The sequence below is a fragment of the Enterovibrio litoreus genome (assembly GCF_045679545.1).
Taxonomy (GTDB): domain Bacteria; phylum Pseudomonadota; class Gammaproteobacteria; order Enterobacterales; family Vibrionaceae; genus Enterovibrio.
Window position 1 is genome coordinate 115,343 of record NZ_CP166194.1, and the last position, 57,671, is coordinate 173,013.

Genomic DNA, 57,671 nt, shown 5'->3' on the forward strand with positions numbered 1-57,671 from the left:
TACTTAGCCCTAGCCGCAAATTAGCGCCGCTTCTGGTTTCTCGTATCAAGGTTATGGCACGTCTCGATATCGCGGAAAAGCGCGTGCCACAAGATGGCCGTATCTCATTGCGCATCGGTGGACGTGCTGTTGATGTACGTGTATCAACCATGCCGTCATCTCATGGCGAGCGTGTAGTACTTCGTCTTCTTGATAAAAACGCCACCCAACTCGATCTTGAAAGCTTGGGCATGACTCGCTCAGTCCAAGATAGCTTCCAAGCATTGATTAAACGTCCTCACGGTATTTTGTTGGTCACTGGTCCTACGGGTTCGGGTAAGTCCACCACCTTGTATGCAGGTTTGACTGAGCTCAATAGCGCCGAACGCAACATTCTGACGGTGGAAGATCCGATTGAATTTGATATCAACGGGATTGGACAAACACAGGTAAATACCAAGGTCGACATGACTTTTGCTCGCGGACTGCGCGCCATTTTGCGTCAGGATCCCGATGTGGTGATGGTCGGTGAAATTCGTGACCTAGAAACGGCACAAATTGCTGTTCAGGCATCCTTAACGGGTCACTTGGTGATGTCCACACTTCACACCAATACCGCAGTAGGTGCTGTGACACGTTTGCGTGATATGGGCATTGAACCTTTCCTTGTGTCTTCTTCGCTATTGGGCGTACTGGCCCAGCGTCTGGTGCGAACCTTGTGCCCGGATTGTAAAGAAGCCTACGAGGCTGACGCACAAAGCAAAGCCTGGTTTGAACTGGCAGAAAGCGAGCCGTTAACTCTTTATCGGGCAAAGGGCTGTAAAGCGTGCAACAACAAGGGTTACCGCGGACGAACAGGTATCCATGAACTGCTCGTGGTGGATACCCAAGTACAGGAATTCATTCATAACGAAGCGGGTGAACAGGCTATTGAGCGCTATGTTCGCCAATCAACACCAAGTATCCGTGCTGATGGTCTGATGAAAGTACGTAAGGGCCAAACCACGTTGGAAGAAGTTCTGCGTGTGACGCGGGAGGGGTAATGGCAGCGTTTGAGTACAAGGCATTAAATGCTAAAGGCCGAACGGTTAAAGGGGTTATCGAAGCCGACACGGCGAGGTTAGCTCGCCAATTGCTTCGTGAAAAATCCTTAGTGCCAATGGAAGTGGCGCAAACTCACGAAAAAGAGCAGCAGAATCAAACCAAATCCTCGAGTGGGTTTCAGCGTGGTATTAGCACTAACGAACTGGCTCTGATCACTCGACAACTTGCCACCTTGGTGCAGGCATCCATGCCGTTAGAAGAATGTATCAAGGCAGTCGCCGAACAAACCGAAAAGCAGCGCCTTAGAAATATGCTCACGGGCGTTCGTGCGCGTGTCGTTGAAGGTTATACCTTGTCGGACAGCTTTGGTGATTACCCGCATGTGTTTGACCAACTCTTTCGTGCCATGGTGGCGGCAGGAGAAAAGTCAGGACATTTGGGCCCTGTGCTAGAGCGTCTGGCCGATTATGTCGAGAACCGACAGCAGGTTAAAAACAAGCTTATTCAAGCCATGGTGTATCCCATTGTACTGACGGTAGCGGCGATTGCGATTGTGGCGTTTTTGTTGGCAACCGTGGTGCCAGACATTGTGGGTCAATTCTTGCGAACCGGTGCAGAGTTGCCAGGGATCACTCAGGTTCTTTTAGCCGCCAGTGATTTTGTCACGCAATGGGGTTGGCTGGTGTTGGTGCTATTTATTGGCGGAATTGCGCTGACTAAAACGTTGCTGCGTAACAAGAACCGCAAGTTGGCGTGGGATAGGAATATTCTTGGCATGCCAGTGATTGGTCGTGTTGCACGCGGGTTGAATACCTCCCGTTTCGCGCGCACCTTGTCAATTTGTACTTCCAGCGCCATCCCGCTGCTTGATGGCATGAAAGTGGCGGCGGACGTGATGACCAATACCTGGGTAAAAGCCAAAGTGCTGGAAGCGTCCGATCGCGTTCGTGAGGGCTCAAGTCTTCGCGTCTCACTAGAGAAAGCTAAATTGTTCCCGCCTATGATGCTGCACATGATTGCCAGTGGTGAACGAAGCGGTGAATTGGAACAAATGCTGACGCGTGCAGCAGACAATCAGGACAGGGACTTTGAGTCCCAAGTGAACATTGCGCTGGGCATCTTTGGTCCAATGTTGATTATTGCCATGGCAGGCATCGTACTTTTCATTGTCGTGGCAACATTAATGCCTATTATTCAGCTCAACAATATTGTGGGCGTTTGATTTCAACGTATGCTGCCAAGCAGCAATTTTTCAGGAGAGAGAACATGCAACGACGTCAACAGGGCTTCACCCTGCTGGAAATTATGGTTGTCATCGTTATTTTGGGTGTATTGGCAAGTTTGGTTGTACCCAATCTGCTGGGTAACAAAGACAAAGCGGATCAGCAAAAAGCCGTGACAGATATCAGCTCGCTAGAAGGCGCGTTGGATATGTATCGATTGGATAACAGTGTTTACCCAACCACGGATCAAGGTCTTGATGCATTGGTGTCAAAGCCTAGCTCATCGCCAGAGCCACGTAACTACCGTCAAGACGGCTACATTAAGCGTTTGCCACAAGACCCTTGGGGCAACGATTACCAATACTTGAATCCAGGTGAGCACGGTACCACTGATATCTTCACCTTAGGCGCAGATAACCAAGAAGGTGGCGAAGGCGTGAATCAGGATATTGGTAACTGGAATATGCTTGAGATTAATTAAGCGATGAAGAGAGGGCGCCCATCCGGGTTTACATTGCTGGAAGTCCTGCTTGTGGTGGTGCTATTAGCCATCAGCGCAGTGATAGTGGTGCCCAATCTGCCTCAAAACCAAAGTGATGAAGCCAAAGAAGAAGCGCAGCGGTTTTATCAATTGGTGCAGCTATGGTCTGAGCAGACGTTGTTAACAGGGCAAACCTTTGGCCTTCGCGTCAATGACGATCGATATGAACTACTTCGCTTAACGCGTCAAGATTGGGTCGCGGCTGAAGAAGGGCGCACAGCGACGGAAGTGACTATGCCAGAGGGCATTGAGCTTGATTTGCAAGTGACCGGTTTTGTCGCTGAAGAAGACAGGCTGTTTGATCGAGACAAACTGTTTGATGAAGATATGTTTGCTGAAGAAGAAAATAAGCCCAAGCCCCCTCAAGTGGTGCTGATGGGTAATGGCGAAATTATCCCATTTACACTGACGTTTCTGGCCAACGAAAAGCGACTTTGGCAAGTGACAGGCAATGATGTGGCAACCTTCGAGATCAAAGCGCTGAATGAGGGTAAAGAGTGATAACGCATCGCGGCTTTACCCTGATTGAAGTGATGGTAGCTATGGCTGTGTTCGCCGTGGCTGCGCTCGCGGTACTGAACGCGACCGGACAGCATGTGAATACTTTGGGTGTGTTGGAAGAAAAAACTTTCGCGTCCATGGTGGCTGATAACCAATTGGCCTTGTTTGTGTTGGAAGGCAAAGTACCGTCGTCAGAAAAAAATGGCAGCTCAGAGATGGTAGGACGCACATGGTATTGGACCATCAAACCTACTTCAACGGCGGACAATACGCTGCGAGCGGTCGACGTGATTGTATGGCAGGACGAAAGTAAGCGTGGTTCGCTTGTCTCGGTGAGAACCTATGTGCCCGCCAATTAAACGCGATGCGCGTGGCTTTACGCTGATTGAAGTCCTTTTGGCGCTAATGATATTCGCGACCTTGAGCATGTCTGCAAACCAGATTTTCAGCAATGTCATTACCAGTGATAAGCAAACCGAAGAGGTCGGTAACGCGCTAAAAACGTTGCAACGTACACTGCTTATCATGGACAGTGATTTTCGTCAGATGATGGCGAGGCAGTATCGAAACGGCGGTGATGAAGCGGAAGAAACCTTGCTTGAATTTAGCGATGACCTACTCGATTCTGAATCACAGGGTATCCGATTTGTTCGAGGTGGCTGGATAAACCCGCAAGCACTGTTTCCTCGTGGTGAGGTAGTGAAGGTGGGTTATCGCATTCAGGACAATACATTGGAGCGTATTCGCTGGATGTATCCCGATGACAGTTCGTCGGTGGAGCCTGCGATTATGCCCGTTATGGAAGGTGTGAAAGACATCAGCTTTGCCGTACTCGGTAGCGAGAGTTGGCAAGAAAGTTGGGATAGCCCACTTGAGATGCCTAAAGCCATTCGCGTGACACTCGATACCGATCGCTATGGTGAGCTGGTGCGAATTTATGTGTTGTCAGGGCAAACGTTGCCAGCACCTGTCGCAGGTGGAACGCAATGATGAGAAACAACGCAGGGCGCAGATCACAGCGTGGAGTGGCATTGCTGGTGGTGCTACTGATCATGGCCTTGATGACTACGGTTGCTGCGAACATGGCGAATCGCATGTTTGTGAATTTTGATCGTGCAGAAAGTCAGATTCGTTACCAGCAAGCATATTGGTATGCACAGTCTGTCGAATCGCTAGCTCGATATGGCCTTGAAGAAAGTTTTGGTGACGATGATACCGTTACCTTGAGTCAGCCTTGGGCGGTACGTGATCAGGTGTATCCCCTTGATGGTGGGCAGGCAACAGGTAACGTGTATGACCGCCAAGCGTGTTTTAACGTTAACGGCTTGCGTGATATTAAGCCGACAGAAAATGGCACCAATCCTGCGATGGTTATTGCGCTTCAACAACTGATTGAATCGCAGGATGTTGATAGTTTTGAAGCAGAAACCGCCGCTGCGGCCACGTGGGAATATATCGATACCAACACCAATGTGCAGTCACCATTAGGGGTGGAAGACAGTGAGTATGAAGCACGCTCGATAGCGCACGTTACCCCCAATGGCTTCATGGCTGATATCTCCGAATGGCGAGCCGTTAATGGTGTAAGCCGAGAGATATATGAAAAAGTGAGTCCGCTTTTGTGTGCCTTACCCAACAGTAAGTTGGTGATTAACGTCAACACATTAACGGAAGAGGATGCGCCTATTCTCACCGCACTGTTTCATCCAAACTTGACGGATGATCAGGCAAAAAATTTGATCAACGAGCGAAATGCTGTTGATGGTTGGAAAGACGTCGCCAGTTTCATTGCAGAGCCTGTTTTTTCTGGGATCAGTGAAGAAGACAAAGAAAAGCTCAAAGAGTATTTCGATGTGCGCAGCCGCTTTTTTGAGTTAGACACAGAAATTACCCTCAACAGCACATCACTAAGATTACGTGCGCTGTTGCAAAGGGACGATAATGGTACGGTGACAGTTGTTCGTCGCCGCTTTGGAGGAATGAGTGAGCGAGATCCTGACAATCCGGCTTAACTGCGACCCGCAGGAACCCATACCTTGGTTGGTATGGTCAGCAAGCCAACAAGAAGTGATTGCCTCGGGCGAAGCAGACAGTTTGTCACAACTGACAGACTACGCTGTTGATCGCGACGTGGTGGCATTGGCAGACAGTTCGGCTGTCTTGCTAACCACAGTGACTATCCCGTCAGGGAGTGCGCGTCAGCTTGAAAGTGTATTGCCGTTCCTGCTAGAAGATGATGTGGCTCAAGATGTTGATCAGGTACATGTCACCTTGTTGAGTAAAACCGCTGAACAAGCGCAGGTCGCAGTGGTTGAAAAAGTCATCATGCAGAGATGGCTTGATGAATTGTCAGAGGCGGGTTTGGTTATTCGTCGCTTGATCCCTGATTGCTTATGCTTGCCGTTAAATGAAGATGCTTACAGCGCTGCCCAGCTTAACAATCGTTGGCTGGTGCGTTCAGGTGAGACAAGTGGTGGTTCTGCGGAAACGCTGTGGCTGCCAGTATGGTTGCGTAGCCTGCATGACCAAGGCGATAACGACGAGCCGATGAAGCCAGTGTTGAGCTATTCAGAACTGCCGGAAGATGCGGCAGATAACTGGCGTTGTGAGCCTACTGAGCTTGTCATGTTGCTGCTTTCTCAAGGCGCGATGCAAAGCCGCTACAACCTGTTGGTAGGGCGCTATAAGCCTCAAAACCAACTCTATAAGCACCTTAAACCTTGGCGCAGCGTGGCGATAGCCGCGGGGTTGTTGCTGTCGGTGCTAGGGGCTGAAAAAGTAGCCGCTATCTATCAAATGGAAGCGCAAGCTGAGCAATATCGCGTTCAAAGCGAAACCAGAGTGCGAGCGTTACTACCGCAGAATCAGCGAATTCCAACCACCAGTTATATGCGTAGACTGCTTGAGGCAGAAGTGGCTAGGTTGTCTGGATCTGGTGCCGAATCTGGCGTGATGATTTGGCTGGCTGAATTAGGTCCATTGCTTGAAGGTGCCAAGGAGATACAGCTTGATGCAATGCGTTTTGATTTCGATCGTGGCGAGCTACGTCTGAATGCACGAGGCAAAGACTTCGGTGATTTTGAAAAATTGCGTGAAACCTTATCGACGAAATACACCACCGAATTGGGGCAGTTGAGTCGTGATCAGCAAAGTGTCACTGGCGCGTTTGTTTTGCGAAAGGAGCCATAAATGAAAGCGATAGTGGCTTATTGGCAAGGACTGTCTAAGCGCGAGCAACGGCTAATGGGTTTTGCCATTGCTGTTTTGCTCATCGGTGGTTTGTATTGGGGGCTAGTAAGCCCACTGCAAGCCCGCGCCGAACAGGCACAACAGCGCCTGAACAGTGAAAGAAATCTCCTCATTTGGGTTAACAGTAAGGCAGCAGAGATTGAATCTTTACGCGCTACGACTGGCAACCGTGGGCAAGTTAGTGCCTTGCCATTGAATCAGTCTGTCACCAGTAGCGTTAAACGTTATAACCTCGAAATTGTACGTATTCAGCCGCAACAAGAGGAAATTCAAGTGTGGTTGAAGCCCATGCCATTTAACACCTTGCTAAGCTGGCTCGACTTTCTTTCAGTGAGTCACGGTGTGCAAGTGAAGTTTATCGATGTTGGCAAAACTGACACGCAAGGCGTCGTAGAAGTCAAACGTCTGCAATTGGGTCGGGGGTAAGATGAAACGCACGATCTTGATGAGTGTTTTGTTTTTGCTAGTGTTATTGACCAGTGTTGTGGTGCATGTGCCAGCCAGCTTTATCTTTCGCTATGTTCCACCGGTTAATGGCCTTGAGATTGACGGTGTAACAGGAACGGTATGGAACGGAAAGGCGGCCAACTTTGTCTGGCAAGGACAGCCTCTTGGTGCAATTAATTGGCAATTTAAACCGCTGAAACTGTTGACTGGCAATGCGGATGTTGCCGTGCGTCTTTCCGGTGTGCCAGGTTTTTCTGCCCGCGGCAATGTGGGATATGGATTGGGTGGTGCTTACGCGAGTGACTTGCTGTTTTCTATGCCTGCACGCTTTGTTCAATCTTTTGTTCCCTATCCATTGCCAGTGAGTCTTGCTGGTCAGTTTGATCTCACCTTGCGCGACTATCAATTGCAGCAACCCTTTTGCGATGTCCTCGACGGCACGCTAGCATGGTCACAAGGTAATGTGATGTCTCCGATGGGAACTGTTGACCCAGGATTGGTCATGGCGAATTTGTCATGTGATGCGGGCAGTGTGCTGGTCAATGGTGACAGTGATTCAGAGGCTATCCAGACCGAATTCAGTTTGTCTTTGTCGCCGGATCAGCAATACAGCGTCAGCGGATGGTTTATTCCAGGTGATGCATTGCCTGAGGGCTTGAAAAGCCAGTTAGGCTGGCTAGGCGCACCAGACAGTGAAGGGCGCTACCGATTGAGTTTCAACGGCTAGGCCTTTCGCAGGAGAGAATGATGAAGCAAAAGACAAAAGCGCCGGAAATACTCGACGCCAAAGTAGTCGCTAAATCACGGTTGTTTCAGATCGAAGCGCTCGATTTACGGTTTAGCAATGGTGTTGAGCGCACTTACGAACGCATGAAGCCGAGCGGTCGCAATGCAGTGATGATTGTTCCCGTCACGGAGAGCGGCGATCTGTTGCTGGTAAGAGAATATGCGGCCGGAACAGAGTGTTATGAACTAGGATTTCCTAAGGGATTAATTGATCCCGGGGAAACCGCCTTAGAAGCGGCAAACCGAGAACTAAAAGAAGAAATTGGCTTTGGTGCCAATCATTTGATCCCGTTGAAAGAGGTGGTGCTTGCACCGTCGTATTTTTCAAGCAAAATGACCCTGTTGCTGGCGCAGAATCTTTATCCAGAGAAGCTTGAAGGCGATGAACCTGAGCCGTTGGAATTGGTTCGTTGGCCCGTCGCACAGGCAGAAGAATTATTAGATCACATTGATTTTGGGGAAGCCCGCAGTATCACTGCCTTGTTATTGGCAATCAGGTACCTGAACGACCATTAAGCGTCGTGATGGTAGTTAAGTGATAGTGACCATTGCCTGTTCAACAAAGTCGTAATGTGAGAGCCCAAGAGGAGTGATACATGGAGCTGTCACCGCTATTGCAACCTGTGATAGACATTGCTCGCGAGTCAGGACAAGTGATCCTGGATATTTACCAGCGAGGCGATTTCGAAAAGAACATCAAAAGTGACGATACGCCAGTCACGAGCGCAGATCTTGCTGCGCATAAATTGGTGACAGAGCGTTTGAAAGCACTAACGCCAGATATCCCAGTATTGTCTGAAGAAGATGCGTCAGTTCCGCTGAGAGAGCGTGAGAACTGGACGCGCTATTGGCTGGTTGATCCATTGGATGGCACGCAGGAATTTATCGCAGGTAGCGGGGATTTCGCAACCATCATTGCGCTGGTGGAGGATAATCAGCCTGTGATGGGTGTGGTATATGGTCCTGTTTCTGGCGTTTCTTACTACGCGGCGAAAGGCCATGGGGCATGGAAAGTGATGCCTGATGGCGAGAAAGTGCGCTTATCAATCATGAAGCATGATGGCGATGTGACATCTTTGTCTATCGCAATCAGCCGACGTCAAGATATCAAAGCGATTACAGAACGTTTGGCGCCAAGTCTCAATTACAATTTGGTTCCGCTTGGCTCTGCGGCATTGAAGTCGTGTTTGGTGGCAGAGGGTTCGGTCGATTGCTATTTGCGTCTTGGGCCGACGGGTGAGTGGGACACGGCTGCCACTCAGTGCATTGTTGAAGAATCGGGCGGCCGTATCTTGGATACAACCTTATCTCCGCTTTCTTACAATGAGCGAGAGTCTTTAGAAAACCCTAACTTTATTGTTCTGGGTGATACCGACCTGCCATGGCGAGACATCATCCGTCTCGGCGATTAGCAGGGCTGTTCAGTAACAAACAAAAAAAACGGAGCGAACGCTCCGTTTTTAGTTTTGGTGTTTTGAGTTTGTCTAACAAACCGCACTCGTTTGATACTTGAATCTAAAACAATCGATTCAGCCCGTTTAGTGCCGCAACACGATAGGCTTCTGCCATCGTCGGGTAGTTAAACGTAGTATTGATAAAGTAATCGAGTGTGTTGCCTTCGCCTTTTTGCTCAAAAATCGCCTGACCGATATGAATGATCTCAGCAGCACGTTCACCAAAGCAGTGAATGCCTAAGATTTCTTTTGTTTCTCGGTGGAACAGAATTTTCAAGCTGCCAACATCCATACCTGCAATTTGGGCTCGCGCTAGGTGCTTAAACTGCGCGCGGCCTACTTCATACGGCACTTTTGCCGCCGTGAGTTCTTGCTCGGTTTTGCCTACAGAGCTTATTTCTGGAATGGTGTAAATACCGGTCGGGATGTGGTCAATTAATCGACCTTTTGCTTCGCCTTCAACAATAGCATGGGCAACAATTCGGCCTTGATCATATGCGGCACTAGCAAGGCTCGGGTAGCCAATCACATCACCCACGGCATAAACGTGCTCAACTTCAGTGCCGTAGTTGTCGTTCACACTCAACTGACCACGTGAGTCTGCTTTGAGTCCAACGGCTTTGAGGTTAAGTGAGTCGGTGTTACCGGTTCTGCCATTCGCAAACAACAAACAATCGGCTTTCATTTTCTTACCAGATTGAAGATGCAGGATGACGCCTTCCTTCGTGCCTTCGATTCTTTCATAGGTCTCATCATTTCGGATAAGCACGCCGCTATTCCAAAAGTGGTAAGACAGAGAGTCTGACATTTCGTTGTCGAGGAAAGACAGCAGGCGATCGCGGGTGTTGATGAGATCAACTTTGATGCCTAGGCCACGGAAAATCGACGCGTACTCGCTACCGATAACGCCCGCTCCATAAATAATGACATGGCGTGGATCATGTTGCAGCGAGAGAATGGAATCACTGTCATACACTCGCGGGTGTTTAAAATCGACATCTTTAGGACGATAAGGACGAGAACCTGTGGCAATCACGAACTTGTCGGCGGTGTATTTGTCGATGGTGCCATCGGCTGTCGTCAGCTCCAGTTCATGAGTGCTACTAAAACGTGCAGTGCCGTGCAAAATAGAACACAGGTTTCGGTCGTAGAAGCCCTGACGCATACGCGTTTGTTTTCCGATAACGGATTGCGCATGGCTTAGGATGGCCGAAAAGGTACTGTGAACGTGATGATTGTCACCGGTATAAATCGGGCTTTGATTGAATTCAATGATACGGCTGACGGTGTGTCTCAATGCTTTGGATGGAATGGTGCCCCAGTGAGTACAGCCTCCACCGACTGTGCTTTCTTTTTCAACGACGGCAACACGTAATCCGGCTTTGGTTAAACCCATGGCTGCACCTTCGCCGCCGGGCCCACTGCCAATCACGATCACATCAAAATGATTGGACGATGTAGGGGTCGCTTTACTCATATCCGTATGACCTTTTGTTTTCATTATGTTAAGGATTGCGGAGTAAGTGTAACGTTCACGGCGCGTAACGAGAACACACACACTACTATTCAGCGTAGGTGATCACGCTACTTTAGGTGAAAATCAGACTTTTATGAGGATTTGATGTCGAGTATCGGGTGATCCAACTCAGGATTACAAAAACTGCTACTCACAGGCACTGAACTGATGAAAAAAAGCGAGTATAGTTTGCTGTTAGATTTCATGAGGTAAACACGGGCGATGGGAATAAGAGCACAACAGAAAGAAAAAACACGGCGAACGCTGATTGATGCGGCTTTTAGTCAACTCAGCGCAGACCGTAGCTTTTCCAACCTCAGTTTGCGCGAAGTGGCACGCGAGGCTGGCATAGCGCCAACGTCGTTTTATCGTCATTTTAAGGACATGGATGAACTTGGTTTGACCATGGTCGATGAGGGAGGCTTGTTGTTGCGCCAATTAATGCGCCAAGCTCGCCAACGTATTGCTACAGAAGGCAGCGTAGTAAGAACGTCTGTGGAAACCTTCATGGAATTTATCGAAAGCAGTCCTAACGTGCTTAGGCTGCTATTGCGGGAACGTTCGGGTACGTCGGCTGCATTTCGTGCGGCTGTGGCTCGCGAGATCCAACACTTTGTCGCCGAGTTGACAGAATATTTCGAAGCAACTGCGGGGTTAACGCGTGAAGAAGCCTATAATCAGGCAGAGGCATGTGTAACGTTAGTATTCAGTTCTGGTGCTGAGGCGCTGGATTTGGATAAGCGGTCAAGAGCAGAACTGGCGGAACGCTTGGTTACTCAGCTTCGCATGCTCTCGAAAGGCGCGTATTGGTATCGTAAAGAACGTGAACGCAATGCTCTCAAGGATAAGTTGTCTTCAGGCAGGTAAGAATTATGGAACAGAATCACCAATCAGAGCGTAAATTCCTTTTACTCGCAGTGCTCACAGGCTTGTGCGGCAGTGCGACTCTCGCCACGCTTTTCATCGATAGCGTCGCATTCTCTATTTTTCCGATTATTGCTTTCGTGCTGTCGGTATATTGTTTCTATCAACAGCATGTTAACCAGCCACTGACAGAAGGCACGCCGTTAATCGCGTTTGCTTGCTTCCTTGTAGGTGCATTTGGTTACTCAGCGTTTGTGCGTATGCAGATGCCTGAGCTGGGTGGTAATTTCTTCTCTATCATTGTGACAATGTTGCTTGTGTTTTGGGTTGCTCAAAAAATGGGCTGGCTCGCAATGGGCAAGAAAGAAGAAGCGGCAAAAGAGTAGTCCCTGCATCATGCGGTGATGGCATTGGCGGCTGAATAGTCAGCAGTCGATGTAAATAGAAATTGAAAAAGGAGCCTTTCGGCTCCTTTTTCAATTTCTAAGTTCTGGCTTATTTGCGTTCTAGCAATACACCCGCTTCCATGTGGTGGGTATAAGGGAACTGATCAAACAACGCGAAACGCGAAATGCGGTGCGTTTCGGACAGAATATCCAGATTTTCTTTGAGGGTTTCCGGGTTGCAAGAAATATAGAGAATGCGGTCATATGCCTGCACCATACGACAGGTGCCTTCATCCATACCTGAGCGTGGTGGATCGACAAAAATGGTGTTGCAGTTGTAGCTTTTTAGGTCAACGCCGGCTTGTTGTAATCGGCGAAACTCTCGTTTTCCTTCCATCGCTTCGGTAAATTCTTCCGCCGACATGCGAATGATCTGAACGTTCTCTATGTTATTGACGGCAATGTTAAATTGCGCCGACTCCACAGATGGCTTAGCCAGTTCGGTTGCCAGTACACGATCAAAATTATTGGCTAATGCCAGTGAAAAGTTACCATTACCGCAGTAAAGCTCAAGCAGATCACCTGTGCTTTCGTGGGTGCAATCGACGGCCCATTCGAGCATTTTCTCAGCCACTTTGCCGTTTGGCTGAGTAAAGCTGTTTTCAATTTGCTGGTAAGTAAGCGGGCGACCATCTACGGTCAGTTTTTCCAGCACGTAGTCGCGATCGATAATAATTTTTTGCTTACGAGCACGGCCAATCAAGTTCAGGTTGAAACCTTCATCGTTCAGGCGTTGCTTCAGTGTACGGGCATTCGCTTCCCATTCATCATCCAGTTGACGGTGGTAAAGCATAGATACCAGTACTTCACCACTCATGGTGGAGAGGAAATCTACTTGGAACAGCTTGCGACGCAGGCTTTCTATGGGCTTAATGGCATCAACTAGCAGAGGCATCAAATCGTTGATAATACGGCTGGCCTGTGGAAACTGATCCACGCGGTATTTCTGCTTGGTTTCCTGATCGAACATAATGTAGTAAAGGTCATCGCCCTCATGCCAGACACGAAATTCAGCACGCATACGATAGTGCTTGTCTGGAGATGGGAACACCTCTAACTCAGGTACGCTGAACTCGGCAAACGCGGACTGCATGCGTGCAATCTTCTCGTCCAATTGCGCCTGATATTTACTGGTGTCAATCAGGGTGTTGCTCATATTACCTAACCTGCATAACTAAAAATGAGCGCAAATTGTAAGTAGACGAACCATATTGTCCAGCCTTTTCGCCGTCTTTTTCGCCAGCAGAAGCGTAAAGTTCAGCGTTAGGATAAGATTGGCACTTACAGAATAGGCTGAGTTGAACCATGAGCATTCAAAAATCGAAAAATCGAAAAGAGATTTGTTATCCCTTTATCTATGAATCTGCATTGACCTGTGATTATGAGATCCATACGGACGAATTGTGCAGCCTAATTGGCATGGTGCTAGCGCAAATGCCTGAAGGGTTTGAGGATGTCGTCGCTGACTTAGAAACACTGCATCCTAAAATTTATAACCTTAACGGTTCAGTTCGTGGAAAAAATGGCATTTTTGAAGAAGATTTAGACTGGCTTCATGCACGCTATGATTATTACAACGAAGAAAGCCGAGGTCGTGTCACGCGATTTGTGTTACCACGTGGCCCCGTTGCTGTGATGGCGCTGCACCAATGTCGAACTGGGGCAAAGAAAACCGTGCGATTACTTCACCGCTTGGATGAGTCTGGGGTTACCTTTGAGGCGACTTTGCCGCGGTTTGCTAATTTGCTCGCCAATTTCTTCTTTGTTCTGACTGTGTACATAAAGATGAAGTTGGATGTGGAAGAAATTGACTACATCAGTATCAACTACTAACCACTAACTGACGTTTTACCTCTTCATTCCAAGCTAATTGGGGGCAGATCTCATAATCCGAGTATTAAAGGCGCGCTGACTTATCTATAATCCTCGCGCTTTTTACTTCCAGCTGGGAATCTGGTGAGAATCCGGAACTGGCGCGCAGCGGTAATGAGAAACGAAAGTGACAAGGCAAAAAAAAGCCAGACACTGCATTTCTATTTAACGATAGGGTGTGGGAAGTCGTCATCGTAGGTCGTCTCTAAGTCCGAATATCAGCTGGGTCACAATATGGTCTCAGGATTTCCTGACATCATTAGATACACGCGACTTTGGATCTGATATGTCTCATAAGTATTGGGTAGCAGGAATGCTGCCAATGGCTGCCTTTGCGCACGCCGAAATTAACACCCCTTCTATCGACGACACTATGGTCGTCACTGCCTCTCGATTTGAACAGCCAGTCTCGACCGTTTTAGCGCCTGTTTCCGTGCTCACTCGTACTGACTTGGAAGAATTACAGGCCAAGAGTTTGGTCGATGCACTGAAAACTTTGCCTGGTGTCGAGATCGGCCAAAATGGCGGGCGTGGGCAAAATGCCTCAATTTTCCTTCGTGGCACCAACTCAAAACATGTTTTGGTTTTGGTGGATGGCGTTCGCCTTCCTAGAACCATGATGGGCTCTGTCGATTTTAATATGCTTCCATTGAACAGCGTCGAGCGAATCGAAGTTGTTCGTGGCTCAGGTGCAACCGTCTATGGTTCTGATGCTATAGGTGGTGTGATTAACATCATTACGCGCAATGATGTTGAATCAAAGCGATTTGGTCTCGGTATGGGAAGTCATGGGTTTGCTCAGGCAAATGCTGGCGTCACCACGCAGGTGTCGGACTCAGTTAACCTTCAACTTTCGGGTGGTTTCGAAAGTACCGATGGTTATAACGTTCATCCTGAGTATGCAGCCCCAGGCACCGAGCATGGATTTGAAAGCAAGAACCTGTCTGCGCGTGTTGGATTCAATCCGACAGACAGCGTGACCTCGAATCTCATTGCTCGCTGGTTTCAAAATGATGTCGAATACGATGGCTATGGGCCAAAAAAACGTAGTTGGATTGAGAACACAACGCTTGGCGCAGATACGGGTATTCGTGCTGGTATTTCCAACACATTGTTGCGTATCGAAATGGGGGAGCAGTCAAACTATGACTACTTTGATGGTGCATCAAAAACCGATACGGATTTGACCAGTAAAATTCGTCAGGTGTATGGCAGTGTAACGACTCGCTTTCAAATTTCAGAAGATATTGCGTTAACGGGTGGCTTGGACTCTTCATGGGAAAAATACCTAAAAGGTAATTTCATTTCTGCTGAGGATATTGCTTACAACCCTAGACAGAATGTTGGTGCATTCGTTCTAGCTAACTGGAATATTAACGATTCGTTGTTGCTTGAAGGCAGCCTTCGTCACGATGACAATGATCAATTCGGCGGCAACGGAACTGGCTTAGTCGCGTTGGGTTGGAATATTTCATCTGATTATCGAGTTTTTGGTAGTTATGGAACGGCATTTAAAGCGCCCGGTTTTGATTCTTTGTATGGGACTGGTGGGAATACAAAGCTCAAACCAGAAGAGTCAGAAAACCTAGAAGTAGGTATTGAAGGTACAACTTACAATATTGGTTGGAGTGCAAATGGGTACATCAACAAGATTGATAATCTGATCATGTACACAGGATCATGGCCAACGGGCACAAACGAGAATATTGATGAAGCTGAAATTCGCGGCATAGAGTTGATGGCAGATTTTGATCTTGGTCCTGTTTACAACCAAGTGTCCTTAGACTTAAAAGATCCCAAAGATGTGTCTAAGGGAGAGCAACTTGCACGTCGAGCCAAGCAAATTGCAAAATGGCGCACGTCTGTTTGGTTAGGTGATGTGTTGCTTGGCACGCAATACCTTTATCAAAGCGAGCGTCCGGATTACTCGGGCGGCGGCACACTGGGTAGTTATAGTGTTTGGGATGCCACGGCTCAGTATGATGTGAATAATAATGTCACGCTAAGTGGGAAAGTTTCTAACATATTTGATAAAGAGTATGAAACAGCAGGAGGCTATCCTGCGCCAGAGCGTGCTTTTTACATCAATATGAATGTTTCGTATTAGTGTGTAATCAAAGCCGCATACGGGCGGCTTTTTTCATTCAGGATAACCATGAAAAAGCGTGTGATTGTTAGTTGGTCATCAGGAAAAGATTCCACCTTGACGCTATGTCGACTTATCGCCAATGACAATTATGACGTGGTGGGTTTGTACACCACGTTTGTAAACGGCGAAGTGCCTTTTCAAGCAACACCGATTGACATCGTCAGGTCGCAAGCTGCTCAGGTAGGTTTGCCATTGGTGTTGATTGAGCTCGACGAGGTGTTTCCGCCGAATACTATTTATCAAGCTGCGGTGATAGACGGTATTCAAAATAGTGGCTTAAATATTGATGCTGTCGCCTTTGGCGATATGTTCTGTAATGGCATCGAGCAATACCGTAGAAGTTATATTGAACCGCAAGGCTGGGAATGCGTGTTCCCGTTACTTGGTCAATCGAGTGAACGGCTGGCGAAAGAGATTATTGATTTGGGGATTGTTACGCACATCTCGACAATCGATACCTCACAACTTGATCCCGTATTTCTCGGAAGGCGCTATGATCACCAATTGTTGGAGCAATTGCCTGATGGCTGCGATCCTTGCGGTGAAGATGGCGAGTTTCATACCTTAGTAACAGACGCTCCGTGTTTTTCTCAAGCCGTCCCTGTTGAGCTTCACACCACTATCAATGAAGGGCGGTTTCATCATCATATATTCCGTCTAAGTAAGCAGGAGATTTAAAATCCTTCTCGCTCGCAGTATTATGGCGGCGCAAACTATATAGAAGGTAGAGATAGTGAACAGTGTGCTGATTTTTGATTCTGGTGTTGGCGGTCTATCCGTCTTCCAAGAAGTGACAAAGCTAATGCCTGAACAGCACATTATTTATGCCTTCGACAATGCGGCTTTCCCATACGGCGAATTGCCAGATGATGTACTGGTTAATCGTGTCTGTGGAATGGTGGCAGCAATATGTGCCGAGCATGACATTTCATTGGTTGTTATTGCATGCAATACAGCAAGCACAATCGTCCTCACACCACTCCGTGAGCAGCTGTCCATTCCTATCGTTGGAGTGGTGCCTGCCATTAAGCCCGCTGCAGCAAAGAGTAATAAAAAGAAAATAGGCCTACTGGCAACACCAGCAACGGTGAAACGTGATTATACCCAGCAACTGGTTAAGGATTTTGCGCCCGATTGCGAAGTGACCATGATAGGTTCAACAGAGCTTGTGCAAATGGGGGAAGCGAAATTGAGAGGGGTTGCGGTAAACAACGCTGTATTGGAAAACGTTCTCTCACCATTTATGGGCCATGTTGATTGCGTTGTATTGGGGTGTACGCATTTTCCGTTGTTGAAACCTGAAATCGAAGCCGCATTAGGGTCAGAATGCTTGGTCGTCGATTCAGGCGAAGCGATAGCTAATCGCGTAGCTTGCCTACTCAATGAAAAAGGAGACCAAAAGGCCTCCTCAAAAGGTAAGAACAAGCACTGGGTTTTTAGCAGTGCATCAGTAAAAGATGAGATAGCGCTCAATCAAGAAATGGCGAAGTTCGGTTTTTCCGAAATCAAACGCGCTCCGATTTTCTAGGGTCGTTCGCTTCTCTTACTTTTAACGTTCTATCGCCATACTCGGCATTGTTTAATGCCTCTATAGCTTCAGGTGAGTCCGCAGCCGCCATGACGACAAATCCGAAACCACGACGTTTACCAGTGCGTTTATCTTTCATTAAACGTACCGCGAACACTTCGCCGTGTTTGGCAAATAGTTCCTTGACGTCATTCTCATTAGCACGGTAAGGAAGGTTACCAACATAGATGGTTTTGCTGTTCGTTGATGTTGGTAGTTCTGATGTATCGTCCCCCGTAGATTTGGTAGAAAGAAGAGAAAGGGCAATACCAACAGAGATAGCACCTAAAGCAAATGCTGAACCGCTGCTTGTTATTACTGTCTGTGAACTGTTTAAAACCAAAGCGCCAATGAGAGCAATGGCGGCTGTAATTAGCAAACTAATAGATATTCTCATAATCATTAAATTTAAAAGTCGGTTAGAAGAAATAGCATGAAGGATCGAAATCAATGCTGACTAAAATAAATACAATTGTCGGGTTGATATTACGGTTATTGGGGGCTTATTGCCAGTAAGTGAATGTGACGCCTATCTAATGTTGCAATTTGTTGTGTTTTTTAAAGTTTAGGTCGAATTGTGTTCGATCGGAATAAAAACGAATAAAAAGCCTTGCCAATGTGATCCTAGTCTCTATAATCCGACCTCACTGACACGGAGAGCGGCTTCCAAACTAGGAAACACTCACTAAATCAGTATGGCGAAACGGCTTCAAAATTGATTGAAAATAAACGCTTGACGTTAACGACTCAATCAGTAGAATGCCCGCCTGCTTCAACGGAAAAGCCCAGTGCTTATCGCGGTTGAAGGGAGTCAACAAGACGTTTTGAAGGTTGCGAAAGCAACGTTGAAAAATCTCAAAATTTCTTCTTGACTTCATCGCCTGGCAGCGTAGAATTCGCAGCCCTGACGATGAGAAGACGCCTCCACGGAGTCGCTTCTACAGTCAACGTTCTTTAACAATTTGACCTATACAATCTGTGTGGGCACTCGTATTTGATAGACATAAGATTTATCAATGAACTGAGTGACCCAATCGAATTGGAAATCAGCCTTGAGCTGTTTTGATTTCACTTTTTCAAAAGTGGAAACCAATAAGAAACACAGTCAATGCAGATTTGCCTTAGGGCAAAAAAGTAATTCAGTATTCATTGAGCGTCACTTTCGAGTGACAACAAAATTCTAATTGAAGAGTTTGATCATGGCTCAGATTGAACGCTGGCGGCAGGCCTAACACATGCAAGTCGAGCGGTAACATTTCAAAAGCTTGCTTTTGAAGATGACGAGCGGCGGACGGGTGAGTAATGGCTGGGAACCTGCCCTGACGTGGGGGATAACAGTTGGAAACGACTGCTAATACCGCATGATGTCTACGGACCAAAGAGGGGGATCTTCGGACCTCTCGCGTCGGGATGGGCCCAGTTGGGATTAGCTAGTTGGTGAGGTAATGGCTCACCAAGGCGACGATCCCTAGCTGGTTTGAGAGGATGATCAGCCACACTGGAACTGAGACACGGTCCAGACTCCTACGGGAGGCAGCAGTGGGGAATATTGCACAATGGGCGCAAGCCTGATGCAGCCATGCCGCGTGTGTGAAGAAGGCCTTCGGGTTGTAAAGCACTTTCAGCAGTGAGGAAGGTTAGTACGTTAATAGCGTATTAATTTGACGTTAGCTGCAGAAGAAGCACCGGCTAACTCCGTGCCAGCAGCCGCGGTAATACGGAGGGTGCGAGCGTTAATCGGAATTACTGGGCGTAAAGCGCATGCAGGCGGTTTGTTAAGCAAGATGTGAAAGCCCCGGGCTCAACCTGGGAACCGCATTTTGAACTGGCAGGCTAGAGTCTTGTAGAGGGGGGTAGAATTTCAGGTGTAGCGGTGAAATGCGTAGAGATCTGAAGGAATACCGGTGGCGAAGGCGGCCCCCTGGACAAAGACTGACGCTCAGATGCGAAAGCGTGGGGAGCAAACAGGATTAGATACCCTGGTAGTCCACGCTGTAAACGATGTCTACTTGGAGGTTGTGACCTAGAGTCGTGGCTTTCGGAGCTAACGCGTTAAGTAGACCGCCTGGGGAGTACGGTCGCAAGATTAAAACTCAAATGAATTGACGGGGGCCCGCACAAGCGGTGGAGCATGTGGTTTAATTCGATGCAACGCGAAGAACCTTACCTACTCTTGACATCCACAGAAGAGACCAGAGATGGACTTGTGCCTTCGGGAACTGTGAGACAGGTGCTGCATGGCTGTCGTCAGCTCGTGTTGTGAAATGTTGGGTTAAGTCCCGCAACGAGCGCAACCCTTATCCTTGTTTGCCAGCACGTCATGGTGGGAACTCCAGGGAGACTGCCGGTGATAAACCGGAGGAAGGTGGGGACGACGTCAAGTCATCATGGCCCTTACGAGTAGGGCTACACACGTGCTACAATGGCGTATACAGAGGGCAGCGAGGCCGCGAGGTGGAGCGAATCCCAGAAAGTACGTCGTAGTCCGGATCGGAGTCTGCAACTCGACTCCGTGAAGTCGGAATCGCTAGTAATCGTGGATCAGAATGCCACGGTGAATACGTTCCCGGGCCTTGTACACACCGCCCGTCACACCATGGGAGTGGGCTGCACCAGAAGTAGATAGCTTAACCTTCGGGAGGGCGTTTACCACGGTGTGGTTCATGACTGGGGTGAAGTCGTAACAAGGTAGCCCTAGGGGAACCTGGGGCTGGATCACCTCCTTAACGATACTATCGATGCAAGTGTCCACACAAATTGTATAGGTTGAAAAAGCAAAGAACGTTACTTAGATGGGTCTGTAGCTCAGGTGGTTAGAGCGCACCCCTGATAAGGGTGAGGTCGGTGGTTCAAGTCCACTCAGACCCACCAATTTCATTTCCTAGATGAAATTGGTACTAAGTAATATCGATGGGGTTATAGCTCAGCTGGGAGAGCGCCTGCCTTGCACGCAGGAGGTCTGCGGTTCGATCCCGCATAGCTCCACCACTCTTTAAACGCATTCTCACGAGTGTCTTTAGAAAGTGGACATCTCTGTCTCAGAGACACATCACTTTGCTCTTTAAAAATCTGGAAAGCTGACTAGTAGATTTAATGCTTCTTTGAAAAAAGAGGGATTAAATTGAAATCTGTTTCTTATCTCTCTACCCGAGAGGTAACGAAACAAAAGTTCTCAAAACGTTAATTCTTCGGAATTAACACCAAACACATTCAAGTGTTCTTGGTTTCATTCTTCTCTTAGAGAGGGATGAACATATTTGAGTCCGGCGAAAAACCGTTCAACGTAAGTTGAGCATGTTCTTAGGAACAACCTTGGTTGTTTGCCATACATAAAGACCTCTTGGGGTTGTATGGTTAAGTGACTAAGCGTACACGGTGGATGCCTTGGCAGTCAGAGGCGATGAAGGACGTAGTAACTTGCGATAAGCGTAGATAAGGCAGTAACAGCCACTTGAGTCTACGATTTCCGAATGGGGAAACCCACGTGCATAAGCACGTATCATGCAGTGAATACATAGCTGTATGAGGCGAACTCGGGGAACTGAAACATCTAAGTACCCGAAGGAAAAGAAATCAATTGAGATTCCGGCAGTAGCGGCGAGCGACCCCGGATTAGCCCTTAAGCGGTTTAAGTGTTAGTGGAATACCCTGGAAAGGGTAGCGATACAGGGTGATAGCCCCGTACACGACAATGCTTTTATCGTGAAAACGAGTAGGACGGGACACGTGGTATCCTGTCTGAACATGGGGGGACCATCCTCCAAGGCTAAATACTCCTGACTGACCGATAGTGAACCAGTACCGTGAGGGAAAGGCGAAAAGAACCCCTGTGAGGGGAGTGAAATAGAACCTGAAACCGTGTACGTACAAGCAGTGGGAGCCTCTTCGTGGGGTGACTGCGTACCTTTTGTATAATGGGTCAGCGACTTACTTTTAGTAGCAAGGTTAACCGAATAGGGGAGCCGTAGGGAAACCGAGTCTTAACTGGGCGAATGAGTTGCTAGGAGTAGACCCGAAACCGAGTGATCTAGCCATGGGCAGGTTGAAGATTGAGTAACATCAATTGGAGGACCGAACCGACTAATGTTGAAAAATTAGCGGATGACTTGTGGCTAGGGGTGAAAGGCCAATCAAACTCGGAGATAGCTGGTTCTCCCCGAAAGCTATTTAGGTAGCGCCTCGGACGAATACTACTGGGGGTAGAGCACTGTTAAGGCTAGGGGGTCATCCCGACTTACCAACCCTTTGCAAACTCCGAATACCAGTAAGTACTATCCGGGAGACACACGGCGGGTGCTAACGTCCGTCGTGGAGAGGGAAACAACCCAGACCGCCAGCTAAGGTCCCAAAGTTATCGCTAAGTGGGAAACGATGTGGGAAGGCTCAGACAGCCAGGATGTTGGCTTAGAAGCAGCCATCATTTAAAGAAAGCGTAATAGCTCACTGGTCGAGTCGGCCTGCGCGGAAGATGTAACGGGGCTAAGCGATACACCGAAGCTGCGGCATCAACTCTTCGGAGTTGTTGGGTAGGGGAGCGTTCTGTAAGCCGTTGAAGGTGAACTGTAAGGTTTGCTGGAGGTATCAGAAGTGCGAATGCTGACATGAGTAACGATAAAGGGGGTGAAAAACCTCCTCGCCGGAAGACCAAGGGTTCCTGTCCAACGTTAATCGGGGCAGGGTAAGTCGACCCCTAAGGCGAGGCCGAAAGGCGTAGTCGATGGGAAACGGGTTAATATTCCCGTACTGCTTATAACTGCGATGGGGGGACGGAGAAGGCTAGGTGAGCTTGGCGACGGTTGTCCAAGTTCAAGTGCGTAGGTGGGTGTCTTAGGTAAATCCGGGACGCTGTTAACACTGAGACACGATGTCGAGTCACTACGGTGATGAAGTCATTGATGCCATGCTTCCGGGAAAAGCCTCTAAGCTTCAGGTTATAAGCAATCGTACCCCAAACCGACACAGGTGGTCGGGTAGAGAATACCAAGGCGCTTGAGAGAACTCGGGTGAAGGAACTAGGCAAAATGGTACCGTAACTTCGGGAGAAGGTACGCTGCCTCCGGTGAAGTCCCTTGCGGATGGAGCTAGAGGCAGTCGCAGATACCAGGTGGCTGCAACTGTTTATTAAAAACATAGCACTGTGCAAAATCGAAAGATGACGTATACGGTGTGACGCCTGCCCGGTGCCGGAAGGTTAATTGATGGGGTTATCTTCGGAGAAGCTCTTGATCGAAGCCCCGGTAAACGGCGGCCGTAACTATAACGGTCCTAAGGTAGCGAAATTCCTTGTCGGGTAAGTTCCGACCTGCACGAATGGCGTAATGATGGCCACGCTGTCTCCACCCGAGACTCAGTGAAATTGAAATCGCAGTGAAGATGCTGTGTACCCGCGGCTAGACGGAAAGACCCCGTGAACCTTTACTACAGCTTGGCACTGAACATTGACCCTACATGTGTAGGATAGGTGGGAGCCTTAGAAGCACGTACGCCAGTATGTGTGGAGGCAATCTTGAAATACCACCCTTGTATGCTTGATGTTCTAACGTTGGCCCCTAATCGGGGTTGCGGACAGTGCCTGGTGGGTAGTTTGACTGGGGCGGTCTCCTCCCAAAGAGTAACGGAGGAGCACGAAGGTGGGCTAATCACGGTCGGACATCGTGAGGTTAGTGCAATGGCATAAGCCCGCTTGACTGCGAGAATGACAATTCGAGCAGGTACGAAAGTAGGTCATAGTGATCCGGTGGTTCTGAATGGAAGGGCCATCGCTCAACGGATAAAAGGTACTCCGGGGATAACAGGCTGATACCGCCCAAGAGTTCATATCGACGGCGGTGTTTGGCACCTCGATGTCGGCTCATCACATCCTGGGGCTGAAGTCGGTCCCAAGGGTATGGCTGTTCGCCATTTAAAGTGGTACGCGAGCTGGGTTTAGAACGTCGTGAGACAGTTCGGTCCCTATCTGCCGTGGGCGTTGGATGATTGAGAGGGGCTGCTCCTAGTACGAGAGGACCGGAGTGGACGAACCTCTGGTGTTCGGGTTGTCACGCCAGTGGCATTGCCCGGTAGCTAAGTTCGGAATTGATAAGCGCTGAAAGCATCTAAGCGCGAAGCAAGCCTCGAGATGAGTCATCCCTGACACTATAAGTGTCCTAAAGGGTTGTTGGAGACTACGACGTAGATAGGTCAGGTGTGTAAGCGCTGCGAGGCGTTGAGCTAACTGATACTAATTGCCCGTGAGGCTTAACCATACAACACCCAAGGGGTTTTAGCGGACTCAGATAAGAACATTGAATGTGTATTGAGAGATAGGCTAGTCAGATTTTCTTCAGATTTAGTATCTTGCCGTTATCCATAGAGATAGCGTAGGCAGGGTTTATTCTGGCAAAGCCGCCCACGAGCTGAGCGAGGAAGTGTACGACTGTACATGACCGAGTGAAGGAGGCAGGCAATGCAGCCAGAGTGAAGCCTGACAAGCGGGATACAACAACAGAATTTGCTTGGCGACCATAGCATTATGGACCCACCTGATCCCATGCCGAACTCAGTAGTGAAACGTAATAGCGCCGATGGTAGTGTGGGGTCTCCCCATGTGAGAGTAGGACATCGCCAGGCTTCAAATTTAGAAAAAGCCCTGACCTTACGGTCAGGGCTTTTTTGCATGTGGATTAAAGCAATTGAAGTTTTATTAACACAGTGGATGGCTTTTCTTCCTGATGATAATTCACTATAAACAGTGTGTTAGCATGCGTAGTCACTACTATAGACAGGAGGGTTGTTCCTTTTGCAGATAACACCGCTATGCGATAACTTTAGGAAAATCCCACTCTAACGGTAACTGCTTTTTGAATGAAGAAATAGGTATGAGCGTCTCGAAAGTGCGGATAAACCAAGTAGGCAGAGTATGTAAACTCTAGCGTAGGGAGGGATACAAGCTAAATATACAATGGCACGCACTCACTCACTTGATAGATACAAAAAAGCACCACGAAGTGCAGTGCTTTGATAGGTATAATATTAACGGTGGCTCACTGTGCAAACTCATCGATAGACTGAATGATGTGAATCCCTGCATTGAGCATTTCATTACAGGCAGCGGCAGTTGTTTCATTCGCAATACCACGACAGGCATCTAGGTTAACCCACACGTCGAAATGACCATGTGTCTTAAGCTGAAGCGCAGTTGTTTTCACACAATAATCAGTTGCTAACCCACCAACCAACACAGTTTTAACGTGCTGTGCCGTAAGCCACTCTATCAATCCGGTGCTGAGTTTTTCCTGGATGTCATGGAAACACGCACCATATGGGTGTAAATCAGGTTCTACACCTTTCCAGATGACATGGTCATACTCAGTCACTTTGGGTAGGCCTGGAATGACATTAAAACCATCAGTACCGGGAACCGCGTGAGATACCCAGGTGAGATCGGCATTTACATGATCGAGTGGAACTAGCATTTTGTCGTGGCTTTCAACGACCCAGACCGCATTGGCAGGATGAGCATCTTTCGTTAAGACACGAAAGTGTGCTTTTTCAGCTTGCTTGTTTAGTGCAAGACCAATGGTATGACCCTCATTGACAGGCAGCTCGTTAGGGCACAACGGCGTGAATGTTTTTTGAGGATCGACGTCAATAGATGCGATCAAGAGAGTCTCCTTACAAGATCTGGTTCAGCAGATGATCGGCTCGGATCCGCTTGATCCGTTTGAGTAATTTCTGTACTTGTGCCGGATATACCTCTAGTTTCTCAATTTGTTTGTAGCTGCCAATCAGTTGAGTATGTTCAAGGATTTTATCTATCTCTCGCTGAGCTTCGCACTCTAACAGTTTATGCTTATCGTGCAGTAAAATTGCGTTCTCCAGATCCAACTTCCAAGCGCGAGGATTAAGGTTATTCCCAGTAAGCAGCATATAGCTGCGGTCTACCCATATTCCTTTGAGATGAAAGCTATTGTTATCGTGTTTCCACAAATGGATTTTCAATTGACGTTTTGCAATAGCAGCTTCGTTGCGACGAGCAAAATTGCGCAAGTTGATCTCATAGAGGTACGGGAGACCAGATATCGTCCTGAATGGCTCTTCAGGTGGAATATAGAAATCGTTCGCTGTTTTGTCGCCGACGATGATCGTCACGTTTACACTGCGTCGCAGAGCTCGTCGAATTTCTCGCATAACGCTGCGTGGTGGATTGAAATACGGCGTACAGATGATGAGTTCTTGATGAGCGCTAGCAATCAGGCGGCATATTTGAGTATTCAGTAAGTTCTTACGTTTCCCCAAGCCAACCATTGGCGTTAGACCAATTTGATCGTCATTAATATGCTGAGAAATGAACTTGTAACTGGCGCTTTGTAAGCGAGAGCGAAGTTCACGAATTGCAGGCTTTAGCGCCTTTGTATTGGGACGACATGACTGAGACAAACAAGTTACAGCATCGCTGGCAACGAGTGTTGAGCCAATGAAGTTAGCCATGGAATCGGCAAGCGGTTTACTTTTGATAACATGATAGCGGTCATAGCGATAGCGATCATGTTGGGCGAGGTAGACGTCATTTAGGCTTGCGCCACTATAGATAACCGCATCATCAATAATGAAACCTTTTAGGTGAAGAACACCAAATACTTCTCGGTTTCTGACGGGTACGCCGAGCACTTCAATTTTGTGGGTGAACTTCTCTGCATATTCTCGATAGATGGCTGCATTTCCATCAGACTTATCTGCACCAATCAAACCGCGTTGGGCGCGATGCCAATCCACTAATACTTTAATATCCAATACAGGATTTTTTTGTTTTGCCTCGTAGAGCGCATCAAGGATCGATCGTCCTGCTTCATCGTCTTGCAGATACAAAGCGACGAGATAAATGCGAGATTTGGCTTGCGCAATTTCATGCAGTAAGCGCTCTCTAAAAGATGCTGCGTCGAGAAGCGTTTCTAGCTGATCTGGACGATGAGCAATTTTGGGGAGCTGATCGATCAACTGCTTATTTGCAGTAGCTGAATCCATTGTTGCCTCATTAAGTTCGACTGATAGTCGTGTTTACGCAAATCAAACCCTGAATTGTACCAGAAAATACGTAATTTCCAGTATTCTGGATGTGTCTGGTCTCTCGATTTGCCACTGTCAAACGGGTAAATGCTTCATTGGGATGAGATCTTTACCACTATTGCAATAGCTGGCATATCTGCCCTGAAGTTCTTCAGGTAGCTCGTTAGAATCGATAAGAACAAATCCCGCCTCTTCATAAAGAGGAGTGAGATACCGATACGCAAGGCAGTAGCAGTCTTTACTACTGATTTGCTCTTCAATTGCACGGAGAAAAGCTGCGCCGAGCTTTTTTCCTCTCAAATCAGGCGCAATGAGCATACCTGTGAGAAGTTGAAATTGTTCGAACTGACGAAAACGGACGGATCCTGCAAGGCGCTTTTCACGCTCCATTGTCCAGATTATCTCATCTTTCTTTGGCTTCCCTGCGGGATAGTGGTCTTTGTAAAAGCGCGCGATAAGAGGAAAACGCAAGTTGTCGAGTGGGAGAAATCTATAGTCGGCCATGCTTATCAAATCACTGCGAATTCAGGGCGGATGAAGTATTATACACTGCTAACAATTATTGAAAACGAAACCACGAGTCGAATGAAAATTCTCACCAATACATCGCTCAAGCCATACCATACCTTCGGTTTAGCACTGAATGCGAAGGAAATCATTAAAGCGCAAAAAGCAGATGATTTTCTACAGATATGGAAGCAAAAGCCGGATGAGCCAAAGCTGGTTGTTGGAGAAGGTAGCAATCTACTTTTTTGTGAAGATTTTGCTGGTGTCGTTATTCTAAATTGTCTGAAAGGCATTGAGGTGAAAGAAACCTCGACAGAATGGCTATTACATGTGGCTGGCGGTGAGAATTGGCACGACTTGGTTTCGTGGACAATCGAACAAGGGATGCCTGGTTTAGAAAATCTTGCATTGATTCCTGGCCTAGTTGGCTCCGCGCCCATTCAAAACATTGGCGCATATGGCGTTGAGTTTAAAGAGAGTTGTGATTACGTTGATGTGTTAATGCTCGACAGCGGAAAGACCCAGCGCCTGTCAGCGAAGGCATGTGAGTTTGGCTATCGTGACTCTATTTTCAAGCGTCAGTTGAAAGACAAGGCGATAGTCATTGCAGTCGGTTTCAAGCTGCCAAAACAGTGGGAGCCAGTTATTGGATACGGTGCGCTTAGTGAACTCAATGATATTGAGAGCCTCGACGCTAAACATGTCTATAACAAAGTATGTCAAATCCGACGCTCAAAGCTGCCCGACCCGAAAGAAATAGGCAATGCAGGCAGTTTCTTCAAAAATCCAGTCGTCGCAACATCTCTTGCCGATAATTTACGAACTGAGTATCCCAATATGCCGAGCTTCGGTGTCAACGACTCTGAAGTGAAGTTGGCTGCTGGATGGTTAATCGACCAGTGTGGCTTAAAAGGGCATCGTATTGGTGGTGCTGCAGTGCATAGCCAACAAGCGCTGGTGTTAACCAATATCGGAAACGCCACGGCGACAGACGTTTTAACGCTCGCTCAAAAGGTTGTTGATACGGTTTATGACCGCTTCGGTGTTACGCTTGAGCATGAAGTTCGCTTTATGGGGCGAACAGCAGAAACGAATCTGGAGGTAATATGCCTGCCATAGATAACAAACCGCGTTTAGCGTTAATTAAGATCTTGGCGGATGGGCACTTTCACTCCGGAGAAAAGCTAGGTCAAGAGCTTGGAATGAGCCGTGCTGCGATTAGCAAGCACATCAAAGTGCTTCAGCAATGGGGGTTAGATGTGTTTCGCGTGCAGGGTAAAGGGTACTGTTTACCCGCTGCTCTCGATCTTTTGGATGAAGCACAGTTACGTGCTCAATTGAAAGGCCCTGATTTCTCGCTGATCCCTGTCATTGACTCGACGAATCAATATTTATTGGATCGCGTTGGGCAGCTCGCATCAGGTACTGCATGCTTCGCTGAATATCAGCAAATGGGCCGTGGTCGTCGAGGCCGAAAATGGTTCTCACCATTCGGTGCTAATTTATATTTATCAATGTATTGGCGGCTCGACGCTGGAATGGCTGCTGCGATGGGACTGAGTCTTGTTGTTGGTGTATCCATGGCTGAAAAGCTCGCTAAACTTGGCGCTAAAAACGTCAAGGTTAAGTGGCCAAACGACTTGTATTGGAATGATAAAAAGCTCGCTGGTATTTTGGTTGAAATGACCGGGCAAGCAGGGGATGCAGCACACCTTGTAATAGGTATGGGGCTCAACATTGCCATGCCAGACACTGATGCTGTTGATCAAGACTGGGCGAATTTAGGTGATACCAGCCAAATCTTACCAGGCAAAAACAAGCTTGCTGCCGAATTGATAAATGGTGTTACCGATGCGCTTAAGCAATACGAAGAAACTGGGATGGCGGGCTTCGTTGAGCGCTGGGATAAATACGATAACTTTAATGGTCGCGCCGTTAAATTGCTGCTCGGTGAGCGGGTGGTGAAGGGAATAGCACGAGGCATTAACGAGCAAGGGGCACTGCTGCTCGAAACCGAGGCTGGCGTTACCCCCTACCTTGGCGGAGAAATCAGTCTCCGCGCAGATGACTGATAGACATTATTTACGAACCATGACGGTTTGAACGGCATGGTTTGTTCCTTTTTGCAAGATAAGTCCGGCACGTTCTCGTGTCGGTAAAATATTCTCAACCAAGTTCTTGCCATTTATTTCCTCCCAAATACCTGACGCCGTGCACCTTGCTTCTTCTTGCGTGAGTTCAGTGTAGTGGTGGAAGTAAGACGACGGGTCTTGAAACGCGCCTTCTCTGAATGCCATGAATCGCTCGATGTACCATGTTCTGAGTAGCGAGCTGTCAGCATCGACATAAATCGAAAAGTCGAGGAAATCTGAGATAAACACGCGGTGAGGATCATGAGGATAATCCATGCCGCTTTGGAGAACATTTAGACCTTCCACGATCAGGATGTCTGGCTGTTCAACGACTTTTACTTCTTCCGTCACGTCATAAACGAGATGAGAGTAAATAGGTGCTTCAACGCGCGGCTTGCCCGATTTTACATCTGACACAAACTGCACCAGCTTTCGAATGTCGTAAGAGGGTGGAAAGCCTTTTTTCTTCATCAATCCGCGCTCACTAAGCACATTATTGGGATGAAGAAAGCCATCTGTGGTGATGAGTTCGACTTTTGGGTGTTCTGGCCATCTTTCGAGTAAGGCTTTTAATAAGCGAGCTGTTGTACTCTTTCCTACAGCCACACTACCAGCAATTCCGATAACATAAGGTACAGTATTACCTTTTTGATCGAGGAAGTGCTCTAATACCTGAGTGCGTCCTTTGCGAGCCTTAACGTACAGATTCAGAAGACGAGAAAGCGGCAAGTAAATGTCTCGAACTTCATTCATGGTGAGGTGTTCGTTAATTCCTCGAAGCTTTTCGAGATCAGTCTCATCCAGCGTCATAGGTACAGAATCACGAAGTTCTGACCATTGTTGGCGATTAAAAGACAGATAAGGCGTTAATAGATCGCTCATATTAAAAATGAATCTGTTTCAACTAAGGACAGCGACAATACATTATCCCCAATGATAGTGAAAGCGACATGCCAAGTTTAACAGACGCTATATCGCTAAAAAAACGTGTGAATTGGCGATTTAATACGCCGTAATGAAAGAATTGATGGAAAAAGTTAAATTAGCTATTGCAACGAAAAAAATCATTGCATAGAATGCGCAGCACTTGTCGCCGGCTTAGCTCAGTTGGTAGAGCAACTGACTTGTAATCAGTAGGTCGCCAGTTCGATTCCGGCAGCCGGCACCAATAAGACAAAACAATACAATTAGGTGGGATTCCCGAGTGGCCAAAGGGATCAGACTGTAAATCTGACGGCTCAGCCTTCGAAGGTTCGAATCCTTCTCCCACCACCATATTTCAAATAGTTTGAATAGCTCTACGAGAAACTGATAAGCGGGCATCGTATAATGGCTATTACCTCAGCCTTCCAAGCTGATGATGCGGGTTCGATTCCCGCTGCCCGCTCCAATTCTAAAGTGCTGATATAGCTCAGTTGGTAGAGTGCACCCTTGGTAAGGGTGAGGTCCCCAGTTCGAATCTGGGTATCAGCACCATCTTTTTCTTCCAAGTTACTCAATCCTTTTGACTTATACCTAGCAAAAATCCATTTGTTATATGCGTGGTCGTTAAGCCACCAAAATACCGTGCTTAGAGGGACTGTCATGTCTAAAGAAAAATTTGAACGTACGAAACCGCACGTTAACGTTGGTACTATCGGCCACGTTGACCACGGTAAAACCACTCTAACTGCTGCTATCTGTACTGTACTGTCAAAAGTATACGGCGGTTCAGCACGTGACTTCGCATCAATCGATAACGCTCCAGAAGAGCGCGAGCGCGGTATCACTATCTCTACCTCACACGTAGAATACGATACACCTGCACGTCACTACGCACACGTAGACTGCCCAGGACACGCCGATTATGTTAAAAACATGATCACCGGTGCTGCGCAAATGGACGGTGGTATCCTAGTTGTTGCTGCGACTGATGGCCCTATGCCACAGACTCGTGAGCACATCCTTCTAGGTCGCCAAGTTGGTATTCCTTACATCCTTGTTTTCATGAACAAGTGTGACATGGTTGACGACGAAGAGCTGCTTGAGCTGGTTGAGATGGAAGTTCGTGAACTTCTTTCTGAGTACGACTTCCCAGGCGACGATTGCCCAGTAATTCAAGGTTCTGCACTAGGTGCATTGAACGGAGAAGAGCAGTGGGAAGCGAAAATCATTGAACTAGCTGAAGCACTGGATTCTTACATCCCAGAGCCAGAGCGTGCTATCGATAAGCCATTCATCCTGCCAATCGAAGACGTATTCTCAATCCAAGGCCGTGGTACTGTTGTTACTGGTCGTGTTGAGCAAGGTATCGTACGTGTAGGTGACGAAGTTGCTATCGTTGGTATCGTAGACACCATCACCACGACTTGTACTGGTGTTGAGATGTTCCGTAAACTTCTTGACGAAGGCCGTGCTGGTGAGAACGTTGGTGTTCTTCTACGTGGTACTAAGCGTGACGAAGTTCAACGTGGTCAAGTACTGGCTAAGCCTGGTTCAATCACTCCACACACTACTTTCACTTCAGAAATCTACGTTCTGTCGAAAGATGAAGGCGGCCGTCATACTCCGTTCTTCAAAGGCTACCGTCCACAGTTCTACTTCCGTACAACTGACGTGACCGGTACTATCGAACTGCCAGAAGGCGTTGAGATGGTAATGCCAGGTGATAACATTGCAATGACTGTTACTCTGATCTCGCCAATCGCGATGGACGAAGGTCTACGCTTCGCAATCCGCGAAGGTGGTCGTACAGTTGGTGCAGGTGTTGTTGCTAAAATCATCGAATAAGATTTGACGACACACTAGCAAAAAGGGCATCATTTGATGCCCTTTTTCTGCACCAAATCTTTGGATTGAACTTTTTTTCGCCGATTGGTCGCAGTGATATACGTTTTAGGATAAGAAAATAAACAACGAAGTAAGTATGTTTAGGTTTCCTTGTTCTTTTCACCTCGCTGACGCGAGGTTGTTGTCGTCGATGAAATAGACTAGTTACAGGTAGAATGTATGAAAGCGAATGCTGAAGCCCCAACCGGGTCAATGGATGCCCTAAAATGGGTTGTGGTTTTTGCCTTATTGGCAGCTGCAGTAGTGGGAAATAGCCTGTACAGTGATATGTCTGTTGTGCTACGAGCTGCTGCCGTTGTTGTTCTTGTTGCAGCCGCCGGTGGTGTTGCTGCTCTGACAGGTAAAGGCAAAGCGGCAATCACCTTTGCACGTGAGTCGCGTATGGAAGTGCGTAAAGTTGTTTGGCCTACTCGCCAAGAGACGTTACAGACCACTCTCATCGTTCTGGCTGTCACTGTTGTCATGGCGCTCATTCTGTGGGGCATCGACGGTATAATGGTCCGTCTGGTCCGCCTATTCACTGGCGTGTGAGGTTAACTACATGAGCGAAGCTCCTAAAAAACGTTGGTATGTTGTTCAGGCTTTTTCCGGCTTTGAAGGTCGTGTATCTAAGTCATTGAATGAATATATCAAGATTCACGAGATGGAAGATTTCTTCGGTGAGATATTAGTACCTACCGAAGAAGTTGTTGAAATGCGCGCGGGACAGCGTCGCAAGAGTGAACGTAAGTTTTTCCCGGGTTATGTTCTCGTTCAGATGATCATGAACGATGAGTCATGGCACTTGGTACGTAGCGTGCCGCGTGTTTTGGGCTTTATCGGCGGTACGCCGGATCGTCCAGCGCCGATTTCTGATAAAGAAGCTGACGCTATCTTGAATCGTCTAGAGAAAGCAGGCGAGTCTCCTGTGCACAAAACTGTGTACGAAGCGGGTGAAGTTGTCCGTGTTACTGAAGGCCCATTTGCGGACTTCAATGGCGTGGTCGAAGAGGTTGATTACGAGAAGAGCCGCGTTAAGGTTTCTGTATCAATCTTTGGTCGTGCGACACCTGTAGAGCTGGAATTCAGTCAAGTAGAAAAAAGCTGATCGTTTTTTGCTCGGAAAGTATTGCGAGGGGCGCGAAATTTGAATACAATTTCGCGCCCTTTTGTTAAACGGGGAGTCTGTTTGCAAAAAATAGACGTTTGAACCCAAATTTAGGTATTTAGTAATGGCTAAAAAAGTAGAAGCTTACATCAAGCTGCAAGTTGCAGCGGGTATGGCTAACCCAAGTCCACCAGTTGGTCCAGCTCTTGGTCAGCACGGTGTTAACATCATGGAATTCTGTAAAGCGTTCAACGCACGTACAGAATCTATGGAGAAAGGTCTACCTACTCCAGTTGTTATCTCTGTATACAGCGACCGTTCTTTCACTTTCGAAATGAAGACTCCACCTGCTGCAGTTCTTCTTAAGAAAGCAGCTGGCATCAAGTCTGGTTCAGGCCGCCCTAACACTGAGAAAGTTGGTACTATTACTGACGCTCAGGTTCAGGAAATCGCTGAAACCAAAGCGAAAGACATGACTGGTGCAGACATTGAAGCGATGAAACGCTCAATTGCTGGTACTGCTCGTTCAATGGGTCTGGTAGTAGAGGGTTAAGACAATGGCTAAATTGACTAAGCGCATGCGCGTTATCCGTGACAAAGTTGATGTTACTCGTGAGTACGACATCAACGAAGCTGTTGCTCTTCTGAAAGAACTAGCTACTGCTAAATTCGTAGAAAGTGTTGATGTTGCAGTAAACCTGGGCATCGATGCACGTAAATCAGACCAAAACGTTCGTGGCGCAACTGTGTTGCCACATGGTACTGGCCGTGACATCCGCGTAGCGGTATTCACTCAAGGTGCTAACGCTGAAGCTGCGAAAGAAGCTGGTGCTGACATCGTTGGCATGGAAGACCTTGCTGACCAAATCAAGAAAGGCGAGATGAACTTCGACGTAGTTATCGCATCACCAGATGCAATGCGCGTAGTTGGTCAACTAGGTACTATCTTGGGCCCACGCGGTCTGATGCCAAACCCTAAAGTTGGCACTGTAACTCCTAACGTTGCTGAAGCAGTTAAGAACGCTAAAGCGGGTCAGGTTCGTTACCGTAACGACAAGAACGGTATCATCCATACCACTATTGGTAAGGTTGATTTCGATACTGACAAACTTAAGGGTAACCTTGAAGCATTGTTGGTAGCCCTGAAGAAAGCGAAACCTTCTTCAGCTAAGGGTACTTTCGTTAAGAAAGTAAGCATCTCTACCACTATGGGTGCAGGTGTTGCGGTTGACCAGAATACTCTGGACGCAAACGCAAACTAATTGCTTGAAGCGAGGAGTTGCTGTATAATTCTTCGCTTCAAATTTATGGCTGAGTTCGGCTTGCCGGACTTCGTCCAAGACCGTAGGTGTCTGGTGTTTTCACCAAGACTTAATAATGCCTACGTAGACGGTGCCAGAACATGATAGATATATTCTTTCTTGGATCTGCGCCGTAATTACTCTCCTACTGTGAAGTAGTGAGTGGTGTATATATAATCCAGGAGCAAATCCAAATGGCATTAAATCTTCAAGACAAAAAAGCAATTGTTGCTGAAGTCAACGAAGCTGCCAGTGGTGCCCTTTCTGCAGTTGTAGCTGATTCTCGCGGTGTAGCGGTAGGCGCAATGACTTCTCTACGTAAAAAAGCTCGTGAAGCTGGCGTTTACATGAGAGTTGTTCGTAATACCTTGGCTCGTCGTGCAGTTGAAGGTACTGATTTTACGTGTCTGCAAGATACGTTTGTTGGTCCTACGCTGATTGCGTTCTCTAATGAGCACCCAGGTGCTGCGGCGCGTCTTTTTAAAGACTTCGCTAAAGAGAACAAAAATTTCGAAATCAAAGCTGCTGCATTCGAAGGCTCTATCACTGATGCTGACGTTCTAGCAACGCTGCCAACTTACGACGAAGCTATCGCACGCCTGATGATGTGCATGAAAGAAGCGTCTGCTGGCAAGCTGGTTCGCACTATCGCGGCTGTTCGCGATCAGAAAGAAGCTGCTTAATTGCATTGCTTTTTACTGGTTGCTATTTAAACTAATTGTTGACTTTAAAGAGAATTGTTATGTCTATCACTAACGAGCAAATCCTAGACGCAGTTGCAGAAATGTCTGTAATGCAAGTTGTTGAGCTTATCGAAGCTATGGAAGAGAAATTCGGTGTTTCTGCTGCTGCTGCAGTAGTTGCAGGCGGCGCTGTTGCAGAAGCAGCAGAAGAGCAAACTGAATTTGACGTAATCCTGACTGCTGCTGGCCCTAACAAAGTTGCTGTTATCAAAGCAGTACGTGGCGCAACTGGCCTAGGTCTGAAAGAAGCTAAAGCTGTTGTTGACGGTGCTCCAGCTCCGTTGAAAGAAGCAGTTTCTAAAGAAGAAGCTGACGCTCTTAAAGCACAGCTAGAAGAAGCTGGTGCTTCTGTTGAAGTTAAGTAATTATTGCTTAGCTTCTTAGCCTGAAAAGGCTAATGGCTGGTGGCTAAATAGCCACCGGCCTTTTTGCGCTGTAGGGCAGTAGTGAATTTTGCACCCCGTTTAGTCACTACTCTCCATGCAAAAAAGTGTCAGATTAACCCTCTGATGCTCCTACAGTAAACGGTTGGTTGTTTAGTTACTGTCCCTCAGTCTGGACAGTTTGGGTCACTTATCAGCGAGCTGAGGAACCCTATGGTTTACTCTTATACCGAGAAAAAGCGTATCCGTAAGGATTTTGGTAAGCGTCCTCAAGTTCTGGACGTGCCATACTTGCTGTCTATCCAGCTAGATTCTTTCGAAAAATTTATCGAGCAGGATCCAGAAGGGCAATACGGTCTTGAAGCTGCTTTTCGCTCTGTCTTTCCGATTCAGAGTTACAACGGCAATTCCGAGCTGCAATACGTTAGCTATCGTCTCGGTGAGCCAGTATTTGATGTTAAAGAATGTCAGATCCGTGGCGTAACTTACTCTGCCCCACTGCGCGTAAAATTACGCCTAGTGATGTTTGACAGAGATGCACCTGCTGGCACCGTAAAAGACATTAAAGAGCAAGAAGTCTACATGGGTGAAATTCCACTCATGACGGACAATGGTACCTTTGTAATTAACGGTACTGAGAGGGTTATCGTATCCCAGCTGCATCGTAGCCCGGGCGTCTTCTTCGACAGCGATAAGGGTAAAACCCATTCCTCAGGTAAAGTGCTGTACAACGCACGTATCATTCCATACCGCGGTTCGTGGTTGGACTTTGAGTTTGATCCTAAGGATGCCGTCTACGTTCGTATCGACCGTCGTCGTAAGCTTCCTGCATCGATCATTCTGCGTGCATTGGAATACACCACCGAGCAAATTCTTGATTTGTTCTTCGATAAAATAGTTTTCGAAGTTCAAGGCAAGTCTCTGGTGATGGAACTGGTACCGGATCGTCTTCGTGGCGAGACCGCAAGCTTTGATATCGAAGCTAACGGCAAGGTATACATCGAACAAGGCCGCCGCATTACCGCGCGCCACATTCGTCAGCTTGAAAAAGATGGCGTAGAAAAAATTGAAGTTCCTGTTGAGTACATCGTGGGCAAAGTGTCTGCACGCGATTACGTTAATGAGGAAACAGGCGAGATCATTGCTCCAGCTAACCAAGAACTAAGCCTAGAAACTCTGGCGCTTCTTTCACAAGCTGGTTACAAGAAGATCGAAACTTTGTTCACCAATGACTTGGATAATGGTCCGTACATGTCAGATACCCTGCGTATCGACAGCACGTCTGATCGTCTGAGTGCGTTGGTTGAAATCTACCGCATGATGCGCCCTGGTGAGCCACCAACGCGTGAAGCAGCAGAGCAGCTTTTTGAAAGCCTGTTCTTCTCAGAAGATCGTTACGATCTGTCAGCGGTAGGCCGTATGAAGTTCAACAGTTCTCTAAACCGCGAAGAAATGACCGGTTCAGGCGTACTGAGCCATGATGACATCATCCAAGTGATGCGAAAGCTTATCGATATCCGTAATGGTATCGGTGAGGTGGACGATATCGACCACCTTGGCAACCGTCGTATCCGTTCTGTTGGTGAAATGGCAGAGAACCAGTTCCGTGTAGGTCTGGTACGTGTTGAACGCGCGGTAAAAGAGCGCCTAAGCCTTGGTGACCTTGATGCAATCATGCCTCAAGATCTGATCAACGCTAAGCCTATTTCTGCGGCAGTAAAAGAGTTCTTCGGTTCTTCTCAGCTGTCACAGTTTATGGACCAGAATAACCCGTTGTCAGAAGTGACGCACAAGCGTCGTATCTCTGCATTGGGTCCAGGCGGTCTGACGCGTGAGCGCGCAGGCTTTGAAGTTCGAGATGTACACGCAACCCACTACGGTCGCCTATGTCCTATCGAAACGCCTGAAGGTCCAAACATCGGTCTGATCAACTCGCTTTCAGCGTATGCGCGTACTAACCCGTACGGCTTCCTGGAGACGCCTTACCGTAAAGTTGTTGACGGTAAAGTTACGGATCAAATTGATTACCTTTCTGCTATCGAAGAAGGCCAATTTGTTATTGCACAGGCTAACGCCGTGCTGAACGAAGATGGTTCATTCGGTGAAGAATTAATCACTGCTCGCCAGAAAGGCGATTCAGGTTTGCACCCACGTGACCATGTCCAGTACATGGACGTTGCGACCAACCAGATTGTATCTGTTGCGGCATCCCTGATCCCATTCCTAGAGCACGATGATGCTAACCGTGCACTTATGGGTGCGAACATGCAACGTCAGGCAGTACCAACTCTGCGCGCTGATAAGCCGCTGGTAGGTACTGGTATTGAACGTGCTGTAGCGGTTGACTCGGGTGTAACTGCCGTTGCCAAACGTGGCGGTATGGTTCAGTCGGTTGACGCATCACGTATCGTTATTAAGGTTAATGAAGACGAGCTGGTTTCTGGTGAAGCGGGCATCGATATCTATAACCTGACGAAGTACACCCGTTCTAACCAGAACACCTGTATCAACCAGCGTCCGACTGTGATGCCTGGTGAGCCAGTTGCACGTGGTGACGTGTTGGCTGATGGTCCTTCAACGGATCTGGGTGAACTAGCACTTGGCCAGAACATGCGTATCGCGTTCATGCCTTGGAACGGTTACAACTTCGAGGACTCCATCCTTGTATCTGAGCGTGTAGTACAGGAAGACCGCCTGACTACCATCCACATCCAAGAGCTTTCTTGTGTGGCGCGTGATACTAAACTGGGTAGCGAAGAAATCACTGCTGATATCCCTAACGTGGGTGAAGCTGCGCTGTCTAAACTTGACGAATCTGGTGTTGTATACATCGGGGCGGAAGTGAAAGGCGGCGATATTCTGGTTGGTAAAGTAACGCCTAAAGGCGAAACACAGCTAACACCAGAAGAGAAACTGCTACGTGCGATCTTCGGTGAGAAAGCGTCTGACGTGAAAGACTCTTCTCTGCGCGTTCCTAACGGTGTATCTGGTACGATCATTGACGTACAAGTATTCACCCGTGATGGCGTTGAGAAAGACAAACGTGCGCTTGAAATCGAAGAAATGCAGCTCAAAGAAGCCAAGAAAGATCTGACAGAAGAGTTCTCTATTCTGGAAGGTGGTCTGGTAGCACGTGTTCGTGGCGTACTTGCGCAAGCAGGCTACAGCCAAGAAAAACTGGCGAACATGGATCGCCAGAGCATGCTAACTCAGACTATTGACGACGAAGCGCTGCAAACTCAGCTTGAGCAATTGGCTGAGCAGTACGACGAACTGAAATCAGATTTTGATAAGAAATTTGACACCAAACGTCGCAAGATCACTCAGGGTGATGATTTGGCACCGGGCGTCCTTAAGATTGTTAAGGTATACCTGGCTGTTAAGCGTCGCATTCAACCTGGTGATAAGATGGCGGGTCGTCACGGTAACAAGGGTGTTATCTCTAAGATTAACCCTGTTGAAGACATGCCGTACGACGAAACTGGTGAGCCAGTAGACATCGTATTGAACCCACTGGGTGTACCGTCTCGTATGAACATCGGTCAGATCCTTGAAACCCACCTTGGCCTAGCGGCGAAAGGTATCGGTAACAAGATCAACAAGATGCTTAAAGAGCAGCAAGAATTAGCGAAATTCCGTGAGTTCCTGCAGAAGGTTTACAGCCTGGGTGACACACGTCAGCAAGTCGATATCAGCGCTCTGTCTGATGACGAAGTGCGTACACTGATCCAGAACCTGCGTGCCGGTCTACCGATCGCGACTCCAGTGTTCGATGGTGCGCCTGAGTCTTCAATCAAAGAACTGTTGAAGCTGGGTGATCTGCCAGAATCTGGTCAGTTGAACCTATTTGACGGCCGTACTGGTGAGAAGTTTGAGCGTCCTGTAACTGTCGGTTACATGTACATGCTGAAACTGAACCACTTGGTTGATGACAAGATGCACGCCCGTTCTACCGGTTCTTACAGCCTAGTTACTCAGCAGCCGCTGGGTGGTAAAGCTCAGTTCGGTGGCCAGCGTTTCGGTGAGATGGAAGTGTGGGCGCTAGAAGCATACGGCGCAGCATACACCCTTCAAGAAATGCTGACTGTTAAGTCGGATGACGTGAACGGTCGTACGAAGATGTATAAGAACATCGTCGACGGCGATCACCGCATGGAGCCGGGTATGCCGGAATCTTTCAACGTATTGTTGAAAGAAATCCGCTCGTTGGGTATCAACATCGAGCTGGAAGACGAATAAGCCAAGGCTTAATCGCTATTTCCGGTATCAATATGAAGGCGCTGCCTGTCAGCGCCTTTCTGGGTCAACTCCTCACAGGAGCCAAATGTGAAAGACTTACTTAAGTTTCTGAAAGCACAGCATAAGACCGAAGAATTTGATGCAATCAAAATCGGTCTAGCTTCACCAGACATGATTCGTTCATGGTCTTTCGGTGAAGTGAAAAAGCCAGAAACCATTAACTACCGTACCTTTAAGCCTGAGCGTGACGGCCTATTCTGTGCACGTATCTTTGGCCCGGTAAAAGACTACGAATGTCTTTGCGGTAAATACAAGCGCCTTAAGCACCGTGGTGTGATCTGTGAAAAATGTGGTGTTGAAGTTACTCAGACCAAAGTACGCCGTGAGCGTATGGGTCACATTGAGCTGGCTTCTCCTGTTGCCCACATCTGGTTCCTGAAATCACTACCGTCTCGTATCGGTTTGCTGATGGACATGCCATTGCGTGACATCGAGCGTGTACTGTACTTCGAATCATATGTTGTGATCGAACCAGGCATGACCGATCTAGAGCGCAGCCAAATGCTGTCTGAAGAACAGTATCTTGACGCGCTGGAGCAATGGGGTGATGAATTCGACGCTCGTATGGGCGCCGAAGCGGTTAAAGCGTTGCTGGCCAACATGGATCTGCAAGCTGAAACTGAACTAATGCGCGAAGAGCTGGAAGAAACCAACTCTGAAACTAAGCGTAAGAAAATCACCAAGCGCCTTAAGCTTGTTGAAGCATTCCTGCAGTCTGGAAACAACCCTGAGTGGATGATCCTGACTGTACTTCCAGTTCTGCCACCGGATCTACGTCCTCTGGTACCACTGGATGGCGGTCGCTTCGCGACATCAGATCTAAATGATCTGTACCGTCGTGTAATCAACCGTAATAACCGTCTGAAACGCCTACTGGATCTGGCTGCTCCTGACATCATCGTACGTAACGAAAAGCGTATGCTGCAAGAGTCAGTAGATGCCCTGCTAGATAACGGTCGTCGCGGTCGTGCCATCACTGGTTCGAACAAGCGTCCACTGAAATCTTTGGCAGACATGATCAAAGGTAAGCAAGGTCGTTTCCGTCAGAACTTGCTTGGTAAGCGTGTTGACTACTCTGGTCGTTCGGTAATCACCGTAGGTCCATACTTGCGTCTGCACCAGTGTGGTCTTCCTAAGAAGATGGCACTTGAGCTGTTCAAGCCATTCATCTACGGCAAGCTTGAAGCACGTGGTCTCGCGACTACCATCAAAGCTGCGAAGAAAATGGTAGAGCGTGAAGAAGCAGTTGTTTGGGATATTCTGGATGAAGTTATCCGTGAACACCCAGTACTGTTGAACCGTGCACCAACACTTCACCGTTTGGGTATCCAAGCGTTTGAGCCAGTGTTGATCGAAGGTAAAGCGATCCAGTTGCACCCACTCGTTTGTGCGGCATATAACGCCGACTTCGATGGTGACCAAATGGCGGTACACGTACCGTTGACGTTGGAAGCGCAGCTAGAAGCACGTGCTCTGATGATGTCGACCAACAACATCCTGTCTCCTGCGTCCGGTGATCCAATCATCGTTCCTTCTCAGGACGTTGTATTGGGTCTGTACTACATGACCCGTGACAAGATTAACGCGAAAGGCGAAGGCCTTTACCTGTCAGGCCCTGCAGAAGCTGAAAAAGCTTACCGCACTGGCAACGCAGAACTGCACGCTCGCGTAAAAGTACGCTTGAAAGAAGTGCTGTTCGATGAGATGGGTAACCGCTCTGAGACTATCCAGTTGGTTGATACCACTGTTGGTCGCGCAATGTTGTGGCAAATCGTGCCTGAAGGCCTGCCATACGAAATCGTGAACCAAGCACTGGGTAAAAAGCAGATCTCTAACCTGCTGAACACTTGTTACCGTAAGCTTGGCCTGAAAGACACTGTCGTCTTCGCTGACCAAATCATGTACACCGGTTTCGCATACGCGGCACTGTCTGGTGTATCTGTTGGTATCGATGACATGGTAATCCCGCAGGCTAAATACGACCTGATCGAAGCGGCTGAAGCTGAAGTTGCTGAAATTCAGGAGCAGTTCCAGTCTGGTCTGGTAACCGCCGGCGAACGTTATAACAAAGTTATCGATATCTGGGCTGCAGCGAACGAACAAGTTGCTAAAGCGATGATGGACAACCTGTCTTTTGATACCGTTATCAACCGTGATGGCGAAGAAGAAGCACAGAAATCGTTCAACAGCGTATACATGATGGCCGATTCAGGTGCTCGTGGTTCGGCTGCACAGATTCGTCAGTTGGCGGGTATGCGTGGTCTGATGGCGAAACCAGATGGTTCAATCATCGAAACACCAATCACCGCGAACTTCCGTGAAGGTCTGAACGTACTCCAGTACTTCATCTCGACGCACGGTGCTCGTAAGGGTCTGGCGGATACAGCACTTAAAACGGCAAACTCCGGTTACCTGACGCGTCGTCTTGTAGACGTTGCGCAAGACGTGGTTGTGACTGAAACTGACTGTGGTACCAGCGAAGGTATTCACATGATGGCAGTTATCGAAGGCGGCGACGTTAAAGAAGCACTGCGTGAGCGTGTTCTGGGTCGTGTTGTTGCTGAAGACGTACTTAAGCCTGGTACCGAAGAAGTTCTTGCACCTCGTAACACCCTTCTCGACGAGAAATGGTGTGACATCTTGGAGCAAAACTCTGTCGACCAAGTGAAAGTTCGCTCTGTGGTAAGCTGTGAAACTGACTTCGGTTGCTGTGCAAACTGTTACGGTCGTGATCTGGCGCGTGGTCACATTGTGAACCACGGTGAAGCAGTAGGCGTTATCGCTGCTCAGTCAATCGGTGAGCCGGGTACACAGCTGACAATGCGTACGTTCCACATCGGTGGTGCAGCATCTCGTGCGGCTGCTGAGAACAGCATCCAAGTGAAGAACAACGGTTCGTTGCACCTTCACAATGCGAAGTTTGTTATTAACAACGCAGGCAAGCTGGTTATCACTTCACGTGCTTCTGAGCTGACTATCGTTGATGAGTTTGGTCGTACGAAAGAAAGCTACAAGCTTTCTTACGGTACCATCTTGGCGAAAGCTGACGGTGACGCAGTAACTACTGGTGAAGTAGTGGCAAACTGGGATCCGCACACAATGCCAATCATCACGGAAGTGGAAGGTCGTATCCAGTTCCTAGACATGGTTGATGGTGTGACTGTTCAGCGTCAAACTGATGAGCTGACAGGCCTGTCTTCAATGGTGATTTTGGACGCTGCTGAGCGTACATCTGCCGGTAAAGACATGCGTCCAACTGTTAAGTTGATCGATGCTGCTGGTAACGACATCATGATCCCAGGCACAGACATGCCTGCACAATACTTCCTACCTGGTAAAGCAATTGTCCAGTTGGAAGATGGTGCAACGGTTGGCGTGGGTGAAATCCTGTCGCGTATCCCGCAAGCAGCGAGCGGTACGAAAGATATCACCGGTGGTCTGCCACGCGTAGCCGACCTGTTTGAAGCCCGTAAGCCGAAAGAGCCTGCGATTCTGGCTGAAATTACAGGTGCGGTATCCTTCGGTAAAGAAACCAAAGGTAAGCGTCGTCTGATCATCACCCCGACTGAAGGTAGCCCATACGAAGAAATGATTCCTAAATGGCGTCAGTTGAACGTATTTGAAGGTGAAAAAGTCGAAATCGGTGACGTAATCGCTGATGGTCCAGAAGCCCCACACGATATCTTGCGCCTTCGTGGTGTACGTGCGGTGACTGAGTTCATCACTAACGAAGTGCAAGACGTTTACCGTCTGCAAGGCGTTAAGATTAACGATAAGCACATTGAGACGATCGTTCGTCAGATGTTGCGTAAGGTAACTATCACGACTTCTGGTGACTCTGACTTCTTAGAAGGCGAGCAAGTAGAATTCTCTCGTGTGACCATCGCAAACCGTCAGCTTGAAGCTGAAGGCAAGCAATTGGTTGGCTTTACACGTGATCTGCTTGGTATTACCAAAGCGTCTCTGGCTACCGAGTCGTTCATCTCTGCGGCATCGTTCCAGGAAACCACTCGCGTTCTTACTGAAGCAGCGGTATCTGGTAAGCGTGATGAACTACGTGGTCTGAAAGAGAACGTTATCGTTGGTCGCTTGATCCCTGCAGGTACAGGTTTTGCCTACCACAAGACGCGTCAAGCACGTCGTCAAGTTGTAGAATCGCCTGTTGCTCCGCAAATGGATGCTGAACAAGCATCTCAGGATCTAGCAGCACTGCTAAACGCTGGTCTAAACGACGACCTTTAAGTCTCTGACTTAAACTTGAAAAGGCATCCTTAGGGGTGCCTTTTTTATTGCCTAAAGATAATTGTATTGGATACTTTTTTGCGAAGAAGCGAAGAAGCGAAGAAGCGAAGAAGCGAAGAAGCGAAGAAGCGAAGAAGCGAAGAAGCGAAGAAGCGAAGAAGCGAAGAAGCGAAGAAGCGAAGAAGCGAAGAAGCGTGAAAAAAACTATCGGTTGTTGGTGATCGCCAACAACCGAAAAGGGGTCCGTCGTCTGAGCTAGCTTAGGCGCCAGGCGGAATAGAAAGGCTATCCGCAATCAATTGGATAAGCATGTCTTCTTGTTCGAAGCGCAACTCCATAATTTCACCGACACGAGAAATATCGTTATCAAAGCGAGCAAAATTATCTTCATCCAACACAAATGCGCTGTACTTATCGTTAAACGTTAACAATGGCTCCGTCGTTTCGACAATGCGCGAGTAAAGCGTGTCGATTTCAGAATTACTGGAGAATCCCGTCGATTGCCAACGACTCATGACCATGTCATATATTTTGAAGTGTCCAGCAGAGATATAATCCACCAGTGCTTCACAGAAGCGGTTCAATGCTTCTTCCGTCGGAAGGCAATTCTTATTGCTGCCAGATAACCCAGCAACTTTTGAATATTCAACGAGCAGTTCTTGTCTCAGTGTTAACCAGTAGTCGATGACATCGCTGTATCCACCCCACTGTTGCTGAGCTTTTTCGAGTTTGTTTAGCACGACCACGTTCCTCATGATCAGCGCCCCTGAGCGCCTTTATAGGATTAGAGCCATATCATTCTGGCCTTCAATTTACTAACATCAGGTAATTAAATTTAGAGTGCCCCAAATTGTCACGGTTAGCAAGGGTCGAAACTGCGTTATGTCTAATCAAAAAGATCTTGTGTACTTGTGTTGCGCAAACGACGGAAAGTTATGGTTGCCCGATCACAGCTTGCCTCTAATCCATGCCTCTCAACTTGAGGAAATGGGCGTATCTAGCTATGCCATAGGCGAGTTCGACGGAAAAAGCGTTTGTTATAGCTATGATTCTCAAGCTTTTTCCACAGAAGAGTTTGATAGCCTACGTAGCCAACTGCATCTTAGCCCCACGTTGTTCAATTTGGCCGGCCGAGCCATACAGCTGGATTACATGCGTCAGTCTCAGCGGTATTGTTGTCAGTGTGGAGGTATGAATTCCTTTGATGCCGCGCACCCTGCCATGGTCTGTGATCAGTGCCATACGGTACATTATCCGAGAATATCCCCCTGTGTGATTGTTGCTGTCAGGCGTGGAGGTGACATTTTGCTAGCACATCATCGTCGGCACAGAAATGGCATGTACACAGTGATAGCGGGGTTTGTTGAAGCCGGTGAAACGCTAGAGCAATGTGTGGCACGCGAAGTCAAAGAGGAAACCGGTATAGTGGTGGCGAACATTCGCTACTTTGATAGCCAACCTTGGGCGTTCCCTTCGAATCTAATGATGGGCTTTATCGCAGATTACGTCTCTGGTGAGCTCAATCCTGATTACGAAGAATTGACCGATGCACGTTGGTTTGATGTCAACGAGTTGCCGCTGGTGGCACCTGAAGGCACGATTGCGCGTCGTTTAATTGAGGCTGCTCAAATACAACATGAGAAAGAAAAGCGCGTGTGATCTCTGCATGAGTCAGCGAGTTGATGAGAAAAAAGGGATGCGGGTGCATCCCTTTTGGTTTAGTTGACCGCTTGAGTGTGCGCCAAGATCATCGCATTGACCTCATTTGCCTTTTCCATTTGCACCATGTGTCCAGCCTGCGACAGGATACAGCATTCAGCATTAGGCAGTGTATGGGCGTGAGACGCAGGGATAACCGTGTCTTGTTCACCCCATATCACTAACGTGGGAGGGGCAATTGGTGAGGGAATACGATTTCTCTGTTTGCCGTCGGGAAACAGCTGGTTAGCCAAGCTTGATAGTGCTTGTGTCACGCCATCTAATCGCTTGTATTTCAGCACGTCATCGACAAGGCTCCGCGTAACTAATCCGCTGTCAGCAAAAAGAAGCTGCAGGACTGGCTTCAGATTCTTACGGCTTTCAGCGTCAATGAAGCCGCAGATGTAGTCATTGTTAATGACTTCTCCTAGACCTGCACTGCTAATCAAACTCAGTGACTTCACCTTGTCTGGGTGTTGCTTGGCGATCTCAGTGCAGATGAGCCCTCCCATCGAGTGACCAACCAAATGTGCCGCGCCCAGGTTGAGCTTGTCCATTGCCACCGCAACGGTTTTCCAAAGATCATCAAAGCCAATATCCGTATTAATCTGTGACTGACCATGAGAGGGTAGGTCGATGGCCAACACCGGACCTTGCTCGGCTAACGCATCGAGATTAAATAGCCAGTTGTCCAAATCGCCACCAAAACCATGAATCAGAACATATGGCGTACCTGATGCATCTGCATTGATATGGCTATAGCGAATACGGCCATGATCGGTCTCCATAAAGGCGTAGGCTGAGGCCACCTCGTCATCCGTATCGTCGTCATTGGTAGGTTGAACAAAGGCTGCGATAAAGGTATCTATTTCTTCGTCAGTGACTTCAAGCGGGGCGAGTATGCCGAGCAGCGCCTGCACGGAATAGACATCACCTTCTTTGCCGACTTTACGCCTCAATAGCCCTGCATCTGGAGCTTCCACTTCACTGGCAATTTTATCCGTCTCTACATCCATGATCACTTGCGCCACTCGAATGGTGTCTCCTTCCTCAACATGCCATTGCGTGAGAGTGCCTTCTTTCATGGAAAGCCCCCACTTTGGCATCACCACAGGTATGATTTTCTCTCTCATGAATTGGCTCCCATGGTTCGATTCACGGCATCGCAGATGTCCTCGACGGAAGGCACATAGGCATCTTCAAGTGTTGGAGAGAAAGGTACTGGTGTGTGAGGTGGCGTGACCATGGCAATCGGGCCTTTCAGCGCGCTAAACGCACGCTCCGCCACTTGTGATGAAACGTCCGATGCGATGGAGCAGCGCGGGCTGGCTTCGTCAATACAGACCAAGCGCCCGGTTGCTTCTACGCTTTCCAATACGGTATCGATGTCGAGCGGTGAAAGAGTCCGTAGGTCAATCACTTCGCATTGAATGCCAGATTTTGCGAGGACTTTTGCCGCATCTAGCGCACGGTTGACCGTCAGGCCGTAAGACACCAAAGTGATGTCTGTCCCTTCGCGCAGAATATTGGCTTCACCAAAAGGAATGGCGTATGGCGCTTCTGGCACATCACACTCCGTGGCATAGAGGTTTTTGTGCTCCAAGAAAATCACGGGGTCATTGTCGCGGATAGACTGGATAAGCAGCCCTTTGGCGTCATAGGCGTTCGACGGACACACCACTTTCAGCCCTGGAATATGAGTGAATAGTGGTGTTAGCATTTGGCTGTGCTGTGCCGCTGCTCTAAAGCCGGCACCACACATGGCGCGGATCACCACTGGCGTTTCGGCCTTGCCGCCAAACATATAGCGGAACTTGGCGGCTTGATTGAAAATCTGATCGAAGCAGACTCCCATAAAGTCGATAAACATCAGTTCGGCAATGGGTCTGAGTCCGCAAGTTGCCGCGCCAACGGCCGCGCCCACATAGGCACTTTCTGACAGGGGAGTGTCTATCATTTGATTGGGGTGTTTGGCATAAAGCCCTTTAGTGACACCCAATACGCCGCCCCAAGCGTCATCTTCGCCGGGTGCACCTGCTCCGCCAACAATGTCTTCACCCATCATGATAACGGTGGGGTCGCGGCTCATTTCCTGATCGATGGCTTCATTGATGGCATCTTTAATGGATAGCGTTCTGGCCATAGTAACTCTCCTTGTTGGTCTCAATAGCTAACGTAAACATCTGAATGCAAGGCAGATGCGGCAGGTTGTGGGGCATCGATGGCTGCGCGTGCGGCATCCTCAATCAGTGCGGCAATCTCTTTGTCGATGGCATTGAATTCATCGGCGTTGATGATTTCTGCTTCTTCCACCCGTTGACGGAAAATTTTGAGGCAGCATTGATTGGCTCGAATATCTTCCACCTCACCATTGGCGCGATAGGTTTGCGCATCACCTTCAAAGTGACCAAAAATGCGAACTGTCTTACATTCCAGCAATGATGGACCACCATCGTTACGCGCTCGCTTAATCACTTCACCAGCGGCTTCATACACGGCAAAGAAGTCCGTACCATCCACAGTGACACCTGGGAGACCAAAACCGGTCGCACGGTCAACGTAAGAATCTGAGGCCACCGCCCAGTCCACCGAGGTGGATTCCGCATAGCCGTTGTTTTCCACCACGAAAACCGTCGGTAAATCCCACACTGCTGCAAGGTTTAAGCTTTCGAGAAAGGTTCCTTGATTAGAAGCACCGTCACCGGTGAAACTGATACCCACGCCACCGTTCCCGAGTTGTTTGGCGGCCAGCGCCGCGCCACAAATCAGTGGGGAACCAGCGCCTAAAATACCGTTGGCCCCCATCATTCCTTTGGAGAGGTCGGCAATATGCATGGAGCCGCCTTTACCTCGACAGGCGCCCGTTTCTTTGCCATAGATCTCGGCCATCATGGCGTGAACATCCACACCTTTGGCGATACAGTGGCCGTGCCCACGGTGAGTAGAAGCGATTCGATCGTTATCGTTTAGGTGCATCATGATGCCGACAGCGGTGGCTTCTTCACCCGCATAGAGGTGAACAAAACCTGGTATATCACCACGCGAAAAATCGACGTGTAAGCGCTCCTCGAAATCCCGAATAGTTTTCATCATGCGGTATGCGTCCAGCAATTTTTCACGAGAGAGTGGAAAGGGATTGTCACTCATGATCTTCTCCTTGAGGTTGTCATTATTGGGCGGCAGTAGCCTGGCGCAATAAGCCATGCTCAGCGGCATAGGTCATACTGCGTGGCACATCTACCGTGTTAAAAGCGTCGTGTTTGAGGGTGATAGAAACCGTGTCTTTTTCACCAAAAGGCAGTTCTCTTTCACCGTCTAGGGCAAACGAACCCTGTTGGGTGGTGGGGGTGAGCATCCTATCGGGTTCGATATATTCAAAGTCTCGGATGTTGACCGGCGTCATCAAGCCGGGCGCAAGAGGTGCATTCACGGCAAACACCGCGTTGTCTGTATCGCCGAAACGGATGTGCAGGCCATAAGGGGTATGCCGAGGTAGTGGCTGGATCAGACCGGCAATGGAAGAAAGGCCAATCAGAGACGGGTCGCCAAAAGTCACAAACAGCTCTTTTAGACTTTGTGGCCGCCACACGGCACGTGCACCGATATAACGTTCAGTGACAATGGCCACGTCCACCAAGGCAATATCCCGTTTTTCATTAACTGTCACTTCCAATAACTTGTTGGCTTGAAATGCGTGTAACGGAGGAATACGTCCGGATACTGCAAGCCCTGTGGCTAAACCTGTGATGGTAGGCTCTGTCAGGGGAGGGAACGCGTTATTGGTGCCACTGGACACACCCGAAATAGGAATATTCCCGCACTCTTTCACCACCAGGCGATGTGTACCGTCACCTCCCAGCACCACAATGGCAGAGACGTCTTCAGCCCGCATTTTTCGTGCTGCAGTGACGGTATCTTGCGCGTTTGAAGCGACAGGCATATTGATCCACTCTACGGTGGGCATTTTCATCCCTTCCAGCGCGATTTGATGCAGCCCTCGTTGGATGTGAATTTGCAAGCCAGCACGCTCGGGCATCATCAACACATGGTTAACGCCTCCTTGGGCTAATCCCGAAAGAATGCGCAAAACCATATTGGCTCTATCCGTCAGCTGCAGGTTCGCGCCTCTGGCGATGACTCGACGGATATCTCTGGCGGAGATGGGATTGGCAATAATGCCAACGGTCACTGACTTCGCATCCATGCCTCGCAATGCCTCGCAATTTTTGATTAGGTGACAGAGGAAGTAACAAGATGCATGCCAATTGAGGATTTTTATTTTTAGTTCGTTAAATCAATAGGTTTCATGTTTTCATTTGTTTTGATGGGTGTGGCGTCAGCGCAACAGGTGTGGCAAGGCAGTAGCCCCGCCACACGAACGCGCTAGTGGAACGTGAAACCGCCATCGACATTGATAGCCTGACCGGTGACATGCTCTGCATTAGCCAAGTAAATGGCGAGTTGTCCCATGTCCTCAGGGGTCTGGCCAACGCCTTGAGGAATGAGTAGATCCTGATGGCGTTGCCATGATGCTTCCATGGTTTCACCTTCCAGTTTCCATCGCTCTGCCAGACCATCAGGTCCATACCACATGGCGGTTGGCACTATACCTGGGCAAATAGCATTGACGGTGATCCCGCTTCTTTGTAGCTCTTTTGCCAAAGAGTTAGTAAAACCAACCACGGCGAATTTCGACGCGCAATAGTGAGCCAGATCGGGGAAGCCCTCTTTACCTGCAATCGAAGCAATATTGATAATGCGTCCACTACCTTTCATTTTCATGGCGTTCATTTCTGCTTTGCAGCAAAGAAAAACGCCTTTGGCATTAACATTGTTCACCGTATCCCAATCTTCTTCTGTTAATTCGCCGACCGACTTAATGCTGATCACGCCCGCGTTGTTGACGGCAATATCGAGTTGCCCAAAGTGTTCAACAACTCGATTGACCATGCTTTCAACGTCCGCGTTACGTGAGATATCGGCCTGAATAGCGATTGTTTTTACGCCCAGCGCCGCGATTTCCTGTGCGCTTTTTTCAGCATCATCAATGTTGATATCAGCCAATGCGATGTGACAGCCTTCTTTGGCTAGTGCCGTGGCTATGCCTTTTCCTATGCCCCTTCCCGCACCTGTCACTAGCGCCACTTTATTTTGCAATGTCATGATTGTTCTCCTTTTGTCATCACTCCGAGGATTGGGAGTCGAAACAGAAACTGCAAGGGCTAAGCCAATCTTGGTGATTCTTATCTGTTTGATAGCATTACGTTTTAAGTGGGTTCGAGATATTGAGGGGTATTGCAGCGCCACAGGTGTGGCATTGCGCGCTTGGCGTTGTCACGAGGCGATTAATGATGCCTCAATGGTGAGATGGGCTGATAGGATTGGCCTTGCTGATTAGGTATTGGTTCCATTGCGGACTCATACTACCAATAAGCAGGGAGCAGTAGCATATGGCCGGAACAACACGTATCAACCAACATATTCGGGAAGTGCAAAGTGTCGCGGATGGAAAGGGCAGCACTCGAGACAAGGTTATCACCCAATCTTGGGCGCGATGTATTGCTGATTATCACCTCGATCCTTTAGTGTTGCAGGAGGCCTATATTGTGCCTCACACCCAGCTCAAAGAGCACAGAGAGAGGTTGGATAAACTTATCCGCACTGCTAAATATGGCCTGGATGCGCTCTATCGTCAGGTTGCTGATCTTGGTTATGTGCTGATGCTGACGGACGCCGAAGGCGTCACTGTGGATTTTCAGGGTGATACGTCTTTGACGTGGGAGCTAAAAAAATCCGGCCTGTATCTTGGTGCCGAGTGGTCTGAAGAAAGGGCTGGCACCAGTGGTGTTGGCTCCTGTATCTATACGGGGGAAGCCCTGACGGTGCATCAATCGGATCATTTCGACGCCACACATGCACCGCTAACTTGTACTGCCGCGCCTATCTATGATGTTGATGGTTCGCTCGCTGCCGTGCTCGATATCTCTGCCCTGCAAAGCCCCGAACCCAAAGCCAGTCAGGCATTGACCTTACAACTGGTCACCTCATGTACCCGCCGTATCGAAATGGCGGCGCTGATGAATGCGTTTCGTAAAGAGTGGCTCATCCGCCTTAGCCAGTCGCCCGCATTTTTGGATGTGGATCCGGAATGTGCATTGGCCGTGGACACAGATGGCCGCATTATCGGTATGACCCACAGCGCCCAGCGGCTGTTGTCCGGTATTCAGGGGAGCGATTGGCGAACCCCTTCTTCGTTGCTAGGCCATTTTTTCTCAGATTTCTTCAATATCGATATCAATGAGCTTCCCGCACTGAGCCGCGCACTGCCAACAGAAGAGAGACTGGTCGCGACAACCAGTGGAGAGCTTTGGTTTGCCCACGCGATAGCACCTCAGCCTTCGTCAGTGAAACGGCGTAAAAAGGTGGTCAGCGGGAGCTTGTCCGTACTTTATGGTGATGATGCCAAGATGGCAGATCTGGCGACCAAAGCGACCACGCTTTCACTATCGGATTTGCCTTTGTTGCTTAACGGTGAGACAGGTACAGGTAAGGAGTATTTGGCGAAAGCTATTCATCAAAGTTCGTCGCGTAAAAATGGGCCTTTTGTTGCCATCAACTGTGCGGCTATCCCCGAAAGTTTGATAGAGAGTGAACTGTTTGGCTATGCTGATGGCGCGTTCACTGGCGCCAGAAGCAAAGGCAAAAAAGGGTTAATCGAGCAAGCCAACAATGGCACCCTGTTTTTGGATGAAATCGGTGATATGCCGCTTTCATTGCAAGCAAGGTTGTTGCGGGTACTGGCTGAAAGAGAGCTGTTACCGCTTGGTGCGACCAAAACAGTGCCCGTGTCTTTCAGGGTGTTGGCTGCGACCCACAAAGCGCTGCCTGATCTCGTGAAAAATGGCAGCTTTCGCGAAGATTTGTATTACCGAATTACCGGAGCGACATTAGCGCTTCCTCCATTGAGAGATCGCAACGACATATTGTGGTTGACGGAAACGTTACTGAAGAAGATTGCCTGCCGTCCTGTTCGTGTATCCAATGCTGCAGGCCTATTGTTGGAGCGTTACGATTGGCCGGGCAATATTCGAGAGTTGGAAAACATACTTCAGTTTGCGTTGGCATTTTGTGATGGCGATGAACTCATGCTAGAGCATCTCCCTGAGCAGCTGGTGGATGCACGCAAAAGGTCATCTAAATGCTCGGATATCCATTCAGTGGATGAAACCTTAAAAGTGTTGGAAGCTTGTGAGTGGAATATTTCTCAGGCAGCAAAAGCGCTGGGCGTTGACCGATCTACCGTGCATCGACGCATTAAAAAAGCGGGTATTAAGCGTCGCTATGACACTGAATAAGAATAAATTGGGCAAAAAAAACCCGCCGTAGGGAGGCGGGAGTAAGATGCGATATTTATGGGTAGTGTCTATCAGACATTTTGTTATTAGGAGCAAATTTTTAACATGTGATTAAACCTTCGGCAAACATCCTGCATCCTTGGAGATGATATTTATGATCGCCTCCACAAAGGGCGGCTTTTGTTGCTCCGAGAGGGTGATACAATAGCGTCACTCAACTTCCAGGATGTGAACAATGACAGAACTAAAGAATGATCGCTATTTGCGCGCTCTGTTGAAAGAACCGGTCGATTACACGCCGGTATGGATGATGCGTCAGGCTGGCCGTTACTTGCCTGAATACAAGGCGACGCGCGCGGAAGCGGGCGACTTTATGTCATTGTGTAAAAACGCGGAATTGGCGTGTGAAGTCACATTACAACCGCTGCGCCGCTATAACTTAGATGCAGCGATTTTGTTCTCAGACATTCTCACTATCCCTGATGCAATGGGCTTAGGTTTGTACTTTGAGACGGGTGAAGGTCCTAAGTTTGAGCGCCCAATTACCTGTAAAGCCGATGTTGAAAAGATTGGCCTGCCAGATCCTGAAGGCGAACTGCAATATGTGATGAACGCCGTTCGCACCATTCGCAAAGGTCTGGAAGGCAGTGTGCCACTGATTGGTTTCTCTGGTAGCCCTTGGACGCTAGCCACTTACATGGTTGAAGGTGGTAGCTCTAAAGCCTTCACCAAAATTAAAAAGATGATGTATGCCGATCCTCAAACGCTGCACTTGTTGCTAGATAAACTCGCAGATAGCGTGATTGAGTACCTCAATGCGCAGATCAAAGCGGGTGCGCAATCTGTGATGGTATTTGATACTTGGGGCGGTGTATTGACGCCGCGTGATTACAATGATTTCTCGCTGCAGTACATGCACAAAATCGTTGATGGTTTGATCCGTGAAAACGATGGTCGTCGCGTCCCTGTCACCCTGTTTACCAAAAATGGTGGTATGTGGCTGGAGAAAATTGCCTCAACAGGTTGTGATGGTGTGGGGCTGGATTGGACCATTGATATTGCAGAAGCCAAACGTCGCATCGGTGACAAAGTGGCACTGCAAGGCAATATGGACCCATCTATGCTTTATGCATCACCAGAGCGTATTCGCCAAGAAGTCAGCACTATTCTTGAAGGGTTTGGTGGGGGTAACACTGGACACGTGTTTAACTTAGGTCATGGTATCCATCTGGATGTGCCGCCTGAGAATGCAGGTGTATTCGTGGAAGCGGTGCATGAACTGTCAAAGCCTTACCATCAATAAGCGCCTAGCCACAGATTAACCCGTTTTGAAAAATGGTCAGCAGTTGCTGGCCATTTTTTTTCTCTCTACGAGGAGTATGACTCTTTCGTTAGCGTGTGTTGAAGCTCATTGGAGAAATTCCTCGAAAAGCTGCACATCTCATTAATCTCCATTTTTTTCAATGTGTTATGATTTTTTCTCGCATTGGTTGGGATCTTGATTACCAAAAAGATGAAAACGTAGCGAAAAGCTGAACGTGGTGGCTGAAATGTGCGTGTGAATGAGGTTTTTTTCTATTTTTCTCGTACAGGGTTTGTCAGGGAAATTGCTGAAAAAGCTGCACGCGACTATAAATTAACTATTTTTCAGTTGCTTATGTTTGTGCTGATTGTTTTTTTTGATTTACGTTCAGCAAAAAGCTGAACGGAGCTAAAAAAGCTGATCGATACGTATGCGAAGCTGGGGCAATGTTTCTTGCTCAAACCAAGGGTTCTTTTTTAACCACAAATTATTGCGTGGCGAAGGGTGAGGTAACGCAATGAAATCAGGTGCCCAGCGGGCGTTTGCTTGCACAGTTTGGGTCAAGGTTCGAGGCTTGTTGTTTAGGTAGTGACGCTGGGCATAATCGCCAATGAGTAAGGTTAGCGTGACGTCGGGTAAGTGTTGTTTAATGGCTTGATGCCATGTTGGGGCGCACTCTGGCCTTGGTGGCAGATCGCCGGACTTTCCCCTGCCTGGGTAACAAAAGCCCATTGGCATAATGGCGATTTGGTCAGGGTCGTAGAATTGTGTTTTGTCGATTTGTAGCCATTCGCGTAAGCGGTCGCCGCTCGGGTCATTCCAAGGAATACCGGTTTCGTGGACACGTGTCCCCGGCGCTTGTCCGATAATGAGCAGTTTCGCTGACGGCGCAGCTTGCACTACCGGGCGTGGGCCTAAAGGTAAATGATCGACACATAAACGGCATTTCGCTACGTCACTGAGAAGCGAGTTTAGTGCTATCTCTTTCATCAATACCCCAAATCGAAGTCGACTGCGTACTGAAGCGAATTCCCTTCATGCCATCGCCTGTAGTTCTCGGTAAAAATGGCGAATACCTGCTCAGGAAAACTCACGGCAGAAATGTGCGGCGTGATTGTTACTGCTGGGTGTGCCCAAAATGGATGGTTTTCATCTAGTGGTTCGCTGGCGAAAACATCTAACACGGCGTGGCGAATATGTCCTTTTTCAAGTGCGACAAGCAGGGCGTTTTCGTCAAGCACTGACCCGCGACCCACATTGAATAAAATTGCTTTGTTGCAAGCAGATAGAGTGTGCTGATTGAGCAGCCCTTGGGTCTCAGACGTTGAAGGTAGGGTAGAAACGATGACGTCTGCATCTGATAACGCCACAGATAACTGACTTGTTGTAAACACGGTGTCAAAAGGGGCTGTGGTTTGACCGCTTCGACTGATCCCCGTGACCTTCATACCAAAGTGTTTGGCGGTGCCTGCCACGTGCGCACCAATTGAGCCTGTACCTAGAATCACCAGTTTTTTGTTGATGAGACTTTCATAGGGCAGCACAGACCACTGCTTTTTTGATTGTGCATCGCGATAGTGTGCAAGGTGGCGGGTAAGCGTGAATAGCTGCCCAAACACATATTCCGACATCAGCGGGCCAAATATCCCCCGCACATTGGTTAGCAGATAATCGCGTTTATCTTGCGCTAATAACGCATCGCAGCCTGCATAGGTGGATTGCAGCCACGCGAGATTCTCCGCTTTTTCTATGTGTTTGGCGAATTTCGGCGGGTCTGCCAACACAAGGTTAGCGTCTTCTATTCTTGATGTAATTGTCAGTTCGGGCAGATTGGCTTGCTCGATCAAAGAGAGATAAAGCGTCTGGTATTCAGAGCAGAGGTAAAGTTGGTTCAAATCTGTTCCTTTTTCTACTTGGGTATATAAAGTAAACTTAGCCCACATTCCTTTTCGGCCAGCTCATGCTGTGCCATAAGTAGACGGCAGACCATGTTACAGAATCCGATCCAGCTGCGACTCGAAAAACTCGAACCTTGGCAGCATATCACTTTTATGGCGGCGCTGGTGGAGCGCATGTATCCCAACTATGCGGTGTTTTGCCAGCAAACGAACTTTGCAGAACCGCAGGCTTTTCGTAGCTTGCTGGATGCAGTGTGGGAAGTCCTGACCGTAAAAGCGGCCAAGATAAACTTCGAAAACCAGCTTGAAAAACTGGAAGAGCTGATCCCGAGCATGGATGAACATGACATTTATCTGACTTACCCTGCGATCGATGTCTGTGTTGCTATGTCGACCTTGATCCATACTTTGCTCGATCGCGATTTGATGCTGGAATCCGTGCTCAAAGTGAGCCAGTTGTCGGTGTCCGGTGTTGCGCAATTGGAAGAAGCGCAAACGGGTGTTGAAGTGACCAATGCCAACCAAAAAGAAATTGAGTCAGTATGTGATGAATGGGATGTGCAGTGGGCCATTTTCCGTGCATTAAAAGAAGCCGAAGAGCGTGATGTTGAGATGATCCGCGGAATTCGAAATGAAATTCGTGAAGACGGTGTCAGCAACCTCGGATTGTCACTGTAACTGAAACAAAAAAACGGGCCGCGGCCCGTTTTTTTATTTGGTGTTGATACTGCCACTGCGATTCTTTATTGAGATGGCTTTTTGCCTTCTTTATTTGTTTCAGTGTCTGCCGTTGATAACTGATCCGTATTGTTATCGCGCTCAGCATCAGCGCTTACATTGCTAGATGCAGCCGCTCTTTTCTCGTCTTCTGCATCGTCATCTTTACTCTCAATCACACCATGCGTTTCTTTCCAATCTGCCCAGCGCTCATGAGCGAGCTCTTGCATATTGGTGGCGGTGTCTGCTTCATCGACAATATCTTTGCCCACAAGGTGCTCAAAGATATCTTCAAGAGTGATAATGCCTTGCACGTCACCGTACTCATCAACAATCATTGCCAGCTGTGAACGCTGTGCCATCAAGCGATCAAAGGCCTTTGGTACATGTGTTGAATTATGCAACACAAGAATAGGGCGCATTAAGCTCCCCAGTGGTTGCTTTCCTTTGCCATGCTGGTTGGCTGAGAACAGTTCCAAACGGTGCACAAAGCC

General features: G+C 48.3%; 50 protein-coding genes, 6 tRNA genes, 3 rRNA genes and 1 riboswitch (2 of these 60 running past the window's edge). Of the genes, 43 read left to right on the plus strand and 16 right to left on the minus strand.

Annotated elements, in window-relative coordinates; genetic code table 11:
* The 12 genes from gspE to cysQ all read left to right on the plus strand — a co-directional run.
* Nucleotides 1-1,022, plus strand: partial view of a type II secretion system ATPase GspE gene (gene gspE, locus AB8599_RS00515; RefSeq protein ID WP_407333153.1) — the 3' portion only. It extends 496 nt beyond the left edge of the window; the window shows 1,022 of its 1,518 coding nt (coding positions 497-1,518); its start codon lies off the left edge, out of view; it ends in the stop codon at nt 1,020-1,022.
* Complete coding sequence (gene gspF / locus AB8599_RS00520; protein WP_407331895.1) at nt 1,022-2,245, plus strand: type II secretion system inner membrane protein GspF; 1,224 nt, start codon at nt 1,022-1,024, stop codon at nt 2,243-2,245. Before gspE ends, gspF begins: the two co-directional genes overlap by 1 nt.
* A 44-nt stretch (nt 2,246-2,289) precedes the next feature.
* Nucleotides 2,290-2,727: a type II secretion system major pseudopilin GspG gene (gene gspG / locus AB8599_RS00525; protein ID WP_016959439.1), complete on the plus strand. Its 438-nt coding sequence runs from the start codon at nt 2,290-2,292 to the stop codon at nt 2,725-2,727.
* 3 nt (nt 2,728-2,730) lie between these two features.
* Nucleotides 2,731-3,288: a type II secretion system minor pseudopilin GspH gene (gene gspH, locus AB8599_RS00530; RefSeq protein WP_407331896.1), complete on the plus strand. Its 558-nt coding sequence runs from the start codon at nt 2,731-2,733 to the stop codon at nt 3,286-3,288.
* The gene (gene gspI, locus AB8599_RS00535; RefSeq protein ID WP_407331897.1) at nt 3,285-3,647 is read left to right on the plus strand and encodes a type II secretion system minor pseudopilin GspI; all 363 of its coding nucleotides are present in this window, start codon (nt 3,285-3,287) and stop codon (nt 3,645-3,647) included. The genes gspH and gspI overlap by 4 nt, the downstream gene beginning before the upstream one ends.
* The gene (gene gspJ / locus AB8599_RS00540; RefSeq protein ID WP_407331898.1) at nt 3,631-4,278 is read left to right on the plus strand and encodes a type II secretion system minor pseudopilin GspJ; all 648 of its coding nucleotides are present in this window, start codon (nt 3,631-3,633) and stop codon (nt 4,276-4,278) included. The genes gspI and gspJ overlap by 17 nt, the downstream gene beginning before the upstream one ends.
* Nucleotides 4,275-5,300: a type II secretion system minor pseudopilin GspK gene (gspK, locus tag AB8599_RS00545; protein WP_407331899.1), complete on the plus strand. Its 1,026-nt coding sequence runs from the start codon at nt 4,275-4,277 to the stop codon at nt 5,298-5,300. The genes gspJ and gspK overlap by 4 nt, the downstream gene beginning before the upstream one ends.
* A complete protein-coding gene (gene gspL, locus AB8599_RS00550; protein WP_407331900.1) occupies nt 5,272-6,477 on the plus strand; it encodes a type II secretion system protein GspL in 1,206 nt (401 codons plus the stop codon). Before gspK ends, gspL begins: the two co-directional genes overlap by 29 nt.
* Nucleotides 6,478-6,963: a type II secretion system protein GspM gene (gene gspM / locus AB8599_RS00555; RefSeq protein ID WP_407331901.1), complete on the plus strand. Its 486-nt coding sequence runs from the start codon at nt 6,478-6,480 to the stop codon at nt 6,961-6,963.
* Nucleotide 6,964: 1 nt separating this feature from the next.
* On the plus strand, nt 6,965-7,711 hold the full coding sequence (locus AB8599_RS00560) for a type II secretion system protein N (RefSeq protein ID WP_407331902.1): 747 nt from the start codon (nt 6,965-6,967) through the stop codon (nt 7,709-7,711).
* A gap of 20 nt (nt 7,712-7,731) precedes the next feature.
* Complete coding sequence (nudE, locus tag AB8599_RS00565) at nt 7,732-8,286, plus strand: ADP compounds hydrolase NudE (RefSeq protein ID WP_407331903.1); 555 nt, start codon at nt 7,732-7,734, stop codon at nt 8,284-8,286.
* An 80-nt stretch (nt 8,287-8,366) separates the two neighbouring features.
* The gene (gene cysQ, locus AB8599_RS00570; RefSeq protein WP_407331904.1) at nt 8,367-9,182 is read left to right on the plus strand and encodes a 3'(2'),5'-bisphosphate nucleotidase CysQ; all 816 of its coding nucleotides are present in this window, start codon (nt 8,367-8,369) and stop codon (nt 9,180-9,182) included.
* Between the two features lie 103 nt (nt 9,183-9,285).
* Here the strand turns inward: cysQ and sthA are convergent, their stop codons facing one another.
* On the minus strand, nt 9,286-10,701 hold the full coding sequence (gene sthA, locus AB8599_RS00575) for a Si-specific NAD(P)(+) transhydrogenase (protein ID WP_407331905.1): 1,416 nt from the start codon (nt 10,699-10,701) through the stop codon (nt 9,286-9,288).
* 261 nt (nt 10,702-10,962) lie between these two features.
* Here sthA and fabR point away from each other — a divergent pair, with 261 nt between their 5' ends.
* Both fabR and AB8599_RS00585 read left to right on the plus strand, forming a co-directional pair.
* Nucleotides 10,963-11,607, plus strand: coding sequence for an HTH-type transcriptional repressor FabR (gene fabR, locus AB8599_RS00580; RefSeq protein WP_407331906.1), 645 nt, complete (start codon nt 10,963-10,965; stop codon nt 11,605-11,607).
* 5 nt (nt 11,608-11,612) lie between these two features.
* Nucleotides 11,613-11,990: a YijD family membrane protein gene (locus tag AB8599_RS00585; RefSeq protein WP_407331907.1), complete on the plus strand. Its 378-nt coding sequence runs from the start codon at nt 11,613-11,615 to the stop codon at nt 11,988-11,990.
* A 109-nt stretch (nt 11,991-12,099) separates the two neighbouring features.
* Here AB8599_RS00585 and trmA read toward each other — a convergent pair whose 3' ends face one another.
* On the minus strand, nt 12,100-13,206 hold the full coding sequence (trmA, locus tag AB8599_RS00590; RefSeq protein ID WP_407331908.1) for a tRNA (uridine(54)-C5)-methyltransferase TrmA: 1,107 nt from the start codon (nt 13,204-13,206) through the stop codon (nt 12,100-12,102).
* A 149-nt stretch (nt 13,207-13,355) separates the two neighbouring features.
* Between trmA and AB8599_RS00595 the strand changes: the two genes are divergently transcribed.
* The 4 genes from AB8599_RS00595 to murI all read left to right on the plus strand — a co-directional run bounded on the left by AB8599_RS00595 (nt 13,356) and on the right by murI (nt 17,599).
* Nucleotides 13,356-13,883 carry an ATP--cob(I)alamin adenosyltransferase gene (locus tag AB8599_RS00595; protein WP_407331909.1) on the plus strand — a complete coding sequence of 176 codons (528 nt, stop codon included), beginning with the start codon at nt 13,356-13,358 and terminating at the stop codon, nt 13,881-13,883.
* 76 nt (nt 13,884-13,959) lie between these two features.
* A riboswitch (cobalamin riboswitch) is annotated at nt 13,960-14,164 on the plus strand.
* A gap of 44 nt (nt 14,165-14,208) precedes the next feature.
* On the plus strand, nt 14,209-16,029 hold the full coding sequence (locus AB8599_RS00600; RefSeq protein ID WP_407331910.1) for a TonB-dependent receptor domain-containing protein: 1,821 nt from the start codon (nt 14,209-14,211) through the stop codon (nt 16,027-16,029).
* A 48-nt stretch (nt 16,030-16,077) separates the two neighbouring features.
* A complete protein-coding gene (locus tag AB8599_RS00605) occupies nt 16,078-16,749 on the plus strand; it encodes an ATPase (RefSeq protein WP_407331911.1) in 672 nt (223 codons plus the stop codon).
* Between the two features lie 55 nt (nt 16,750-16,804).
* Entirely contained in the window at nt 16,805-17,599 is a 795-nt protein-coding gene (gene murI / locus AB8599_RS00610) for a glutamate racemase (RefSeq protein WP_407331912.1), read from the plus strand.
* Here the strand turns inward: murI and AB8599_RS00615 are convergent.
* Entirely contained in the window at nt 17,577-18,035 is a 459-nt protein-coding gene (locus AB8599_RS00615) for an RNA recognition motif domain-containing protein (RefSeq protein ID WP_407333154.1), read from the minus strand. The genes murI and AB8599_RS00615 overlap by 23 nt on opposite strands.
* Before the next feature lie 784 nt (nt 18,036-18,819).
* On the opposite strand from AB8599_RS00615, the gene AB8599_RS00620 reads away from it, so the two are divergent.
* The 5 genes from AB8599_RS00620 to rrf all read left to right on the plus strand — a co-directional run bounded on the left by AB8599_RS00620 (nt 18,820) and on the right by rrf (nt 24,247).
* Nucleotides 18,820-20,364: ribosomal RNA gene (locus tag AB8599_RS00620) — 16S ribosomal RNA — on the plus strand.
* A 68-nt stretch (nt 20,365-20,432) separates the two neighbouring features.
* Nucleotides 20,433-20,509 (plus strand) — tRNA-Ile (locus tag AB8599_RS00625).
* Between the two features lie 41 nt (nt 20,510-20,550).
* A tRNA-Ala gene (locus AB8599_RS00630) sits at nt 20,551-20,626 on the plus strand.
* 364 nt (nt 20,627-20,990) lie between these two features.
* Nucleotides 20,991-23,883: ribosomal RNA gene (locus AB8599_RS00635) — 23S ribosomal RNA — on the plus strand.
* A gap of 248 nt (nt 23,884-24,131) precedes the next feature.
* Nucleotides 24,132-24,247: ribosomal RNA gene (rrf, locus tag AB8599_RS00640) — 5S ribosomal RNA — on the plus strand.
* The 16S, 23S and 5S rRNA genes sit together here with 2 tRNA genes alongside, the layout of an rRNA operon.
* A 413-nt stretch (nt 24,248-24,660) precedes the next feature.
* On the opposite strand, the gene AB8599_RS00645 is transcribed toward rrf, so the two are convergent.
* From AB8599_RS00645 to AB8599_RS00655, 3 genes are all read right to left on the minus strand, one after another.
* On the minus strand, nt 24,661-25,281 hold the full coding sequence (locus tag AB8599_RS00645; RefSeq protein WP_407331913.1) for a nicotinamidase: 621 nt from the start codon (nt 25,279-25,281) through the stop codon (nt 24,661-24,663).
* 10 nt (nt 25,282-25,291) lie between these two features.
* Nucleotides 25,292-26,641 carry a CDP-diacylglycerol--serine O-phosphatidyltransferase gene (gene pssA / locus AB8599_RS00650; RefSeq protein ID WP_407331914.1) on the minus strand — a complete coding sequence of 450 codons (1,350 nt, stop codon included), beginning with the start codon at nt 26,639-26,641 and terminating at the stop codon, nt 25,292-25,294.
* Nucleotides 26,642-26,758: 117 nt separating this feature from the next.
* Nucleotides 26,759-27,187, minus strand: coding sequence for a GNAT family N-acetyltransferase (locus AB8599_RS00655; protein ID WP_407331915.1), 429 nt, complete (start codon nt 27,185-27,187; stop codon nt 26,759-26,761).
* A gap of 81 nt (nt 27,188-27,268) precedes the next feature.
* On the opposite strand from AB8599_RS00655, the gene murB reads away from it, so the two are divergent.
* Both murB and birA read left to right on the plus strand, forming a co-directional pair.
* Nucleotides 27,269-28,309 carry a UDP-N-acetylmuramate dehydrogenase gene (gene murB, locus AB8599_RS00660; protein WP_407331916.1) on the plus strand — a complete coding sequence of 347 codons (1,041 nt, stop codon included), beginning with the start codon at nt 27,269-27,271 and terminating at the stop codon, nt 28,307-28,309.
* Complete coding sequence (gene birA / locus AB8599_RS00665) at nt 28,297-29,262, plus strand: bifunctional biotin--[acetyl-CoA-carboxylase] ligase/biotin operon repressor BirA (RefSeq protein ID WP_407331917.1); 966 nt, start codon at nt 28,297-28,299, stop codon at nt 29,260-29,262. The genes murB and birA overlap by 13 nt, the downstream gene beginning before the upstream one ends.
* Nucleotides 29,263-29,268: 6 nt before the next feature.
* On the opposite strand, the gene coaA is transcribed toward birA, so the two are convergent.
* Nucleotides 29,269-30,204, minus strand: coding sequence for a type I pantothenate kinase (gene coaA, locus AB8599_RS00670; protein WP_407331918.1), 936 nt, complete (start codon nt 30,202-30,204; stop codon nt 29,269-29,271).
* Nucleotides 30,205-30,414: 210 nt separating this feature from the next.
* On the opposite strand from coaA, the gene AB8599_RS00675 reads away from it, so the two are divergent.
* From AB8599_RS00675 to AB8599_RS00740, 14 genes are all read left to right on the plus strand, one after another.
* Nucleotides 30,415-30,490: transfer RNA gene (locus AB8599_RS00675), tRNA-Thr, on the plus strand.
* A gap of 22 nt (nt 30,491-30,512) precedes the next feature.
* Nucleotides 30,513-30,597 (plus strand) — tRNA-Tyr (locus tag AB8599_RS00680).
* Nucleotides 30,598-30,637: 40 nt separating this feature from the next.
* Nucleotides 30,638-30,712 (plus strand) — tRNA-Gly (locus AB8599_RS00685).
* 10 nt (nt 30,713-30,722) lie between these two features.
* Nucleotides 30,723-30,798 (plus strand) — tRNA-Thr (locus tag AB8599_RS00690).
* A gap of 108 nt (nt 30,799-30,906) precedes the next feature.
* A complete protein-coding gene (gene tuf, locus AB8599_RS00695) occupies nt 30,907-32,091 on the plus strand; it encodes an elongation factor Tu (RefSeq protein WP_407331919.1) in 1,185 nt (394 codons plus the stop codon).
* A gap of 219 nt (nt 32,092-32,310) precedes the next feature.
* On the plus strand, nt 32,311-32,682 hold the full coding sequence (gene secE / locus AB8599_RS00700; RefSeq protein ID WP_407331920.1) for a preprotein translocase subunit SecE: 372 nt from the start codon (nt 32,311-32,313) through the stop codon (nt 32,680-32,682).
* A 10-nt stretch (nt 32,683-32,692) separates the two neighbouring features.
* Nucleotides 32,693-33,238 carry a transcription termination/antitermination protein NusG gene (gene nusG / locus AB8599_RS00705; RefSeq protein ID WP_407331921.1) on the plus strand — a complete coding sequence of 182 codons (546 nt, stop codon included), beginning with the start codon at nt 32,693-32,695 and terminating at the stop codon, nt 33,236-33,238.
* Between the two features lie 124 nt (nt 33,239-33,362).
* Entirely contained in the window at nt 33,363-33,791 is a 429-nt protein-coding gene (rplK, locus tag AB8599_RS00710) for a 50S ribosomal protein L11 (protein ID WP_016960641.1), read from the plus strand.
* Between the two features lie 4 nt (nt 33,792-33,795).
* The gene (rplA, locus tag AB8599_RS00715; RefSeq protein ID WP_407331922.1) at nt 33,796-34,500 is read left to right on the plus strand and encodes a 50S ribosomal protein L1; all 705 of its coding nucleotides are present in this window, start codon (nt 33,796-33,798) and stop codon (nt 34,498-34,500) included.
* A 233-nt stretch (nt 34,501-34,733) separates the two neighbouring features.
* Nucleotides 34,734-35,222 (plus strand): 50S ribosomal protein L10, encoded by a 489-nt coding sequence (gene rplJ, locus AB8599_RS00720; protein WP_407331923.1) that lies wholly within the window; start codon nt 34,734-34,736, stop codon nt 35,220-35,222.
* Between the two features lie 59 nt (nt 35,223-35,281).
* Nucleotides 35,282-35,647, plus strand: coding sequence for a 50S ribosomal protein L7/L12 (rplL, locus tag AB8599_RS00725; protein ID WP_407331924.1), 366 nt, complete (start codon nt 35,282-35,284; stop codon nt 35,645-35,647).
* A gap of 231 nt (nt 35,648-35,878) precedes the next feature.
* The gene (gene rpoB, locus AB8599_RS00730) at nt 35,879-39,904 is read left to right on the plus strand and encodes a DNA-directed RNA polymerase subunit beta (RefSeq protein WP_407331925.1); all 4,026 of its coding nucleotides are present in this window, start codon (nt 35,879-35,881) and stop codon (nt 39,902-39,904) included.
* Between the two features lie 87 nt (nt 39,905-39,991).
* Entirely contained in the window at nt 39,992-44,206 is a 4,215-nt protein-coding gene (gene rpoC / locus AB8599_RS00735) for a DNA-directed RNA polymerase subunit beta' (protein ID WP_407331926.1), read from the plus strand.
* 66 nt (nt 44,207-44,272) lie between these two features.
* Complete coding sequence (locus AB8599_RS00740) at nt 44,273-44,404, plus strand: hypothetical protein (RefSeq protein WP_407331927.1); 132 nt, start codon at nt 44,273-44,275, stop codon at nt 44,402-44,404.
* 62 nt (nt 44,405-44,466) lie between these two features.
* On the opposite strand, the gene rsd is transcribed toward AB8599_RS00740, so the two are convergent.
* Complete coding sequence (gene rsd / locus AB8599_RS00745) at nt 44,467-44,946, minus strand: sigma D regulator (protein ID WP_407331928.1); 480 nt, start codon at nt 44,944-44,946, stop codon at nt 44,467-44,469.
* Between the two features lie 142 nt (nt 44,947-45,088).
* Between rsd and nudC the strand changes: the two genes are divergently transcribed.
* A complete protein-coding gene (gene nudC / locus AB8599_RS00750) occupies nt 45,089-45,865 on the plus strand; it encodes an NAD(+) diphosphatase (RefSeq protein WP_407331929.1) in 777 nt (258 codons plus the stop codon).
* Between the two features lie 59 nt (nt 45,866-45,924).
* On the opposite strand, the gene AB8599_RS00755 is transcribed toward nudC, so the two are convergent.
* The 5 genes from AB8599_RS00755 to AB8599_RS00775 form a co-directional block, all read right to left on the minus strand.
* Nucleotides 45,925-47,037 carry an acetoin dehydrogenase dihydrolipoyllysine-residue acetyltransferase subunit gene (locus AB8599_RS00755; protein WP_407331930.1) on the minus strand — a complete coding sequence of 371 codons (1,113 nt, stop codon included), beginning with the start codon at nt 47,035-47,037 and terminating at the stop codon, nt 45,925-45,927.
* Nucleotides 47,034-48,047 carry an alpha-ketoacid dehydrogenase subunit beta gene (locus AB8599_RS00760; protein ID WP_407331931.1) on the minus strand — a complete coding sequence of 338 codons (1,014 nt, stop codon included), beginning with the start codon at nt 48,045-48,047 and terminating at the stop codon, nt 47,034-47,036. Before AB8599_RS00760 ends, AB8599_RS00755 begins: the two co-directional genes overlap by 4 nt.
* Before the next feature lie 20 nt (nt 48,048-48,067).
* Complete coding sequence (locus AB8599_RS00765; protein WP_407331932.1) at nt 48,068-49,051, minus strand: thiamine pyrophosphate-dependent dehydrogenase E1 component subunit alpha; 984 nt, start codon at nt 49,049-49,051, stop codon at nt 48,068-48,070.
* 22 nt (nt 49,052-49,073) lie between these two features.
* Nucleotides 49,074-50,108 (minus strand): ATP-NAD kinase family protein, encoded by a 1,035-nt coding sequence (locus tag AB8599_RS00770; RefSeq protein ID WP_407331933.1) that lies wholly within the window; start codon nt 50,106-50,108, stop codon nt 49,074-49,076.
* Nucleotides 50,109-50,287: 179 nt separating this feature from the next.
* Entirely contained in the window at nt 50,288-51,067 is a 780-nt protein-coding gene (locus AB8599_RS00775; protein ID WP_407331934.1) for an SDR family NAD(P)-dependent oxidoreductase, read from the minus strand.
* Nucleotides 51,068-51,354: 287 nt separating this feature from the next.
* Between AB8599_RS00775 and AB8599_RS00780 the strand changes: the two genes are divergently transcribed.
* Together AB8599_RS00780 and hemE are read left to right on the plus strand one after the other, a co-directional pair.
* The gene (locus tag AB8599_RS00780; RefSeq protein WP_407331935.1) at nt 51,355-53,259 is read left to right on the plus strand and encodes a sigma-54-dependent Fis family transcriptional regulator; all 1,905 of its coding nucleotides are present in this window, start codon (nt 51,355-51,357) and stop codon (nt 53,257-53,259) included.
* 235 nt (nt 53,260-53,494) lie between these two features.
* Nucleotides 53,495-54,562 carry a uroporphyrinogen decarboxylase gene (gene hemE / locus AB8599_RS00785; protein ID WP_407331936.1) on the plus strand — a complete coding sequence of 356 codons (1,068 nt, stop codon included), beginning with the start codon at nt 53,495-53,497 and terminating at the stop codon, nt 54,560-54,562.
* A 408-nt stretch (nt 54,563-54,970) separates the two neighbouring features.
* Here the strand turns inward: hemE and AB8599_RS00790 are convergent, their stop codons facing one another.
* Together AB8599_RS00790 and AB8599_RS00795 are read right to left on the minus strand one after the other, a co-directional pair.
* Entirely contained in the window at nt 54,971-55,552 is a 582-nt protein-coding gene (locus AB8599_RS00790; RefSeq protein WP_407331937.1) for a uracil-DNA glycosylase family protein, read from the minus strand.
* On the minus strand, nt 55,552-56,457 hold the full coding sequence (locus AB8599_RS00795) for a D-2-hydroxyacid dehydrogenase (RefSeq protein ID WP_407331938.1): 906 nt from the start codon (nt 56,455-56,457) through the stop codon (nt 55,552-55,554). The genes AB8599_RS00790 and AB8599_RS00795 overlap by 1 nt, the downstream gene beginning before the upstream one ends.
* A 93-nt stretch (nt 56,458-56,550) precedes the next feature.
* On the opposite strand from AB8599_RS00795, the gene AB8599_RS00800 reads away from it, so the two are divergent.
* Nucleotides 56,551-57,138: a YjaG family protein gene (locus AB8599_RS00800; RefSeq protein WP_407331939.1), complete on the plus strand. Its 588-nt coding sequence runs from the start codon at nt 56,551-56,553 to the stop codon at nt 57,136-57,138.
* 65 nt (nt 57,139-57,203) lie between these two features.
* On the opposite strand, the gene AB8599_RS00805 is transcribed toward AB8599_RS00800, so the two are convergent.
* On the minus strand, nt 57,204-57,671 hold the 3' end of the coding sequence (locus tag AB8599_RS00805) for a hemolysin family protein (protein ID WP_407331940.1). The gene runs 714 nt beyond the window's last position; only the last 468 of its 1,182 coding nucleotides appear in the window; its start codon lies beyond the right edge, outside the window — the gene reads right to left on this strand; its stop codon occupies nt 57,204-57,206.

Coding starts and splice junctions, on each gene's coding strand:
- gspF (WP_407331895.1), top strand. CDS start 1,022: ATGGCAGCGTTTGAGTACAAGGCATTAAATGCTAAAGGCCGAACGGTT.
- gspG (WP_016959439.1), top strand. CDS start 2,290: ATGCAACGACGTCAACAGGGCTTCACCCTGCTGGAAATTATGGTTGTC.
- gspH (WP_407331896.1), top strand. CDS start 2,731: ATGAAGAGAGGGCGCCCATCCGGGTTTACATTGCTGGAAGTCCTGCTT.
- gspJ (WP_407331898.1), top strand. CDS start 3,631: ATGTGCCCGCCAATTAAACGCGATGCGCGTGGCTTTACGCTGATTGAA.
- gspK (WP_407331899.1), top strand. CDS start 4,275: ATGATGAGAAACAACGCAGGGCGCAGATCACAGCGTGGAGTGGCATTG.
- gspM (WP_407331901.1), top strand. CDS start 6,478: ATGAAAGCGATAGTGGCTTATTGGCAAGGACTGTCTAAGCGCGAGCAA.
- AB8599_RS00560 (WP_407331902.1), top strand. CDS start 6,965: ATGAAACGCACGATCTTGATGAGTGTTTTGTTTTTGCTAGTGTTATTG.
- nudE (WP_407331903.1), top strand. CDS start 7,732: ATGAAGCAAAAGACAAAAGCGCCGGAAATACTCGACGCCAAAGTAGTC.
- cysQ (WP_407331904.1), top strand. CDS start 8,367: ATGGAGCTGTCACCGCTATTGCAACCTGTGATAGACATTGCTCGCGAG.
- sthA (WP_407331905.1), bottom strand. CDS start 10,701: ATGAGTAAAGCGACCCCTACATCGTCCAATCATTTTGATGTGATCGTG.
- fabR (WP_407331906.1), top strand. CDS start 10,963: ATGGGAATAAGAGCACAACAGAAAGAAAAAACACGGCGAACGCTGATT.
- AB8599_RS00585 (WP_407331907.1), top strand. CDS start 11,613: ATGGAACAGAATCACCAATCAGAGCGTAAATTCCTTTTACTCGCAGTG.
- trmA (WP_407331908.1), bottom strand. CDS start 13,206: ATGAGCAACACCCTGATTGACACCAGTAAATATCAGGCGCAATTGGAC.
- AB8599_RS00595 (WP_407331909.1), top strand. CDS start 13,356: ATGAGCATTCAAAAATCGAAAAATCGAAAAGAGATTTGTTATCCCTTT.
- AB8599_RS00600 (WP_407331910.1), top strand. CDS start 14,209: ATGTCTCATAAGTATTGGGTAGCAGGAATGCTGCCAATGGCTGCCTTT.
- AB8599_RS00605 (WP_407331911.1), top strand. CDS start 16,078: ATGAAAAAGCGTGTGATTGTTAGTTGGTCATCAGGAAAAGATTCCACC.
- AB8599_RS00615 (WP_407333154.1), bottom strand. CDS start 18,035: ATGAGAATATCTATTAGTTTGCTAATTACAGCCGCCATTGCTCTCATT.
- pssA (WP_407331914.1), bottom strand. CDS start 26,641: ATGGATTCAGCTACTGCAAATAAGCAGTTGATCGATCAGCTCCCCAAA.
- AB8599_RS00655 (WP_407331915.1), bottom strand. CDS start 27,187: ATGGCCGACTATAGATTTCTCCCACTCGACAACTTGCGTTTTCCTCTT.
- murB (WP_407331916.1), top strand. CDS start 27,269: ATGAAAATTCTCACCAATACATCGCTCAAGCCATACCATACCTTCGGT.
- birA (WP_407331917.1), top strand. CDS start 28,297: ATGCCTGCCATAGATAACAAACCGCGTTTAGCGTTAATTAAGATCTTG.
- coaA (WP_407331918.1), bottom strand. CDS start 30,204: ATGAGCGATCTATTAACGCCTTATCTGTCTTTTAATCGCCAACAATGG.
- tuf (WP_407331919.1), top strand. CDS start 30,907: ATGTCTAAAGAAAAATTTGAACGTACGAAACCGCACGTTAACGTTGGT.
- secE (WP_407331920.1), top strand. CDS start 32,311: ATGAAAGCGAATGCTGAAGCCCCAACCGGGTCAATGGATGCCCTAAAA.
- nusG (WP_407331921.1), top strand. CDS start 32,693: ATGAGCGAAGCTCCTAAAAAACGTTGGTATGTTGTTCAGGCTTTTTCC.
- rplK (WP_016960641.1), top strand. CDS start 33,363: ATGGCTAAAAAAGTAGAAGCTTACATCAAGCTGCAAGTTGCAGCGGGT.
- rplA (WP_407331922.1), top strand. CDS start 33,796: ATGGCTAAATTGACTAAGCGCATGCGCGTTATCCGTGACAAAGTTGAT.
- rplJ (WP_407331923.1), top strand. CDS start 34,734: ATGGCATTAAATCTTCAAGACAAAAAAGCAATTGTTGCTGAAGTCAAC.
- rplL (WP_407331924.1), top strand. CDS start 35,282: ATGTCTATCACTAACGAGCAAATCCTAGACGCAGTTGCAGAAATGTCT.
- rpoB (WP_407331925.1), top strand. CDS start 35,879: ATGGTTTACTCTTATACCGAGAAAAAGCGTATCCGTAAGGATTTTGGT.
- nudC (WP_407331929.1), top strand. CDS start 45,089: ATGTCTAATCAAAAAGATCTTGTGTACTTGTGTTGCGCAAACGACGGA.
- AB8599_RS00755 (WP_407331930.1), bottom strand. CDS start 47,037: ATGAGAGAGAAAATCATACCTGTGGTGATGCCAAAGTGGGGGCTTTCC.
- AB8599_RS00760 (WP_407331931.1), bottom strand. CDS start 48,047: ATGGCCAGAACGCTATCCATTAAAGATGCCATCAATGAAGCCATCGAT.
- AB8599_RS00765 (WP_407331932.1), bottom strand. CDS start 49,051: ATGAGTGACAATCCCTTTCCACTCTCTCGTGAAAAATTGCTGGACGCA.
- AB8599_RS00770 (WP_407331933.1), bottom strand. CDS start 50,108: ATGGATGCGAAGTCAGTGACCGTTGGCATTATTGCCAATCCCATCTCC.
- AB8599_RS00775 (WP_407331934.1), bottom strand. CDS start 51,067: ATGACATTGCAAAATAAAGTGGCGCTAGTGACAGGTGCGGGAAGGGGC.
- AB8599_RS00780 (WP_407331935.1), top strand. CDS start 51,355: ATGGCCGGAACAACACGTATCAACCAACATATTCGGGAAGTGCAAAGT.
- hemE (WP_407331936.1), top strand. CDS start 53,495: ATGACAGAACTAAAGAATGATCGCTATTTGCGCGCTCTGTTGAAAGAA.
- AB8599_RS00790 (WP_407331937.1), bottom strand. CDS start 55,552: ATGAAAGAGATAGCACTAAACTCGCTTCTCAGTGACGTAGCGAAATGC.
- AB8599_RS00800 (WP_407331939.1), top strand. CDS start 56,551: ATGTTACAGAATCCGATCCAGCTGCGACTCGAAAAACTCGAACCTTGG.